The organism is Allobosea eneae, assembly GCF_042657265.1.
Taxonomy (GTDB): Bacteria; Pseudomonadota; Alphaproteobacteria; order Rhizobiales; family Beijerinckiaceae; genus Allobosea; species Allobosea eneae.
In genome coordinates this window covers 1-54,339 of the sequence record NZ_JBHSLW010000006.1, presented here as the reverse complement: position 1 = coordinate 54,339, position 54,339 = coordinate 1, and the positions used below count along the sequence as shown (strand labels likewise).

Genomic DNA, 54,339 nt, shown 5'->3' with positions numbered 1-54,339 from the left:
GTCGTCCTTGCGCAGCACGAGCTCCTCGCCCTGCTCCTGCGCCTCGTCGGCCCATTGCGCGAGCTTGCGCCGCGCCACCGAGAGCAGGCGACTGTCGGCATCGACCAGGGTCCAATGCTGGCGGGCCGGTAGCACACTGTAGCTGCCGCGCAGGTTCGAGCCGGCGCCGCTGCCGAGGTCGATGATCGATAGCGATTGCTTGCCTGAAAAGATCGAACCGACCGCCGCCAACACCTGCGGATTGCGGGCGGCATGGTCGGCAGGTTCGCGCAAGGCGAGCCAATCGGGGGAGAATCCGCTCATGGAATAACCTTCGCACAGACTTCAGCGACGATCGTCGCAGTCCAGCGCCAGCGCGGCAATGTGCCGGCTGCCTGCCAGGCTGCATCGGAGCGCTGCACGCGCTCCTGCTCGTCATCCAACAACCGTACCAGCCCGGCACGCAGTGCCGCGACATCGCCCGGCTGCACCTTCAGCGCAGCCGCGTCCGGCGCCGTCCGGGCCGCCGCGCCGCCGGTCGTGCACAGGATCGGCAGCCCGCGCGCCAATGCCTCGGTCAGCACCATGCCGTAGCCCTCGAACAGCGAGGGCATGACGAAAAGGTCGGCCCTGGCATAAGCCGCGTCGAGTTCGGCCTGTCTTAGAGGCCCCGTAAGCCTGATCCGCTCGAACAAGCCGGCGGCGGCGATCTGCGCCTTCAACGCTTCCGTTGTGGCAGGAGCGCGATCATCGGCTCCGACGATGGTCAGGCGCCACGGCTTGTCGGCCAGCCCTTCAAGCGCCGCGACTAGGACACCGTAGCCCTTGCGCGGCACGAGCGAGCCGACGGCGAGCAATTCGACGGTCTCACCACCGGAACCGGCCGCCCGCTCCGCCGGATCGACGCCCGGCTCGGCCACGGTGATCTTCTCCGCCGGCACGGCGAAATCGGCGACCAGCAGCCGCTTGGTCGTCTCGCTGGTGGCGATGATCGCTGCCGCATGGCGCAAGGCCGCCGTCTCGCGCCGGGCGAACTCAGTGGCCTGTGTCGGAGTCAAGTCCGTCTCCAGCCCGAGCGGATGATGCACCAGCGCGACGACGCGCCCTGCAAGTCCGGCCGCGACGCTTTCCGGGAAGGCGCCATAAGCGAGCCCGTCGATCAGCAGCACACTGTCATAGGGGGTGGACAGGATCGCTCGCCCGGTCTCGTCGAGGTCGGCCTCGCTCGGATTGGGGAAGCTTCCAGGCAAAGGCAGGTGCCGCGCCGCGACGCCCATCTCCCGCCATTCCGCCAGCAGCCGTCGATCATAGCCGTAGCCACCGGTCGGCAGCGAGAGATCGCCGGGAATGGCGAAGGCGATCTCGCTCACGCGAGCGCGCCCTCATAGCTCGCCCTGGCGAGATCGGTCTCATGCAGCGTGACGCGGATCTTCGCGAGATCGGCGGCATCCGCCCCGAGCTTGCCGGTGCGGGCCGCCAATGCCATCGCGTCGAAGATGTATTTGCAGAGGAATTCGGTGGTGGTCAGCACGCCCTCGAATTGCGGCAGCGTGTCGAGGTTCTTGTAGTTCAGCGGCTTCAGCGTCTCGTTCAGCACGGTCAGCGCCGCGCCGATGTCGACGACGACATTCTGGCGGGTCAGGTTCTCGCGGAAGAAGGCGACATCGACGACGAAGGTCGCGCCGTGCATCGCCTGCGCCGGGCCGAAGAACGGATCGGGCAGCGAATGGCCGATCATGATGCGGTCACGAACTTCGACGGAAAACATGGGCAGGCTCCTTCAGCGACCGCAGTCTTGGCGAACGCCGGGGCGCGACGTCAATAGCGCAGGGCGGCGGTCAGCCCTGCGCCGGCGAACAGGACCGGGAGGCGCGCCGGCGCATCCTTGAACGCGATCTCGGCGGTGATCAATCCATCAAGCCGCTCATCCGCCAGCAAGGCGAGCGCGGCCTGCATGCGCCGCGCGTAGCCGAAGCGCGCCCGCCGCGAGGGCGAGACCTGCCCGACCTGCGAAGAGATCAGTTGCAGCCGACGGGCATGAAAGGCGCCCCCGAGCGGCGCGGCGACGCTGCCCTCGCCATACCAGCTGAGTTCGACGATCCGTGCCTCGAACCCTGCTGCGCCGATCGCGGTCGCCAGGCCGCCGGCGCTCGCGCTGGCGTGGAAGACAAGATCGGCATCCTGCGGACAGTCCGCCGGCAGCGCGAAGCGGCAGCCGAGCGCCCGCGCGAGCCCGGCACGGCCCTCGTCGAGATCGACCAAAGTCACCTCCGCGCCCGGCAGCCTGGTCGCGATATACGCGGTGAGCAGGCCGAGCACGCCGCCGCCAACCACGACGATGCGGTCGGCCGGGCCAGAGCCGGCATCCCAATGCGCATTGAGCGCAGTTTCCATATTGGCAGCGAGCACGGCGCGCCTCGCCGAAAGCCCCTCAGGCAGCAGGGTCACGCGATCCGCCGACACCACGAAGCGATCCTGATGCGGATGCAGGCAGAACACCGTACGGCCAAGCAGTTCGTCCGGCCCCGCATCCACCGTCCCGACGGCGCAGTAGCCGTATTTCACCGGAAACGGAAAAGCGCCCTGCTGGAGAGGCGCGCGCATGCGCTCATATTCGCTCTCGGGCACGCGCCCCTCGAAGACCAGCCTCTCGGTGCCGCGGCTGATGCCGCTCCAGAGCGTGCGGACCAGGCATTCGCCCGGTGCCGGCGCCGGCAATTCTTCGGTGTTCAGGACACATTCACCCGCGGCGGCATACCAGAGCGCCGTCGCCTGTGCGCTTGCTTCGTTCGCAATTGCCGGCTTTACCACGCATCGCCCTCCGCGCCGTTCCCCGCCAGCCTGATGAGCCCATGACGGAAACCGCCATGAACCAGCGCCCCGCTCCGACCACGTTCCAGGCGGCGGCGCAAGAGGACTTGCGGCTGACGCCGGCAGGACTGCAGTCGGTTTCGACCTTGCGGGCGCGGCGCTGGCTCGTCGCCGCCCTGAACCTGGTTACACTGGCGGCCCTGCTCTGGGGCCTCGCCCACGTGCTCTCCGCCGGTGGCTGGAGCCTCGCGGATAGCGCGATCTTCATCGCCTTCCTGTTCGGCGCGCCCTGGACCGTGCTCGGCTTCTGGAACGCTGCGATCGGGCTCTGGCTGCTGCATGGCGCCAAGGACGGGATCGATCAGGTCGCGCCCTTCGCCGCCGCCGGCGAGGCCGATACACCGCTCGCGATCCGCACCGCCGTGCTGATGACCCTGCGCAATGAGGACCCCGCACGCGCCTTCCGCCGGCTCGAGATCGTCAAGCAGAGCCTCGACGCCACCGGCCAGGGCGCCTGGTTCGACTATTTCGTCCTCTCAGACACCAATGACCCGGGCGTTGCCGCGGCCGAAGCAGAGCTCGCCGCCGCCTTCGCCGTGCGCATCGGCGAACAAGGTCGCCTGACCTATCGCCGCCGCAGCGACAATGCCGGTTACAAGGCCGGCAATGTCCGCGATTTCTGCGAGCGCTGGGGCGATCGCTACGAGCTGATGCTGCCGCTCGACGCCGACTCCGTGATGTCGGGCCAGGCCATCCTCGCCCTCGCCCGGATGATGCAGGCCTATCCCAGGCTCGGCATCCTGCAGAGCCTGGTCGTGGGCATGCCGAGCAAGTCCGCGTTCGCGCGCATCTTTCAGTTCGGCATGCGCCACGGCATGCGGCCCTACACCATGGGCTCGGCCTGGTGGATCGGCGATTGCGGCCCGTTCTGGGGCCACAACGCCATGGTGCGGATCGCGCCCTTCCGCGATCACTGCCATCTGCCGACCGTGCCGGGCGGGCCGCCGCTCGGCGGGCCGATCATGAGCCATGACCAGGTCGAGGCGACCTTGATGCGCCGCGCCGGCTACGAGGTCCGCGTGCTCCCGGTCGAGGCGGGTAGCTGGGAGGAGAACCCGCCGACCATGCTCGAATTCGCCCGGCGCGACCTGCGCTGGTGCCTCGGCAATCTGCAGTATCTCAAGATCATGGACATCGCCGGCCTGAAGGCGATGAGCCGATTCCAGCTCGCCTGGGCGATCCTGATGTTCATCGGCCTGCCGGCCTGGACCCTGATGATCGCGCTCCTGCCGCTGAAGGTGCTGGAGGATCGCGGCATCGCCGACTACCCGGCCGGCTCCGCCGCCTTCCTCTACGTGCTGTTCTTCGCGATGTACCTCTCGCCGAAGCTCGCCGGCTTCGCCGACATCCTGCTGACCAGGGGGGGCACGCAGCGTTATGGCGGCACGGCGCGCTTCATCGCCTCCTCGCTGATCGAGATCGTCTTCGCCTTCCTGCAGGGCGCAGTCTCGACCTTCCGGACGACGCTGTTCATGATCGGCCTCACTTTCGGCAAGGCGAAGATCGGCTGGAACGGCCAGGCCCGCGACGCCCATGCCCTCTCCTTCGCCACCGCCTTCGCCGGCCTCTGGCCGCATCTGCTGTTCGGGCTCTACATCTTCGGCACGCTCGCCGTGCTGTCGCCGACCGTGCTGATCTGGTCGCTGCCGCTGACCGCCGGCTACATCCTCGCCATCCCCTTCGCCATGCTGACCGCGGCGCCGACACTGGGCGCCTTCTTCGTCCGCACCGGCCTCTGCGGCATCCCCGAGGATTTCGACCCGCCGGCCGAGATCGTCGCGATCCAAGGCGGCGCAGCGCGATGAAGCCGGTCGCCTATCCCAAGGGCACGGCGAAAAGCCTGTCGCGCTCGCTGCGCGTCTATCACGGCGACCATGTCCGCAAGGTCGCGATGGATTCGCTCTATGCCCGCTTCCTCAGAGCCGGTGATCTCGCCTTCGACATCGGCGCCCATGTCGGCGACCGCATCTCCTCTTTCCGCAGGTTGGGCGCCCGCGTCGTGGCGCTGGAACCGCAACCCGGCCCGGCCAGGGCCCTGCGCCTGATCCATGGCCGCGATCCCAAGGTGGCGCTGGTCGCGGCAGCCTGCGGCGACAGCGAGGGCACCGCGACGCTCCGGATCAACAGCGCCAACCCCACCGTTTCGACGCTTTCGGGCGAGTTCGTCGATGCCGCCCACAACCAGGACGGCTGGCGCGAGCAGGTCTGGGATCGCGAACTCACCGTGCCCTGCACCACGCTCGATGCGCTGGTGGCCGAGCACGGCCTGCCGGCCTTCATCAAGATCGATGTCGAGGGCTTCGAGGCGCATGTCCTCGCCGGCCTCTCGCAGACGCCGCCGGCGCTCTCCTTCGAGTTCACCACGATCCAGCGCGACGTGGCCGAAGCCTGCCTCGCCCGGCTCGCGGCGCTCGGCCCCTATCGTCTCAACGTCGCGCTGGGCGAGAATCAGCAGCTCGTATTCCCTGACGCAATCGATACGAACGAGATGGCCTGCTATCTCCGCGACCTCCCGCACGAGGCCAACTCCGGCGACGTCTACGCGCTGCTGACGCGCTGACCGCTCCTACGCGCTGCTCTGCCCGAGCCAGGCGAGCACTGCCGCCACGAGCAGCCCGATCCAACCGGGATGCCGGCCTCTGGTCGCATAGAGCACGAGAAGTGAACCGGCGAGGGTCGCGACTGCGATGATCCGCACCTGCAGGGCATACGACGACGGATCGGGCGCCTCTGCGACCAGAATCAGAAGTGCTGCCAACCCCCAGCCGAGCGCCGAAGTCAGGTGCCAGTTCGCCCAGAGAATGCGCAGATGCCGTTCGCGCGGCGGCGGCGGAGCGAGCAGCGGCACGATCGCCCCCGCCCGCAATTGCCGGAAGATCAGGATCTCGCCGATGACGGAATGGGCGATGCCGATCAGGATCATCAGCACGCCGGCGGCGATCAGATAGTTCTGCATCGAAGGCGGTCCGGCTCGTGGGGGTCGCAGGGCGCGCCTCACGCAACAGCAATCTGGCCTTGCCCGCGCCGATTGCGGAAGCTGCCATGGTGTCGCGCTTTCTTCGCAAGCGCATCGGCTTTATCACCCGGCTCAGCCTGCGTTCATCTTGCACTGCCCAGGCTGACCACGAACGCAACCAGCCAAGGATGACCATGCTCGCTCTCGTCCGCCCGCTCGCCATCTCCGTGACGCTCCTGCTGACCGCCTTCGCAGCTCATGCCGCCGGCGATGTCGCCGTGGATGTCAAGAACGAGTCGGAGCCAGTGCTCTGCGCCGAGAAGGACAACGTGACCATCAAGGCGATCTCGCCCGAGGTCAGGCGCTTCCGCATCGAGGCGGCGCATCCGGCCTATATCGCCGGCCTGCTGCGCGACAATTGGGATGCCGACTGGACCGATTGCGACATGAGTGGCGACCCGGTCCACAAGGCGCCGGTGCCGCCGCAACGCATCACCTTCTATGAGAGCATCGAATACTGGCTGGTCGGCTACACGTTCGAGAGCTTCTGGCGCCCGGCCGAGACGACCTTCCGGGTCGGCGACCGCGTCGAGAAGGGCCTGCACCTCGTCCAGCTCTGGAAGCTCGGCAAGACCGGCTCCTACGAGGTCCTCGTCGTCTATCCGCAGGACGGCTACTGGCGCGTGCGGCCGCTGCCGCCGCAGCAGCTCTCGGCCGCGGCCTATGGCTCCTCCTTCCTGTTCGGACCGATCGAGCAGGATGGCGCCCGGCCGGTGGTGAACATCAGGGAGATCGCCTTCGATCCCAAGACGCTGTCCTTCAAGCTCAGTTTCAAGGACGGTTCCTCCGGCACCCTCAAGCTCGACAGCGTCGACGAGAATCGCATGGTGCTCGACGCCGTGCTCGACAGGCCCGTGACCGGCGGCAAGGCCTTCGCCGCGCTGCGTTCGATGTACGTCACCGAGTTCAACAACGACGTCGCCCGCATCGCCATCCGCGAGCCCGGCGCCAAGGGCTGGCGCGAGGAGGCGCTGATGCCCTTCACCGGCGGCAAGGCGACCGATGTCTGGATGGGCCGCACCACCCATTCGCGCCACAACACCTCCTCGCCCGACATGGTCTTCCGCGCCTTCTCGAAGGACCCGAACCCGCCGGCCAAGCCGGAGGCGAAGAAGTAGCCTTCTCTCAAGCTCTCACGAGTCATCCCGGACAAGCCGCGAAGCGGCGCCGACCCGGGATCCATGCCTGAACCGTTCCGGAATGCGTCCCGGGTCTCCCTTCGGTCGCCCGGGACGACCAGTGTCATGATAGCAAGGCGAGCGATCGACTAGGCCGAGCAATGGATATCTCCACCATCCTCAGCCTCGTCCTCGGCGCCGCTCTCGCCGGCTTCGTGCAGGGCCTCTCCGGCTTCGCCTTCAGCCTCGTCGCCATGTCCGTCTGGGCCTGGACGATCGATCCAAGGCTCGCCGCGGTCATGGCCGTGTTCGGCGGGCTGACCGGCCAGACCATTGCGGCCGTGACGGTGCGCCGCGGCTTCGACTTCGCCCGGCTCTGGCCCTTCCTGCTCGGCGGAATCGCCGGCATCCCGGTCGGCGTCCTGCTCCTGCCACTGGTCGAGCCCGATATGTTCAAGGCAGGGCTCGGCATCCTGCTCGCCGTCTGGTGCCCGATCATGCTGTTCGCGCCGCATCTGCCGCCGGTCCGCTTCGGCGGTCGCCTGGCCGACGGCGCGATCGGCCTCGGCGGCGGCATCATGGGCGGTTTCGGCGGCTTCACCGGTGTGCTGCCGACACTGTGGTGCTCGCTGCGGCGCATGGACAAGGACGCGCAGCGCTCCATCGTCCAGAACTTCAACCTCGCCACGCTCGCCGCGACCATGCTCGGTTATGTGCTGGCCGGGAACGTCACGCGCGGGATGTGGCCGGCCTTCGCCATCGTCGCACCGGCGATGCTGATTCCCTCGCTGCTGGGTGCAAAGCTCTATATCGGCATCAGCGAGCAGGCCTTCCGGCGGATCGTGCTCAGCCTGCTGACGCTGTCGGGCATCGCACTGCTGGCCTCGTCCTTGCCCCGTCTGCTCGGCGGCTGAAAGGGCGGAACCCCCACCGGCCGCGCAGGTTAACGATGACGGGCCCGTCCTAACGGGCTAGCCTGCTGCCTCGATCCGACTGACGAGACCGACCAATGCCGCGTTTTGCCGCCAATCTCTCGATGATGTTCAACGAGTGGGAGTTCCTCGACCGCTTCAAGGCGGCATCAGAAGCCGGCTTCGAGGCGGTGGAGTTCCTGTTCCCCTATGAGCATGCTCCGGAGAAGGTCGGTCTCGCGCTCGCCGGCGGAGAGCTCGAGCAGGCTCTGTTCAACCTTCCACCGGGAGACTGGGCCAAGGGCGAGCGCGGCATGGCAGCCCTGCCCGGCCGCGAGGAGGAGTTCCGCAAAGGGATCGAAACGGCACTGGCCTATGTCCACGAGACCGGCGTCAAGCGCCTGCACATGATGGCAGGGCTCACCGACCCGAATGATCCGGCCGCCCAAAAGGCCTATCGCGCCTCGCTCGCCTATGCCGCCGACACGCTCGGCGAGCATGGCATCGACCTGCTGCTCGAGCCGATCAACGGCAAGGACATGCCGGGCTATTTCCTCAACGATTTCGACCAGGCGGCGGCCTATGTCCGCGAAGCCGGCCGGCCCAACGTCAAGCTGCAGTTCGACATGTACCATTGCGAGCTGATCCACGGCGATGTCGGGGCACGCCTGGAGGCGCTTTACCCGCTTGTCGGCCATGTCCAGATTGCCAATGCCGAGGGGCGGCACGAGCCCGACGGCACCCGGCCCGACTATCCCGCGCTCTTCGCCCAGCTCGATTCGCTCGGCTATCCCGGCTTCGTCGGCTGCGAGTATCGTCCGCGCGCCGGCACGCTCGAAGGCCTGGGCTGGTTCTCGCCCTGGAAGAAGCACGCGTGAGCGGCCCCCGCTTTCCCCACCCGGTGCTCGTCGCCGATATCGGCGGCACCAATTGCCGGCTGTCGCTGGTGCCGACTCCCGGCGCGCTGCATGAGCCCCTGGCCCGGATCAGCACCGGCGCGCACCCGACGCCCGAAGCTGCGCTCGGCTCTGTATTGTCGACGCTGACGGTGAAGCCACGCTCGGCCATCCTTGCCGTCGCCGGCCCGCTGGATGGGCGCAAGGCGCAGCTCACCAATGCCAGCTGGCATTTCGACGGCCCGGAGCTCGGCAGGGCGCTCGGCTTCGAGCAGGGGCTACTGGTCAATGATTTCGAGGCGCTCGCCGCCTCTCTGGCCGTGCTACGGGATCGCGACCTCGTCACTCTCGTTCGCGGCAAGCCGGAACCGCAAGGCCCACGCCTCGTGCTCGGCCCCGGCACCGGCTTCGGCGCCGCCGCCCTGCTGCGGCGCGGCGACACCGGCATGCTGGTACCGACCGAATCCGGCCATATCGGCATAGGCCCGGAAGACCCGACCGAGGTGAAGCTCTGGCCGGCTTTGGCCGATGGGCTCCCGCGCGTCACCATCGAGGAACTGCTCAGCGGCAGCGGCCTCGTTCGCTTCCACCGGGCTGTTATGCGCCAGTCCGACGTGGCCGAGCCCGATGTCAGCGCCGCCGACGTCTCCGCGCTGGCGCTCGACGGCAATCCCGGCGCGTTGATGGCGGTGGTCTGCTTCTGGCGGCTCCTGGCGCGCGTCGCCGGCGATCTCGCGCTCGGCTTCAAGGCGACGGGCGGTGTCTATCTCGCCGGCGGAATCGCGCCGCGCATCCTGCCGCTCGCAGACAAGGCGACGATCCATGCCGTCTTCGCCGGCAAGACGCCGGTCGAGGACCTCGCCGCTCGTTTCTCGCTCGACGTGATCACCGCCGACGATCCGGCCGAGCAAGGCCTCGCCGCCATCGCGGCCGCACCGGGCCGGTTCGGTCTCGACGATCCCGCGCGCTTGTGGTTTGCCTGAGCGCAGCCGCGTTTGCTAGGAACCACACCGTCATTCCGGGGCATGGCGCAGCCATGAGCCCGGAAACCATGAACTCATCTTTTCCCAGGCGAGGCGCTGCGGGCGCCGCGTCCTATGGAGAATCGTGGTGTTCATGGGTTCCGGGCTCGACCCTGCGGGTCGCCCCGGAATGACGGCATGGCTCCCCGCCAACCTTCCGTGTTTTCGAGAACGATCCTCAGCCTTGCCCCAGCTCTACGGCATCCAGGTCCTGCGCGCGCTCGCGGCGCTGATGGTCGCGGTCCATCACGTCCAGGCCGATGCCGGCTTCCTCGCGGCGAAGGCTGGCACCGCCTTCACACCCTCGCATGCCCTGCCCTGGAATGCCGGCGTCGACCTGTTCTTCGTCATCTCCGGCTTCATCATGGTGCACTCCTCGGCCGGCCTGTTCGGCCAGCCGGACGGCGCACGCCTGTTCATCGCCCGGCGCATCGCGAGGATCGTACCGCTCTACTGGGCCGCGACGACGCTCTTCCTCCTCGTGCTGCTTGCCTCGCCCGCTATGCTCAATTCCGGTGCGCCGAGCCTCCAGCAAATCGCCGCCTCCTATCTGTTCTGGCCGATGGCAAATGCCGCGGGCGAGCTGCAGCCGGTCTATTCGCTCGGCTGGACGCTGAACTACGAGATGCTGTTCTACGTCCTGTTCGGCGCGGCCTTGCTCGCGCCGGGGCGGCTGGTCGTGCCACTCGTGACAGTGGCGCTCGCCGGGCTGGTCGGAGCACAGGCCCTTGCCGGACCGCTGCCCCTACCCTTCGGTTTCTGGGGCCAGCCGATCGTGCTCGAATTCGCTGCCGGCATGGCGGTCGGGCTGCTCCGCCGCAACGGCCACAGGCTCGACGGCCGCCTGCGCTGGCTGATGGCGGCAGCTGGTGTCGCCCTGTTCGTTGCCGCCTCCGGCGATGGCTGGGCCCAGACCTCATGGGGTGCCGTCGCTCTGCGCGGGCCGGCTGCGCTGCTCCTCGTCACCGCCGCGGCCTGCGGGCGCAACGTCACCGCTCCCTCGGCGCTGGTGCGCTCGCTGGCGATCCTGGGCGACGCCTCCTATGCGCTCTACCTCGTCCACCCCTTCGCCATGCGGGCGCTGCGCGAGGTCTTCGCCCGGATCGCGCCCAGCGAGACCGGCCTCTTCATCGTGCTGGCCTTGACCGCCGCCGTGCTCGCGGCGCTGGCGGTCTACCATTGGTTCGAGCGGCCGATGACGAAGGTTTTGAGGCGGGCGCTGCGGGCTTAGGCTCGTCATGGTCGGGCTTGACCCGACCATCTCGGAAACCAGCCAGCTGGTCCTGAGATCCTCGGATCTGCGCTTCGCCTCGTCCAAGAATGACGCTCACTTTTTCTTCAGCCGCATCCCCTTCAGCGACTGCCCGACCACGCCGCCGTCGCGCCGGCGTTCCGGCCTCTTGGCAACGATCATCTCAACATGGCTTTCCTGCGGGAAATAGCCGCGTTCCAGTACTTCGAGCGTATATTCCTCATAGGTCAGGCCGAGCGCCTCGGCCCGCTCCTGCCGCCTGAGCGCGATCTCGCGCGGCTTCTTCCAGGCCTTGCGATGGGCGAAGCGCCAGTCGAAGGTGCGGCCGATCTCGCCCTTGCCGAGGTCCGATTTGCGCTTCTTCTCTACGAGCGGCGGGCCGCCATTGTCGCCGATACGGGCGGGGCGAGGCATGCGCAGAGCTGGCTGTCTCATGGCGTAATCTCATATGAGATACAAAACGTATCTCATAGTGGATCAAGCTGAGTCACCTCGCAAGCCCTATGCATGGTGACAGGCGCGCCGCCGCAGTCTATCCCGCCCGCCATGGCTCCTTTGCTCCACCTTCGCGACGTCGCGCTCACCTTCGGCGGCCAGCCGCTGCTGGAATCCGCCGAGATCGCCGTCTCCGCCGGCGAGAAGGTCTGCCTCGTCGGCCGCAACGGCTCGGGCAAGTCGACGCTGCTCAAGATCGCCGCCGGCCTGATCGAGCCCGACAGTGCCGAGCGCTTCCTCCAGCCCGGCGTCACCGTCCGCTACCTGCCGCAGGAGCCTGACTTTACGGGGTTTGCGACCTCGCTCGCCTATGTCGAGGCCGGCCTCGGGCCCGGCGACGACCTGTACCGCGCCCGCTATCTCGTCGAGGAGCTCGGCCTCACCGGTGAGGAGGATCCGCGAGCCATGTCGGGTGGCGAATCCCGCCGCGCCGCGCTTGCCCGCGTGCTGGCGCCCGAGCCCGATATCCTCCTGCTCGACGAGCCGACCAACCATCTCGACCTGCCGGTGATCGAATGGCTGGAAGCCGAGCTGAAATCGCTGCGCTCGGCCATGGTGCTGATCAGCCACGACCGCCGCTTCCTCAGCAATCTCTCGCGCGCCACGATCTGGCTCGATCGCGGCCAGACCCGCCGCGTCGAGCGCGGCTTCGGCGAATTCGAGGCCTGGCGCGACGAGGTGCTGGCGCAGGAGGAACTCGACCGCCACAAGCTCGACCGCAAGATCGCCCGCGAGGAGGACTGGCTGCGCTATGGCGTCAGCGCCCGGCGCACCCGCAACCAGCGCCGCCTCGGCGAACTGCATGCGCTGCGCGACCAGCGCCGCACCGCCCGCAAGGCCGTCGGCACCGTCAAGCTCGAAGCCAGCGAGGCGCAGTCCTCCGGCAAGCTGGTGATCGAGGCCCTCGGCATCACGAAGAGCTATGGCGACCGGCCGATCGTCAAGCCGCTCTCGCTGCGCATCGCGCGCGGCGACCGGATCGGCATCGTCGGACCGAATGGGGCCGGCAAGACCACGCTGATCAATCTGCTCACCGGCGCGCTCAAACCCGATGCCGGTACAGTGAAGCTCGGCACAGCGCTGGAGATGGTGACGCTCGACCAGAGTCGCGAGAGCCTCGATCCGGCGACGCCGCTCGGCGACGTCCTGACCGGCGGCGGCAGCGACCAGGTCATGGTCGGCGGCGAGCCGCGCCATGTCGTCAGCTACATGAAGGACTTCCTGTTCCAGCCGCTGCAGCGCGGCACCGCGGTCGGCGCCCTCTCCGGCGGCGAGCGTGGCCGGCTAATGCTGGCCCGCGCCTTGGCCAAGCCGTCGAACCTGCTGGTGCTGGACGAGCCGACCAACGATCTCGACATTGAGACGCTCGACCTCTTGCAGGAGCTTGTCGCTGACTATGCCGGCACCGTCCTGCTCGTCAGCCACGACCGCGACTTCCTCGACCGCACCGTGTCCTCGGTGCTGATCTCGGATGGCGACGGCGTCTGGACCGAGTTCGCCGGCGGCTATTCCGACATGCTGGCCCAGCGCGGCCGCGGCGTCGGTGACAGGAGCAGGGTCGCGCCGGAGAAGCAGGCAGCCGAGGCGGCTCCGAAACCAGCGGCCGCGCCGGCAGCCGCATCGAAGCGCAAGCTCTCCTTCAATGAGAAGCACGCGCTGGAGACGCTGCCGAAGAAGCTGGACGCGCTGCAGGCCGAGGCCGGCAAGCTCAACGCGGCGCTGGCGGGCGATCTCTACACCCGCGATCCCAAGCTCTTCGCCAAGGCGACGGCGAGGCTCGACGAGGTCACGCGTGAGATCGCCGAGGCAGAGGAGCGTTGGCTCGAACTGGAGATGCTGCGCGAGGAGATCGGGGCTTAGCACAACCGTCATGCTCGGGCTTGACCCGAGCATCTCAGGCCGAGAGAGGCTTGGTCAGCGCCTTCTCGTCCGGAGATTCTCGGGTCTGCGCTTCGCTCCGCCCGAGAATGACGCATCCACCCCATACAATTCCGCTATCCGGCCAATCGCGAAAGCGTATTTATCCCGCCCGCCAAATCGTCTCACAGTCGGCGGGCACATCAGGCTTGAGGAAGCACCATGAGATTGAAGGGCAAGACGGCGCTGATCACCGGCGCGGCGCAGGGCTTTGGCCTCGGCATCGCCGAGACCTTCGTGCGCGAGGGCGCGCGGGTCGCGGTGCTCGACATCAACGGCGACAAGGCCCGCGAGGCCGCCAAGGCGATCGGCCGCAAGGCCTTCGCCGTCGCCTGCGATGTCGGCAAGGCGAAGAGTGTCGATGGCGCAGTGGCCAAGGTGATCAAGCGCTTCGAGCGGCTCGACATCGTCGTCAACAATGCCGGGATCAGCCATCGCAATCAGCCGATGCTGGACGTCACCGAGGCCGAGTTCGACCGCGTCTTCGACGTCAACGTCAAGTCGATCTTCCTGATGGCGAAGGCGACCGTGCCGCATTTCCGCGAGCATGGCGGCGGCGTCATCCTCAATATCGGCTCGACCGCCGGCGTCCGCCCGCGCCCCGGCCTGACCTGGTACAATGGCTCGAAGGGCGCCGCGAACCTGCTGTCGAAGTCGATGGCGGTCGAGCTCGCGCCGGACAGGATCCGCGTCAACGCCATCGCGCCCGTCGCCGGCGAGACGCCGCTGCTCGCGACCTTCATGGGCGAGGACACGCCGGAGAAGCGCAAAGCCTTCACCGCGACGATTCCCTGGGGCCGCTTCTCGACACCGCAGGACATCGCCAATGCCGCGCTGTTCCTGTGCTCGGATGAGTCGGAGATGGTGACCGGCTCGGTGCTGGCGGTCGACGGCGGCCGCTGCGTTTAGGGGAACACGTCATGCTCGGGCTTGCCCCGAGCATCTCTTGCCAGAGAAGGCTCCAGCGCCTTCTCGTCATGAGCTTCTGGAGTCTGCGCTCCGCTCCGCCCGAGAATGACAGCTAGACGATGCCCCCACCTGTCAGCGGCACCAGCTGCAATTGCTTGACCGTGCCGTCGAGATCGAAGGCACGGCGCTCCAGGCTGATATGGGGGGCAGTCGGTGGCCCCTCGATCCGCAGCAGGTGCCAGCAGGCGAGCTCGCCATGGCCGCCGCGCGGGCCGATCGAGGCCGAGGGCACGCCAACGATCGGCACATCGTAGTCAAGGCCCGGCCGCCAGGCCAGCGAGAAGCGGTGGTTGTGCCCGTGCAGGACGAGTTCGGCCCCGGTCCGGCGCAGCATCGCCTCGAAGGCGTCGGCATCGACCAGCTCGCGCGTGCGCCGCGCACCGCCGACATAGGGCGGGTGGTGGATCAGGACGACGCGGATCAGTCCATCGGCCTTGGCTTGTGCCAGCAACTGCTCGGTGATGGCGATCTGGGCCGAGCCGACACGCCCGGTCGCCATCAGCGGCATGGTCGGGATGCCGGTGTTCATTCCGATCAGCGCGACCGGCCCCCGCCGGCGATACCAGGGATAACCGGCCTCGCCGTCATCGCTGGCGCACCAGGGCGCGAGCTCGCGCGCCAGCGCCGACAGCGAAGATCGCGCATAGCAATCATGATTGCCGGGTACGAAGCTGACGGCGTCGCGTGGGCCGAGCGTGTCGAGGAAGGAGAGCGCCGTCTTGAACTCGGTCGGCAGGCCGATATGCGAGACATCGCCGGTGCAGGCGATGTGATCGGGTTTCTGCGCCAGGATGTCGGCGACGATCAGCCCGAGGATTTCCATGTCATGGGCATGGCGGCGTTTGCGTCGCCAGTTGACATATCCGGTCGCGCGCTTGCCGAGCAGCTCGCGCAGCGAGAACTTGGTCAGCGGCCCGAGATGTGGGTCGGAGAGATGCGCGAGCGTGAACACGCTCAAGCGCTTGCCTTCAACGCCCGCGCGCCGTCAAGCATGACGGTGGCGGCGGGCGAAGATGACGCAGCCTACAGAGCAGCATGCGAAAAAGTGGGAACCGGCTTTTCGCAGGAATCCTGCTCTGAATTCTCGGAATCGATCACGTTTATGATCTTGAATCGGCTCGATCCAAAATCATCGTGATCTAAGGCTCAGTTGGCCGAGCCCATCAGCTCCGAAACGATGCGCGGGTCGGTCAGGGTGACAGCCGGCTTCCAGACGAAACGGGGCTTGGCATTCAGACGGGCGGTGATGAAGGCGAGAAGCATGATAAATTCCCCAGCGGTAACGGCGTGAGCTTGTGACCCCTATTTAAGGCGCGTTTGTGTTATATCGAGAGGGAAAACAGAGTTCTGTTATGCGCATGACGCATAAGCAATTAACCCGGCATCAGGATTTGCCCAAATCGTGAGCAACGAAGACGGATCGGGCTCGCGCATCGGCGCATCGGGGATCGAACGGGTGCCGCCCGGGCTTCGCCGGCTGGCGGGACGCGCCCTGCATCTTTATTTCCGCCTGCGCCGCGGCGCGACGCTCGGCGTGCGCGCCGCCGTGCTGAACGAGGACGGCGAGGTCCTGCTGGTGCGCCACACCTACACGCCCGGCTGGCACCTGCCCGGCGGCGGCGTCGAGCCGAACGAGACACTTCGCGATGCGCTCGGCAAGGAACTGAGCGAGGAGGCCAATATCGCACTGACTGGTCCAGCCGCGCTGCACGGCGTCTTCCTCAACCGCCATGTCTCCGTGCGCGACCATGTCGCGGTCTTCATCGTGCGTGATTTCAGGCAAAGCGCGCCGAAGCAGCCGGATCGCGAGATCGCCGAGGCAGGCTTCTTCCCGCTCGCAGCACTACCGGAGAAGACGACGCCCGGCACGCGGCGCCGACTGGAGGAGATCATCGACGGAACCGCGCCGTCCGCTGAGTGGTGAGCCCTACTTCACGCTCGGCAGCATCCGGCGCAGCACGCCGTCCTTGCGGATGACATGGTGGAAGAGCGCAGCGCCGATATGCGCACAGACCAAGAGCGCCAGCAGGATGGCGAGCCAGCCATGAATGGCGAGCACGCGCTTGGCCGCCACCTCATCGGGTGAGGCCAGCGGCGGCAGGCCGAACAGGTTGAACACCATCAGCGACGGGAACAGCGAGACGCCGATCCAGCCGAGCAGCGGCACGATCAGCAGCAGGCCGTAGAGTGCCCAGTGCAGGAGATGCGAGCCGGCCTTCTGCCACCATTCCAGCGTCGGCTCGTCGGGCGGCGCGCCGTGCACCAGCCGGTAGATCAATCGGCCGGCGGTGAGCCAGAGCAGGAGGAAGCCGATGAGTTTGTGGGAGGAATAGAGCGCGTCGGTCACCCCGTCCCAGATATTCAGCGTGTTGCCGCGGTAGCTCATCGCGAACCCGAGCGGCACCATCACAAACACTGCCGCGACGGTGATCCAGTGAAACCGCCGCGCCATCGGACTGTAGACCGGCGCTTGCCCCGCGCCAGTCGTCACCTCGTCATGTCCCTGCGTCATTTCCGTTCAGGGCTCCTGCTCGCCATATCCGGTCTGGGCACGCTGCCAAGACTATTCATCTGGTGTTCAATCTCGCGCTCTTATAGGCCAGTCTGCAATCGGCTGCCGATCAGCCCGATCGCAAGCACTTTCTTGGGAACTACGCAGGAACGGACACGTTGTAGGAAGGCCGCGTCGCATCGAATGATCCACCCTGGTGAGACGCGCGTATTAACCTCGAATTCCTCCGCGCCCTCGGGCGCAATCTGACGGACCCTCCGATGCCTCAGTCGCGTACGCTTTTCGGCCGGCCGGGCGAGACCGATTTGGTCGCTGTCGACCGCGCTCTCGCCGAGTTCCGCGCCGCCCGCCCGGTGCTGCTGCGCCACGGCTCGGAGCTGGCTCTGGCTCTGTCGGCCGAGCTTGCGGAAGCCGATCTTGCCGTCCGCCTCGAGTCCCTATCCGCCGGCAATACTCGTCTCGTGCTGAGTTCGGCGCGCTTGCGCCGTCTCGGCGCCAAGGGGCGCGCGGAGACCGGCATCCTCGCCATGCCGACGATCGATCTCGCCCGCGTCGAGACTCTGGCCCTGAAGCTCGACGCCCGTGTCGATGCCCCTGTCGGCCCGGCTGGCGCGCTCGACAACGCCGCGCTCGAACTGGCGCGCCTGTCGCTGGTGCTGCCGGCCGTGATCCTCGTCCCGGTCCAGGCCGCGCAGGTCGCCGGCGAGCCGCTGATCGAGGTCTCGATCGACGCCGTCAACGGCTATCGCGCCGCGCAGGTCGCGCGCTTGGCGATCGTCGGGCGGGCGCCGGTGCCGCTGGAAGGCGCGCCCGACACCGAATTCGTCGTCTTCCGCGGCGGCGAGGGCCTGCGCGACCAGGTCGCGATCATCGTCGGCAAGCCGGATCTCTCGACTGCCGTGCCGGTGCGTCTGCATTCGGCATGCCTGACCGGCGACCTCTTCGGCTCGCTGAAATGCGATTGCGGCGACCAGCTGCGCGAGACCGTGCAGTGGATGGCCGAGAACGAGGGCGGCATCCTGCTCTATCTCGACCAGGAAGGCCGCGGCAACGGCATCTCCAACAAGATGCGCGCCTACAAGCTGCAGAGCCAGGGCTGGGACACCTACGACGCCGACGAGGTGCTCGGCTTCGATCTCGACCAGCGCCATTTCGACTTCGCAGCCGCGATGCTGAAGCAGCTCGGCGTCTCCAGCGTCACGGCGCTGACCAACAACCCGCTCAAGGTCGGGGCGATCAAGGCCGCCGGCCTGGAGGTCGCCGCGACCCAGCGTGTGCTCGGCCGCCCGAACGTCCACAATGTCCGCTATCTCGCCTCCAAGCGTGATCGCGCCGGCCATTTCATCGATATGGACGCGCTGATGGCGCGCGCCGCGCCGAAGGATTGATCCCGCGCCGGGCATGGGGCAGGAAGCCGCCATGCCCGACCGGGACCATCAAAACATCGACCCGCCATCCGCACCCTGGCCGACCGCAAGGGTGATGCTGCTCGTCAGCGCCGGCTGGCTCGCCCTCTCCTGGCCTTGGCTCTCCGGCGCCGTCACCGTTCCCTGGGACGCCAAGGCGCATTTCCACCCGCAGCTGCAGTTTCTCGCCAGCGCCCCGCACAAGGGGCTCTCGCCGTTCTGGACGCCCTTCGTCTTCGCGGGGTCGCCGCAGGTCGCAGATCCGCAATCGCTGATCTTCTCGCCGCCGTTCTTCCTGATCGCCCTGCTCAACCCGACCCCGGATTTCCGCTGGAGCGACGGCGCCCTGCTCGGTTCGCTGCTCGTTGGCGCGCTCTGCCTCGTCCTGCTCTTCCGCGATCGCGGCTGGCACCCGGCCGGAGCGGTGGTCTGCGCCCTCTCATTCGCCTTCGGCGCAGCCGCCGCCTGGCGTATCCAGCATGTCGGACAGGTGTTGAGCCTGGCCTATTTCGCGGTCACGCTGCTGCTGCTCTCGCGCGCACTCGAACGCAGCTCCTGGCGCTATGGCTTCGCCGCCGGCCTGGTCGCCGGCTTCATGGTGCTGGGGCGCGACCAGGTCGCGCTGCTCGGCGTCTATGTCCTCGCCGGGCTGGTGCTCGCCGCCATCGCCATGGTCGACCGGCCGCTGGCCGCGCTGCGCGCCAGCCTGATGCCGCTGCTGCTCGGCGTCGTCGGCGCCACGCTGGTCGCGACAGTACCGATCCTGCTCACCGCTGCCCTCGCGGAGGAATCGAACCGGCCCATCATCGATCTCGCTGGCGCCGGCAAGGGCTCGTTGCACCCGGGCTCGCTGCTGACCGGGCTGATCGCCAATCTCTATGGCGCATCGGGACCGCTGGAGAATTTCTGGGGCCCGCCCAGCCCGGCCTGGGAGCAGCGCTTCGGCCCGCTCGATCTCTATCTCGCCCGCAATATGGGCGAGCTCTATCTCGGCCTGCTGCCGCTACTGCTCGTCGTCGGCGTCGGCATCGTCCGCGGCGCCCTGCTGCGGCGCGAGATCGTGGCCCTCAGCGCCGCCGCGCTGCTCGTGCTGGTCTATGCGCTCGGGCGCTATACGCCCGGCTTTGCCCTGCTGTTTCATTTGCCCGGCATCGACTTCTATCGCCGCCCGGCCGATGCGCTCTTCATTCTGGGCGCACTGCTCTCGATCCTCGGCGGCTACCTCGTCCATCTCGTCCTGACCGATACCGCGCCGCGTCCGCGTCGCTGGCAGATCGGGCTCGAAATCCTCTTGCTGCTGGCGGCTTTTGGCACAGCGATCTGGCTGGCCTGGACAGTCGGGCGGCTGCATGTCGCCTTCGTGCCGCTGGTCACCGCCTTGCTCTGCCTGATGCTGGTCGCGGGCGCGCTGGTCGCAGCGCGTGGGCTCGCTCTGCAGGGCGCCGGCATGGCCGCCACGATCGTCCTCGCCAGCGCCATGGTGGTCGATCTCGGCGTCAACAACGGCCCGAGCGAGTCGACCGCCCTGCCGGCAGAGATGTACGAGGTGCTGCGCGCCGACAGCGGCAACGAGACCATCGCGCTGTTGAAGCGCGAGACCGCCCGCACCGCCGGCCCCGATCGGCGCGACCGCATCGAGCTCGCCGGCATCGACTTCCACTGGCCCAATGCCAGCATCGTCCACGGGCTCGACAACACGCTAGGCTACAACCCGCTCCGGCTCGGCCTCTACAGCCAGGCGACCGGCGCCGGCGACCATGTCGCCTTGCCCGACCAGCGGACGTTCTCGCCGCTGATGCCGTCCTATCGCTCCCTGCTCGCCGACATGCTCGGCTTGCGCTTCATCGCGACCGGCGTCCCGGTCGAGCAGATCGACAAGCGGCTGAAGCCGGGTGATCTCGTCCAGATCGCCCGGACCAAGGACGCCTATGTCTACGAGAACCCTCGCGCCCTGCCACGCGTATTGCTCGTCACCGAAGCACAGCAGGCTGATTTCGCCGCCATCCTGAAGAGCGGGCAATGGCCTGTCGGCTTCGACCCGCGCCGCACCGTCCTCCTGGACAAGGCGCCGCCTCCCCTGCCGACCGGCCCGGCGCAGGCCGGCAGCGTGCGCATCCGCAATTACGGCACGACTGAGGTGCTGCTCGATGTCGAGGCGCCGCGCGGCGGCTTCGTCGTGCTGAACGATGTCTGGCAGCCCTGGTGGCAGGTCGAGATCGACGGCAAGCCGGCGCAGCTGCTCCGTGCCAACGCGATCTTCCGGGCGGTGCAGGTGCCGCCCGGCCGCTCGACGGTGCGCTTCGTCTTCCGCCCACTCGACGGCCTCTATCACGCGATCGGCGAGCGGATCAGGAAGCGCAACCCGCCGCCGGTGTGATCAGCAGAGCGCGGCCATCGCTGCGACCGGCAAAGGCCGGTGGGCCGCCAGCACCCGCGCCAGCCCGTCGGGAACCACGGCCCCGTCGCGGATCGTCTCGTCGCGGTGGATGCCGCCGGCGATGAACAAGCTGTCGAAGCCCATCATCTTCGCGCCGGCGAGATCGGTGCGCACGGCATCGCCGATGACCAGTACGCGGGCCGGATCGACCTCGCGCCCTGCCCGCGCCTCGCGCGCTGCAGCGAGCGCGAGATCATAGGCCGGGCGGTGCGGCTTGCCGGCCCAGGCGACCTGCCCGCCGAGCTCCTCATAGATCGTCGCCAGCGCCCCTGCGCAAGGCAGAAGGTCATGGCCGACATGAACGACGAGATCGGGATTGCCGCAGATGAACGGCAGACCGCGCGCCGCAAAGCGCGACAAGAGCGGCCGGTACTGCTCCGGCTGCTCGCGGCGATAATCGTTGAGCTCGGTCGCAACGACGAACTGCGCCTCGTCCTCGCCGACGAGCTCGATGTCGAAGCCTGTGAAGACCGCCCGGTCCTCATGCCAGCCGATATGATAGGCCTTGCGCAGATGCGTCTCGGCGATCAGCGCGCGCGTGACGTCGCCCGAGGTCACCAACCGGTCCCAGGCGGCGCGCGGCACGCGCTTTTCGTCGAGCACGCCAGCGATCTGCTCGGAAGGACCCGGCGCGTTCGAGAGTAGCACCACCGTGCCGCCGCCCTCGCGATAGCGCATCAGCGCCGCGCAGGCCGGACCCAGCGCCAGCATGCCGTCATGGACGACCCCCCAGACATCGCTGATCAGCACGTCATAGCGGGCGAGCAGCGCACCCGCTTCCGTCAGAACAGGAACGCTCATGCCCGCCCGGCCGCCTCTTGTGCGATCCGCGCCTCGACATCGACCCGGCGCGGCAACGGCGCCACCGCGCCATAGCCCTGCGTCGACAAGGCCGCCGCGACATTGGCATAGGCGCCGGCAGCGAAGGCGTCACCGGTGCGGATATACTCGGCCAGGAACGCGCCGTCATAGCAGTCGCCCGCTCCGGTCGCGTCGATCGCATCGACCTTGATCGGCACGAAGCGTTGGCGCTTCGAAGGCGTCGCCACCAGTGAGCCCTCATGGCCGAGCGTCAGCGCCACGACCTTGGCGCCGAGCTTCAGGTAGAAGTCGACGATGGCGTCGGGCTGCTCCAGCCCAGTCAGCAGCTTGGCATCGCCATCGCCCGGCAGGACGATGTCGGCCATTTCGCAGGCGGCATGGACGATCGCCCGCGCCCGCGTCAACGGCCAGAGCTTGAGCCGAAGATTGGTGTCGTAAGCGGTGAGCACGCCGTTCGCGCGCGCCGTCGCGAAGGCCTCGAACACCGCATCGCAAGCGCTCGCCGAGATCGCCTGGCTGATGCCGGAGGCCTGGATCACCTTGGCCGAGGCGATCAGGTCCTTCGGTAATTGCGCGGGGCCGTAGAGGCTCGCGGCCGAGCCGGCGCGCAGATAGGAGAAGACATGGCCTTGCGGACCGTGGGAGACGAAATAAAGCCCGGTCGGCGCCGATGGATGGGTGGAGACATGGCTGTCGTCGACGCCCTCTTGCGCCCACACCGTCCGGAAGGTGCGGCCGGGCTCGTCATCGCCGAGCGCGCCGACATAGGCGACCTTGGCACCCTGCCGCGCTGCCGCGACCGCGCAATTGGAGGTGTCCCCGCCGAGGCCGAAGCGATAGGCGCCGGCCTCGCCCCGCGTCGCGTTGAACTCCCCGAGAGGTTCGCCGATACAAACGATATCCGTCATCATCCCAACCGAAGCGCCGGCCGCTGCCGCGACCGCTTCTTCCCTAGAGCATGTTCGGCAGAGGTGGAAAGCCTTTGGCTGGCAGACGCCTATTCCGCCGCCTCGCGACTGTCCGATGCGACGAGCAGCGCGTCGGCCAGCCGGACGATTTCCTGCCGCAAGGCCGCCTCGCCGGCCGCCTTGCCGCCGTTCTGCTTGCGCAGCGCTGCAAGCTCGCGTTTGAAGTCAGCCCGGTCGGCCCGTGCCTGGTCGCGAGCGCCCTGGAGGGTGCCGATCTCCGCATGCAGCGCCTCGACCATCTCGTCTCGCTCGCGCAAGGCCGCGCGGTGAGCCTCCGCCTCGCTCGCCAGTTGCTGCTTTAGGCGGGCCTCGGTCGCAGCGGCGCTCGCGATCTTGTCTTCCAGCGCCTTGATCCTGGCCAGCGTCTGCGCATGCTCGGCGGATGCCTGGGTCATGACCGCCTCCTGCCTTGCGATCTCCGCTCCGAGCTTGATCGCGTTCGCGTCGGCCGCGCGCAGCGCGGCTTCGGTTTCGTTCGCTCGGCTTGTGAGCGCATCCGCCCGCAAGCGCTCGCTGTCGCGGTCCAGCTTCATGGCGGCAAGGCTCGTGCGTGCCTCGACCAGCGCCGTCTCCGCCGTGCTGAGCCGGGCCGAGAAATCGTCGCGCTCGCCGGCCAGCGTGAGCCTGAGCGTGCCGGCCTCGACCAGGGCGAGGCGCAGGCGGTCGTGCTCGTTGTTCAGCGCAGACAGAGCCTGCTCACGCTCGGCGAGCGTCGCCGCTGTCTTGTCGTGCAAAGCCCTGAGTTCCGCGAGCTCGTGGCTGCGGGCGGCGAGATCGGCCGAGGTGCCACTGAGCGCCTGGCGGATCTCGGCGAGTTGCGCCTCCACGGCCGCGAGGTCGCTCACACGGCTCGACAAGGTTGCCTGCGTCGTCTGATGCCCGGCGCTTTCCTTGGCCAGGGACTCGCGCGTCTGCGCCAGTTCCTGGGTCCTCTCCGCCAGCTCCGTCTCGAGCGCCCCGATCCGCTGTTTGCGCTCCATCAAATCGGTTTCCAGCCGGCCGATCGTCATGTCGCGCCGGCCGATCTCGCTCATCGCACCGGCCTTGGCGGCAAAGCCGCTCTCGGCCTTCTGCTCCAGGCTCCGTTCGCGGATCGCGAGTTCCGCGCGCAGATGATCGCGATCCGCGGCGATCTCGGCGAGCGACAATGGGAATGCGGCCTCGGCCCGCCGCCGCGCCAACCGATCGGCTCTGCGGCTCAGCGCCGGCAATGCCGCAAGGGCGAGCAGGCTGGCGCACAGGAAGCCGAGCGCAATGAGCATGACGGCTTCGATCAAGGCAGGGCGGCTCCGGTTTCTGCGATCAGCCTGGGCCTCAGGCTGCCATGCCTCGTTAAATAAGACCAGCAGCCGACGATTGTCAGGTCAGAACGGGTTCCAGGTCGCCTCCGGCGTGAACTTAAGGTAGCCGAGGTTGACGCCGAGCCGCCAGCCGACGCCGGTGCGGATCGGCACCACCATGACGCCTTCTGCCGTCAGCGCAGTGAAACCGAAGCCGCCGACGAAATAGACCGAGCCATCGACGCCGGCGAAGCGCTGGTAGAGCGCGCGAACGCTCGGCAGATTGTAGACCAGCATCATCGTGCGAGCCCCGTCGCCGCCGAAATCGAAGCCGACCGACGGGCCCTGCCAGAACACCTTTCGGTCGCCGGCATTGCGGGTGAACAACGTGCCCTCGCCATAGCGCAGGCCGCCGACAAAGGCGCCGGAAGCCTCCTGGCCGAGCACATAGCCGTTGGGCTCGCCCCAGCGGCGCACGGCCTCCTCGACCGTCAGCGCGAAGCCGCGCGAGACATTGCCGAAGAACTGGTGGCCGGAGGTGACCAGCTCGTTCTGGGAGAAGGACCGATCGTTCTGGGCGGCGGCGGAGCCGGTCGCAAGCGCGGCGCCGAGCAGCAAGGCGCCGGTGAAAAAGGTGCGGCGGGTCTGGTTCATGACATCGTCTCCAGGCAAAGGCCGGGCATTGGGCATTCGGCCTCCTGCCAGGGCTGTGTCGACGGCATACCGCATCAATTCATGCGGCCGCGGTAACCTCCTGGATACGCTGCATGTGTATCCAAGCGGTGAACTGCGGCGCAGAACGTGCCGTGACACGACTGAAATCAAGGATTGGTCGGCGATGAAGGCCGCAGCAAGGCATGCTGGAACCGTTCTCGCCGGCATCGTAACGGCTTGCGCGCTGTGCCTCGCCGCCGGGCCGGGCCGGGCATCCACCCTCCCTCCCGGCCTGCCGGAGCTGCCCAATCTCGGCGAGGCCATGCAACGGGACAACCGCACCGGTTTGGCGCTCTCCGGTTTCGATCCCGTCGCGTATTTCCTGAACGACGCCGCGGTGCCGGGGCTGCCCGAATACGAGCTGATTCATGCGGGCGCGGTCTGGCGCTTCGCTAGCGCTGCCAACCGTGACGCCTTCCGCGAGGCACCACAGGTCTACACCCCGCGCTTCGGCGGCTTCGACGCCAGCGGCGTGGCGGACGGGCGCGCCATCGACGCCGATCCGCATCGCTTCGCCGTCATCGGCGCGCAGCTCTATTTCTTTCGCAGCGACGAGAACCGCCGGCGCTTCCTCTCCGAGGCAGCCCTGCGCGCAAAGGCCCAGGAACGCTGGCCGGCCGTCGCGACCTTGATCGCGCGCTGACGCCGCTCAGGCCCGGCAGGTTTCGGCTTGGCAAGCCTTAGCCTTCTCGATCGCGAGCCTGGCCAGGCGCTCGCAGCTCGCCGCCACGAAAGGCGGATTGCAGAAATCGCGCTCGGCCTTGCCGTAGGTCGGCTTTTCGCCGTCGAGGGTCAGCACCACGCCTCCGGCAGCGGCGAGGATCACATCGCCCGCTGCGATGTCCCATTCCATGGTCGGGCCGCCGCGCACATGCAGATCGGCCTCGCCCGATGCGATCAGCCCGAACTTCACCGCCGACGACACTGGCGCGCCATCGCCCTTCGCGATTGCGGCCGCGACGCCGGCGCTGACCGTGTCGCCGTGGAAGCGGCTCACCAACATCAGCGGGCCGTCCTCCGGCTCGCACCGGACATGGACCTGCCGCGGCGCGCCGAGCGGCTTCGCTTCATCGTCCAGCGTCTGGGCAAAGCAGCGCGCCCCGCCGAACCAGAGCCGCCCGAGAGCGGGCGCGGCGATCGCGCCTGCGAGCGGGCGCCCGTTCCAGATCACGGCGATGGCGACGCAGTAGCTGTCGCCGGAGGCGAGAAACTCGCGCGTGCCGTCGAGCGGGTCGAGCAGGATGAAGACCTCGGCCGGTGCGATCTCGCCGACACTCTCCTCGCTGATCACCGGGAAGCCCGGAAGCAGCTCGGCCAGTGCCTGTTTGGCGGCGAAATCCGCGGCAAGATCGGCGGAGCAGACCGGCGACCCGTCCGCCTTGAGCTTGACGTCCCGCGCCGCCCGCTTCGCCAGCAGGACCGCAGCTGTGCGCCGTGCCGCCTCGCCGAGCGCGCGCGCAAGCCCGTCCCGGTCGGTCAGGCGTGAATCATCGTGAGCGATGGCCATCCTTCAAACCAATCTCGCCGGCGCCGTGTGCCGTTCCATCGTCCTAATCCGGGCGGCGCCTGCGCCGATGTCATACCGTTAGCTAGTGCATGCAATGCCAAAGGAAAAGCGAGCTCGCCTTCTGGCAGCCATCTTGCCAAGGCATGCCGGCAGGGCACGCGCACCGAAACAGTGCCGGGGCTATGGTTAACCAGCTGCAAACCAGCCTCGCGCATTCTGCGCTTCGACATGGGGTGCAACATCGCCCTGATTCTCTTGACCGCAGGACCGGATCATGACCGCCATCTCACTCGAGCCGCTCGATCTGGCCGCGCTTCTCTGCAGCCGCGTCTGCCATGACGTGATCAGCCCGGTCGGCGCCATCGTCAACGCGCTCGAAGTGCTCGAGGAAGACGATCCCTCGATGAAGGACTTCGCGCTCGACCTGATCAAGAAGAGCGCCCGCAACGCCTCGGCCCGGCTGCAATTCGCGCGGCTCGCCTTCGGCGCGGCCGGTTCGGCCGGCGCGATGATCGATCTTGGCGACGCCGGCTCCGTCGCCAACGGCTTCCTCAACGACGAGAAGCTCTCGCTCGATTGGGAGGCGCCGCGCGCCCTCTTGCCCAAGAACCAGGTCAAGCTGGTGCTCAACCTGCTCGTGCTGGCGACGCAGGCGATCCCGCGTGGCGGCAAGATCACCTGCCGCTGCACCGTCACCGGCGAGCAGGGCAACTTCGCCATCACCGCCACCGGCTCGCATGCGCGCATTCCCGCCCATGTCGAGGACCTGATCGCCGGCCGCTCCGAGACCGGCGCCATCGACGCCCATGCGGTCCAGCCGCTCTATACCGGAATGGTCGCGCGCGCCGCCGGGATGAAGATCGCCTTCGCGATCGAGGGCGACACGGTCAGCATCGGCGCCGAGCCGGCCTGAGACTTCGGCGGGCTGTGCTCACGCCTCGTGATTCCTTGCGCTTTCCGCTCCCTCTCAACCGATCATAAACCCTTCCACCGCAATATCCGCAGCAGTATCGGTGGCGTGAGTGAGCGGTCCTTGCATGGACGAGTTGCTGCAAGAGTTTCTGGGAGAGACCGGCGAGCATCTCGACATGGTCGATCGCGAGCTCGTCCGTTTCGAGCAGGAGCCGAACAACGGCGACATCCTGCGCAATATCTTCAGGCTCGTCCACACGGTCAAAGGCACCTGCGGCTTCATCGGCCTGCCGCGGCTGGAGGCCCTGACCCATGCGGCGGAATCCGTTATCGGCCAGTTCCGCGACGGCGCCAGCGTCTCGTCGAGCGCCGTCACCGCGATCCTCGAGACGATCGACCGGATCAAGGAGATCATGGCCGAGCTCGCGGAAAAGGGGCAGGAGCCGCCGGGTCATGACGGCCAGCTCATCGACGAATTGCGTGGCCTGGCAGAACGGGCGAAGCGGGAGCTGGCTGTCCGGCAGCCGCAATCCCTGCTCGATCCGGTTGCCGCCTATCTCGCCCGCTCGGCCGAGAGCCGGTCGGCCGAGGGCGGCGGAGCACCACGGACAGGCTCTGTCCCGGACGAGATGGACCCGGTCTTCCGCGCCGCGCCGAGCCCGCTCGACCAGCCCGGCATGGCCCATGGCGAGGCCGGCCGGGATGCGAAGGCGGCCGGCCCGGCAACCTTGCGGGTCAATGTCGACACGCTCGAGCATCTGATGACCATGGTCTCGGAGCTGGTTTTGACCCGCAACCAGCTGCTGGAGATCGCGCGCCGGCAGGAAGACGCCGGGCTGAAGGCGCCGCTGCAGCGGCTCTCGCTCATCACCGCCGAGCTGCAGGACGGCGTGATGAAGACGCGCATGCAGCCGATCGGCAACGCCTGGTCGAAGCTGCCGCGCATCGTCCGCGACCTCTCCACCGATCTCGGCAAGAAGATCGAGCTTGTGATGGAAGGCGCCGACACAGAGCTCGACCGCCAGCTGCTCGACCTGGTCAAGGACCCGCTCATCCACATGGTGCGCAATTGCGCCGACCATGCCATCGAGGAGCCGCAGGAGCGCGTCGCGCTCGGCAAGCCGGAAACCGGCACGATCCGCGTCTCTGCCTATCACGAAGGCGGCTCGGTCACGATCGCGATTTCCGATGACGGCCGGGGCATGGACGTCGCCCGCATTCGCCGCAAGGCGATCCAGCAGGGATTGGCGACGGAGGCCGAAGCCGACCGGATGAGCGAGACGCAGCTGCTGCGCTTCATCTTCCATCCGGGCTTCTCGACATCCGACACCGTGACCTCGATTTCCGGGCGCGGCGTCGGCATGGATGTGGTCAAGGTCAATGTCGATGCCATCGGCGGCATGATCGACATCGCCAGCATCGCCGGCACGGGCACCACGATCACGATCAAGATCCCGCTGACGCTGGCGATCGTCTCCGCCCTGATCGTCGCGACGGACGGCCAGCGCTTCGCCATTCCGCAGGTGGTCGTGCGCGAGCTCGTGCGCGTCAAGGCCGGCGGCGAACACCGTATCGAGCGGATCAACAACACGCCGGTGCTGCGCCTGCGCGAGCGGCTCTTGCCGATCATCGCCCTCGCCGGCGTGATCGGCAAGGCGGATGCGGCGATCACCGATGACGGCTTCATCGTGGTGACGCAGGTCGGCGAGCGCCAGTTCGGCATCCTCGTCGAGGCGGTGTTCCACACCGAGGAGATCGTGGCCAAACCGATGTCGACGCGGCTGCGCCACATTCCGCTCTTCTCGGGCAACACGATCCTCGGCGACGGCGCCGTAGTGCTGATCCTCGACCCCAACGGCGTGGCGCGCCTGGTCGGCGTGACGGCGCAGGACGACATCGCGTCAGACGTCTCCGTCGATGCGGCGCTTCCGGCCGAGCGCACCACGATGCTGGTTTTCCGCGCCGGCAAGGACGGAGTGAAAGCGGTCCCCCTCGCTTTAGTCACGCGGCTGGAGGAGATCGAGGCCGGCCTGTTCGAGCACGGCGGCGGCCGCTCGCTACTCAACTATCGCGGGCGGCTGATGCCGGTGCTCCCGGTCGAAGGCACGCAGCTCCGCCAAGCTGGCCTGCAACCTCTGGTGATCTTCTCGGAAGGTGATTTCAGCATGGCGCTGGCAGTCGACACAATCGTCGACATCGTCGACGAGGTGCTCGACATCGAGATGCTCGCCATGCCCGAGCAGGGGGTGCTGGGTTCGGCGATCATCCGAGGCCGAGCGACGGAGATTCTCGATCTCGCCTATTATCTGCCGCGGGCCAATCCGAACTGGCTGCACCTTCGCCAGAATGAGAGCGGCGGCCCGCGTGTCCTCTTGGTCGAGCCGTCGGAGTTCCTGCGCGAGATGCTCGCGCCCGTTCTCAAGGCCGCGGGCTTGCGGGTCACGCACGCAGCAGACCCAGCGATGGCGGCGGGGCTCGCCTCGGGAAATGACCAGCTGAACGCCGTCGTCGTCGACATCGACCACAATACCGACGCGGCTTTCGCCCTCGCCGCGCGGCTGCGCAGCGAAGACCGCCATGCGGATCTGCGTATCATCGGCCTCGCCAGCCTGCCGACGCCCGAGCTGCACATCGCCGCGAGCCAGGCGCAGTTCGACGAAGTCGTCGCCAAGTTCGACCGGCGCACCCTGATCGCCGAACTGGCGGACACCCGTTCCAGAGTGAGGCGAGCCGCATGACCGCCCCGAACGATCAGAACGGCGCAGGCCTGACCTTCGAGGACTCGCTCGACTACGTCACCGTCACGGTCGGCGGGCAATTGCTCGGCCTGCCGATCGCGCGCGTGCAGGACGTCTTCATCGCCACCCGCATCACGCCGGTGCCGCTGGCGCCACGCGAGGTCGTCGGCCTGATCAATCTGCGCGGCCGCGTTGTCACCGCGATCTGCATGCATCGCCGCATGCACCATGCCGACGCGCCCGCGATACCGCCCGCAGGCGAAGAACGCGAACTCACCGCGGTCGGGCTGGAGCAGGCCGACGAGGCCTTCGCCCTGATCGTCGACACGGTCGGCGAGGTGATGCGCCTCAGCCGCACGACCTTCGAGCCGGTGCCGATCCATCTCGATCGCGCCTGGGCTGCCATCGCCAAGGGTGTCCACCGCCTCGACGACCGCCTCCTGGTCGTGATCGACGTCGACGCCGTCCTCAACATCGAACTGCCGATCGCCGCCTGACGATCCGCGCCCTGGAGCCTGCCATGAAATACTGTCTCGTCGTCGACGACTCCGCGGTCATCCGCAAGGTCGCCCGCCGCATCCTGGAAGGGCTGCAATTCCGTATCGCCGAGGCCGAGGATGGCGCACGCGCCATCGACGCCTGCAAGGGCGAGATGCCGGATGCGATCCTGCTCGACTGGAACATGCCGATCATGGATGGCTACGACTTCCTGCGGAACCTCAGGCAGATGCCGGGCGGCAAGCGCCCCAAGGTCGTGTTCTGCACCACCGAGAACGACATCGCGCACATCGCCCGCGCCATGCACGCCGGCGCCGACGAGTACATCATGAAGCCGTTCGACAAGGAAATCGTCGCGTCGAAGTTCCACCAGGTCGGGCTGCTCTGACGCAGCCTTGCATGTCGCACCCCCGTCCCCCGACCGCGCAATCGCCATGATCCCCGCGCCGCCCTCCGCAAACCGGCAAGACGCGCGCCTGAGCACGGTGGTGATCGCCGACGACTCCATGGTGGTGCGCGGACTGTTCGCGCGCTGGCTGGGCGAGAGCGGCCGCTTCCATGTCGTCGGCGTCGCCGGCGATGGCGAATCCGCGATCGAGCATGCCGGGCGGCATCATCCCGACATTATGGTGCTCGATCTCGACATGCCTATCCTCGACGGCGTCGAGGCGCTCCCGCGGATCATCAAGCAAAGTCCCCGGACAGCCGTGCTGCTCACCACCACGCTGACCGAACGCAACGCCCAGCTGGCTCTGCAATGCATCAGCAAGGGGGCGGTCGACGTCCTGCCGAAGCCCGACAATCGCAGCGGGCTGACCTTGTCGCTCGACTTCCGCAGCGAACTGCTCGGCAAGCTCAGCAGCATTACGCAATCCCGTTTCCGCGAGGGTGACCTCGCCGCGGACGGCGCTCAGAGCGCCCCGCTGCCCAGCGGCGTCGCCGACCTGCGGCCGCTGGTCTCCGTGATGCCGCGCTATCTCGTGATCGGAGCCTCGACCGGCGGTCCGCGCGCCGTCGCCCGCGTCCTCGGCGATCTCGGCGAAGCCCTCGCCAACCTGACCACGCTGATCGTCCAGCATATGCCGCCGCTGTTCACCGCCTCCTTCGCCGATCAGATCGCTACCCAGCTCGGCGTGCCGGCACGCGAGCCTCATGACGGGGAGCGGCTCGCTCGTGGCATGATCTATGTCGCGCCTGGCGGTCGCCATCTCGGCATCGAGCGCAAGCTCGGCCATATCGCGGCCAGCATCAGCGACGAGCCTCCTGTGCATTTCTGCCGGCCCGCGGTCGATATCCTCTTCGCGGATGCCGCGCGCCATCTCGGCCCTGCCGCCCTCGGGCTGATCATGACCGGCATGGGTTCCGACGGCACCGACGGCGCCACCACGCTGCGTCGCGCCGGCGCAGCGGTCATCGCCCAGGACGAGCAGTCGAGCACGATCTGGGGCATGCCGGGCTCGGTCGTGCGCGCCGGTCAGGCCAGTGCGGTGCTGCCGCTTGCCGGCATCGGCCCGGCCATCCGCACGCTCGTCGGCGGGAGCCGCCCCGCATGACTGAGCTCGATTTCGATTTCCTGCGGATCCTTCTGCAGCGGCGCTCGGGTCTCTTCCTCAGCACGGAGAAGCGCTATCTGGTCGAGAGCCGGCTCGGCATGCTCTGCCGTCGGCGCGGCATCGCGGGGATACCGGCTCTGGTCAGCCAGTTGCGCCTCGGCCCGGCTTCCGAGCTCGAAGCGGCCGTCATCGAGGCGATGACGACCAACGAAACCCTGTTCTTCCGTGACCGCACGCCGTTCGACCTGTTCCGCGACATCCTCCTGCCCGAGAAGCTCGCGGCCAACGCGCAAAGCCGGACGCTGCGGATCTGGTGCGCCGCTGTCTCGACCGGCCAGGAAGCCTATTCGATCGCCATGCTCCTCGACGAGGCCGCCGATCGGCTCGCCGGCTGGAGCATCGAAATTCTCGGTACCGATATATCGATCGAGGTTCTCGACCGGGCGCGCCAGGGCCTCTACAGTCAGTTCGAGGTGCAGCGCGGCCTGCCGATCCAGCTCCTGCTCAAGCATTTCCGGCAGGAAGGTGACAAATGGCGCCTGTCCGAGCGCATTCGCGGCATGGTCACGCTCAAGCCGCACAATCTACTCGAGCCGAGCCAGCAGCTCGGCCAATTCGATATCATCTTCTGCCGAAACGTCCTGATCTATTTCGACGTCCCCACCAAGGCACGGGTCATGGCGGCCCTCGCCGAACGGCTCGCGCGGAACGGCGCCTTCATCCTCGGCGCGGCCGAGACGGTCATCGGCATTACCACGACATTGGTGCCGGACCCGCAGCACCGCGGCATCTATCGCGACGCCTCGTCGAACGCACAGGCGCGGCGCGCGCCCTTCCCAGCAAGCTCGGAACCCGGCGGCAGCCCCTCCGCGTTCAAGACCGCGCGGACCTGATCGTTTCGACTTTCGAGTCTTGTATGCTCAGAACCACCCCGTCATTCCGGGGCTTCTCGTGTTGCGAAGCCCCGGAATGACGAGCTTGGTCGCCACAAACAAAAACCCCGCCTCTCGGCGGGGTCCCCGTTCGCCTGTCGTGTACATCCGACGATCAAGCGATCTAACCGATAGGCGTCGATGATGACGCCGTGATGACGCGGATCAGGCCGGGATGCGTTCCTCGGCCTCGCTGGGCTCGCGCAGCACATAGCCGCGGCCCCAGACCGTCTCGATGTAGTTCTTGCCGTCGGAAGCGTTGGCGAGCTTCTTGCGCAGCTTGCAGATGAAGACGTCGATGATCTTCAGCTCGGGCTCGTCCATGCCGCCATAGAGGTGGTTCAGGAACATTTCCTTGGTCAGCGTCGTACCCTTGCGCAGCGAGAGCAGCTCCAGCATCTGATATTCCTTGCCGGTCAGATGCACGCGCTGGGCATCGACCTCGACGGTCTTGGTGTCGAGGTTGACGACGAGGTCGCCGGTCGTGATCACCGACTGGGCATGGCCCTTCGAGCGGCGCACGATGGCGTGGATGCGGGCGACGAGCTCGTCCTTGTGGAACGGCTTGGTCAGGTAGTCGTCGGCGCCGAAGCCGAGGCCTTTCACCTTGTCCTCGATGCCGGCGAGGCCGGAGAGGATCAGGATCGGCGTCTTGACCTTGGCGACGCGCAGGGAGCGCAGCACCTCGTAGCCCGACATGTCCGGCAGGTTCAGGTCGAGCAGGATGATGTCGTAGTCGTAGAGCTTGCCGAGATCGACGCCCTCTTCGCCCAGATCGGTCGTGTAGACGTTGAAGCTCTCGGACTTCAGCATCAGCTCGATGCTTTGAGCGGTCGCGCTATCGTCCTCGATCAGCAGAACCCGCATGTCACGTCCCCAATTTCGCCCCGAGGCAGCGATCCCGTTCAACCGCCCACAACCCTCGTGGCTGTGGGGGGACGAACGCTTGCCTGATGAAACGCTACGCGACACGCTACGGGGAAATGGTTAACAAACCCTGATTCCCGCACGCAAGCGCTTCTTGGCAAAAGGTTGACGATCCTTGTCGAGGTGAGTCGAATTTGACACGGATCGTTCGAGCTTCAGCCGCGAAAGCGCCTTTCGCGGAAGCCCGCATCGACGAAACAGACGAAAATCGCCCGGCTCTCCGACGCAGCTTCGAAACGCAGTGTTAATCACTCAGCTTAATGGAAGGTAAACGGCAGGGACCATGAGCGGCGAACGGCTCGGCCAGGACCGGTTATCCACACTCGCCACCATGATCGGTGAGCTCGAGGCGACGTCCGTCTATGGCCGGGTCACCGCTGTGCGCGGCCTGCTGGTCGAGGTCTCGGGCCCGATCGCCGCGATGAGCCTCGGCGGGCGGGTCGGCATCGAGATCGCACCCGGCGTCCGCGTCCCCTGCGAGGTCATCGGCTTCTCCGGCGAAAAGGCGCTGGTCATGCCGTTCGGCGGCCTCGACGGCGTCCGCCGCGGTTGCCCCGCCTATGTCGACCGCACCGTCGCCGGCCTGCGCCCGACCATGGCCTGGCTCGGTCGCGTCGTCGATGCGCTCGGCCGGCCGGTCGATGGCGGCCCGCCTTTGCCGCAGGGCGAGCGCACCATTCCCTTCCGCAACGATCCGCCGCCAGCCCATGCCCGCCGGCGCGTCGGTCCGCCGCTCGATCTCGGCGTGCGAGCCCTCAACACCTTCCTGACCTGCTGCCTCGGCCAGCGGATGGGCATTTTTGCCGGCTCCGGCGTCGGAAAATCGGTGCTATTGTCGATGCTGGCCCGCTATGCGCGTGCCGACGTCAACATTATCGGCCTGGTCGGCGAGCGCGGCCGCGAGGTCCAGGAATTCCTGCAGGACGATCTCGGGCCGGACGGCCTTGCCCGCTCGATCGTCGTGGTCGCGACCTCCGACGAGCCGGCGCTGATGCGCAAGCAGGCGGCGCTGACCACGCTGACCCTCGCCGAATTCTTCCGCGACCAGGGCCTCCAGGTCATGTGCCTGATGGATTCGGTCACCCGCTTCGCCATGGCGATGCGCGAGATCGGCCTCGCCGCCGGCGAGCCGCCTACGACCAAAGGATACACCCCCACCGTCTTCGCCGAACTGCCGCGCCTGCTCGAACGCGCCGGCCCCGGCACCGGCGACGGCGCGATCACCGGGCTCTTCACCGTTCTGGTCGATGGGGGCGATCACGACGAGCCGGTCGCCGATGCGGTGCGCGGCATCCTCGACGGCCATATCGTGATGGAGCGCTCGATTGCCGAGCGTGGCCGCTATCCCGCGGTCAACATCCTGAAATCGGTGTCGCGTACCATGCCGCGCTCCTGCGACCCTCTTTACTATCCCGTCGTGCAGAAGGCCCGCGCCTCGCTCGCGACCTATGCCGACATGGAGGAACTGATTCGCCTCGGCGCCTATCGCCAGGGCGCTTCCCCGGAGATCGATGAGGCGATCCGGCTCAACCCCGAGCTCGAAGCCTTCCTGAAACAGGCCAAGGACGAAGCCACGGCTCTTGGCGACGGTTATGCCCGGCTCGCGCGAATCATGGGGATGTGAGCGGCTTCACAGCCGCGCGACATGATCGAGCAGCGCCATGGCTTGCGGCGAAGCCCAGTCCGCTTCGCCGAGCATGTAGCCGCGCACCCCGCCACGCCGGTCGGTGACATAGATCGCCGGCAGCCCTTCCGCCGTCGAGAGCGGTTGCCCCGCTCCGGCGGCTGCAAGGGCTTTTCCTGCACGATCGTAGAGGACCGGCAGTCGCTTGACGCCGAGGCGCTTGAGATAGTCCCGGACATGCGCAAGCTCGCGCTCGTCGGTGCTGATCGAGACGATCTCGACGTCACGAGCCCGGAAATCCCCGAGCTGCCGCTCGAAGCGCGGCAGGGTGATTCGGCAGACCGGGCACCAGGTCGCCCAGAGGTAGACGAGGTTGACCTTGCCCGGCACCGGCCGGGCGATGGCCGGCTTGCCGTCGAGGCCCTGCAGGGAAAGCGGCATCATCGGCTCGACCGGATCGAGCTCGATGAACTGGTAGCGCGCCGTCCGGAACTGCGGCAGCCCCGCCTCTGCCGCTGCCGATCCCGCGAGCAATCCGAGCGCAGCCTGCAAGGCGAGACGGCGGGTCATTGGATCGGTTGGCATCAGGTCTTCCGCTCGCTTTCGTCGGGACGGCGGCGTGATAGGTCGGCCCGATCCGTATCCCTACGCACGATCGCGTCAGTGAGCTGCCGACCTTGGCGTTTCCGAGACGAGATCAGCAGCGCAATCGCCGCACCAGCATGATCATCGCGAGCAAAGCGAAGCTCTGGATCGCCGCCGACACCATCAGCGTCCCGGATGCGCCCAGCCGCTCGACCAGAAAGGCGAAGAGCAGCGGCGCCGCGGCGAAGGTGAGGTTCTGCGGCACGGTCAGGCGGCCGAGCATCGCGCCGAAACCGTTGCGGCCGAACAGCGCCAGCGGCAGGGTCGCCCGCGCGACCGCGATCACGCCCATCGCGGCGCTGAACAGTATGACGAAGCTGATCGCGAAAGCGCTGGAACCCGGCGCCAGGGCCATCAGCAGGCAGGAGATCGGCCCGAGCGCAAGCCCCGCCAGCGCCACGCGCTCGACCGGCAGGCGCTCGCCCGCCACGGTGTCGACCGCCCGCGCCACCAGGGTCGCCGGACCGCTCAGTGACGCGATGGCGACCGCGCTTGCCCCGGCGATGCCCGCACCCTGCATCAGGCCGATGATGTGCAGCGGCAGTCCCCAGGAGACGAGCCCACTCGCCGAGAAGCTCAACGCCAGCAGCCAGAAGACCGCCCGGCGCTCGCCCGGGGGCACCCTGCCCTGCTCCTCGGTAGGCCCAGCAGACGGCTCGGGATCAGCCAACGGCTTGGCGCGATAGGCGGGGATCGCCAGATGGATCGGCAGCACGATCACAAGCTGGATCGCCGCGAAGACGAAGAGACAGGCGCGCCAGCCATAATCGGCGCTGAGCCAGGCGGTCAGCGGCCAGAACACGCTGGAGGCGAGCCCGGTTACCAGCATCATCAAGCCGATCACCCGGCGGGTGCGCTCGCCCATCAATTGCGCCACCGTGACATTGCCGGTGTTGGCGAGCTGCATCGCGTGGCCGATGCCGATGATGAACCAAGTGGCGAGATAGCTGATGGGACCCTGGGCCAGCGCCAGCAAGGCGAGGCCGAGTCCTGAGATCACCGCGCCCAGCGCCATCGCATGCCGTGTGCCGCGGCGGTCGAGATGGCGCCCGAGCATCGGTGAGATCAGCGCCCCGATCGCCAGGAGGATGGTGATGCCGCCAAAGGCCACCGTCGGGGTGAGGCCGATCTCGCGTTCGAGATGGCCGGCCAGAACCGAGGGCGAATAATAGATCGAGCCCCAGCCGATGATCCGCGTCAGGGCGAGTCCGGCGAGCAGCAGACCATATTCGGGAAGACGGCGCGAGGCGGGCAAGGACGTGTCCGGCGCACCGATCCGTGCGCCCCTTGTTCTGATTCGCCTGAGAATAACGGGTGCTGCGCCCAGCCGGCAGAGCCTGCGACGCACCCTGCGCATGCATCGAAAGCGAGCGATCCTGGTAAGGAACGATCAACCTCCTTGCGCCATTGTGCTTTTCGTCTCGCGAAGTGTTGCGGCGGCGGGCCGAGGGGTCGGCTCATCGCCAGAGACGGGTCCGATCGGGTTGGTCCAACCTGATCGGTGAATCCGTCTCTGAGTGGATATTGGAGACCGTTTCTACCGGTCGGCTTGCAACGCAAGCAGACCGGAACGGGCTCCGTGCGTAATCAGGAGTTCGGCACGAGATGAAGTCGCGAGAGACCCTTTTGCGTCTCAAACGCTTCCAGGTGGACGAAAAGCGCCGCCGGGTAAGCCAGATTGAGATGATGATCGCGGAATTCAACCGGATGGCTGGAGATCTCGATCGCGAGATCCAGAACGAAGAGACGCGCGCCGGCATTTCCGACCCGGCCCATTTCGCCTATCCGACCTATGCCAAGGCGGCGCTCGGTCGTCGTGACAATCTGCGGCAGTCCGCCGACAACCTGCAGGGCCAGCTCGACGAGGCCAAGGCCGAGCTGCAGGAAGCCTTCGAGGACATGAAGAAGGTCGAGATCCTCGACGACCGCGAGCGCGCCACCGAACGCGCCGCCGAAGCCGCCCGCGACCTGGCGATGATGGACTCGATCGGCCTGCGCTCGCGCGCCTGAGCTATTCGATCACCGGACAATGCGGGACGGCGCTGCGCGGCATCGCCCCGCGCAGGCGCGGGTCGTCGACCACTTCCACCCCGCGCTTGAACGCCGTGAATCCCGAACGCTGGTAGAACTCGACCGCAGCCTGATGGTCGAGCGTGCAGGTGTGCACCCAGAAGCGGCCGATCGGACGCGACCAAACACGCTCCAGCGCCCGGTTCATCAGCCAGCGCCCGGCGCCCTTGCCGACGACGCTCTCGTCGAGGCCGAAGAAGGCGAGCTCACCCTCGCCTTCCACCCGGAAATCGAGTTCGAGCAGGCCGACATCGCGCCCGCCGAAGCGAACCGCGAAGAACTCGACCAGCGGATCTGCGAGGATCGCCTGCAGCTCCTCCACCGGCTTCACCAGCCGGCTGAACCACATCCAGCGCTCGCCGAGCAGGCGATAGACGGTGAGATAGCGCTGGACGTCCTCACGCCCGATCGCCTCCAGCGAGAAGCCCTCGACGCCAGGCGGGTCGGCCCGCCGCGCCGGCGCCTTGAACATTTCGAGCGAGGTCACGATCGCGGCGATCTTGCCGGCGGGCAGGTCGGTGGTGCCGTTCAGGCTGATGGGAAAAGTCTCGGACATGGCTTTCAGGGTCGGCAGATGGCATCAGCGGCCCCATAGCACGGCCGTGTCGCCTACCTGCTACTGCCTGGCGCCGATTCCGTCGAGAAGGGTTGCGACGGCAAGCGCGGCGATCTGCTCGCTGCTGGCGCCGCTGGCACGGCTCCACTCGGGCACGCGGTTCAGCCCGCCGAGGAAATACGGCACCAGCAGGCTCAGATCGTGCCCATCGGCCGTCTCCCCGCTGGCGACCCCATCGGCGAACAGGCCATGCCAGAGCTGGGCGTATTTCTCGCGCATCTTGCGGCTGCGCCGCTTGATGGTCGGCGGCAGGTGCTCGTAGACGTGCATGTACTTCTGGTCCTTGCCGACCAGGCTCGAAATATGCACCTGCACCGCCGCCAACAGGCGTTCCGCGAAAGGCGCTTCCTGCGGCAGGCTGCGGATCGTCTCCGCCACCCGGGTGTAGAGCGTCTCGATACCCTGGTTCAGGATCTCCTCGACGATCTCGTCCTTCGATTTGAAATGATAGTAGAGGCTACCCGCCTTCATATCGACCAGGGCCGCCACGGCTCGCATCGTGCAGGCATCGTAGCCCTGGCGTACGATGATCTCGGCCGCAGCATCGAGAATCGCGGCCCGCATCGTCTTCGGCTTTACTGTCTCGACCGCATCGGCCCCGCGCGGCCGTTTTCCGTTACGCGCTCTCATCCTGGATCCGCCCGTCCCCGGCATCCGCGACGACCCGCCCCTTCGAATCGATCATGCACCCATCCGGAAGCGCATGATCGCCGTCACTACTTTCCCTTGCGGGGAGGATCAAGGCGACAACCCTGCCGTTCAACCTGAAAAGCCATAGTCATCGGACAATTTTTAAACCAAACGATAGTTCGGCATGACTTGAAACGGCATGCCAATTAAGTCTTGGGACAGTTGAAATCGCCCAAAAGCTGCTCGCCAGGCAAGATGTCGATACGCAGATCAGACTTCTTGCGCAGGCGGCGCTGTGCTGATCGAACAACCGCCGGCGCCGAATTCTCAGCGCTCGCCGGGCGTCTCTTTCCGCTGATGCTTGCTGGCGGCGAGCCCTTCGGGATCAGCAGGCTCGTAAGGAGCATGCGGCCCCGTCGGATGAGCCGAGCGCGGATTCGGCCCCGCCCGTCGCTGTTCATGCGCGCCGGACTGCCCCGGCCGTCGTGCGGTCACGAAGGTGGCGGGCGTATCGGTCAGGCGGTCGCTGCGCTTGTTCGGCATGGGACGATCCTCTCGTTCAAGGAGAACGGCCCCATGCCATATGAGTTCCAGTGCAGGTGGCTAGAGCGCCGTCGCTGTGTCGACATGCAGCGCAAAGCCGCGGGCCTCGCCTTCGCCCAGCTCGGGCCGCAGCGTCATCGCCGGGATCAGGTAGTCACCGAAATTCTGGCGGCGGTAGCGGATCGGCGCCGTCGTCTCGAGGGTCCGCATGCGCTCGCGGACATTCTCTGCCGCCCGCTCGAAGTCCGCCTCCTTGAAACGGTCGACCTGGTAGACGACGTGCGGAGGCAGCACCTCGTAGCCGGGGTAATAGAGGATGCCGTGATTGATCGGGAACAGCAGGTCGTCGATCGGCCCGTTGATGCCGCGCGGCGAGTAATGTTCTTCCCAGCCGCCGACGGTGACGAGCAGCATCGCCCGCCTGCCAGCGAGCGTGCCCTCGCCGAAGCGATCGCCCCAGCGCTTGTCGCTGTGCTCGCCGACGCCATAGGCGAAACCATAGGCGAAGACCCGGTCGACCCAGCCCTTCAGGATCGCCGGCATCGCGTACCACCACAGCGGGAACTGCAGGATCAGCGCATCGGCCCAGAGCAACTTCTCGATCTCGGCCTTGACGTCGCCAGTAAGCGTGTCTGTCTCGAAGCTTTTCTTCGACGCCGCCCCGACACGCAGCTCCGCCCCTTCCGGCCAATGCGGAAAATCGGCGCGATCGACTGCCGATTTCCAGCCCTCGGCATAGAGATCGCTGACCTGGACCTCGTGGCCCTGGGCTTCCAGTTCGGCGATCGCGACATCGCGCAGCGCGCCGTTGAGCGAGCGGCGTTCGGGATGGGCGAAAACAAGCAGGACCTTCATGGCAGTAGCCTCCGATGGGATGAGGCTTTCCAGCTAGATGCCGCGCTGGCTCTGCACTATACTGGCGCAATGAATATGATTATGCCGTTTCGTGGATAAATCGGATATCACGCTCGAGCGGATGCGCAGCTTCGTGCGCGTCGCCGAGCGCGGTAGCCTGTCGGCGGTGGCGCGCGAGCTCGGCCTCGGCCAATCCACGGTGACGCGGCATCTCAGCGAGCTGGAGCAGGCGCTCGGCATCGCCCTGCTCAGCCGCACTACCCGCCGCGTGGCACTGACCGAGGAAGGCGCCAGCTACTATCGGAACTGCCTCGCCATCCTGCGGCAGGTCGAACAGGCGAGCGACGAGGCCCGTAGCAGCCGCGATGCCCCAGCCGGCACCGTCCGCATCTCCTGCACCGCCTCGTTCGGCGTCCTGCACGTCACGCGGCTGATCTTCGCCTTCCAGGACCGCCACCCGCAGATCGAAGTCGATCTCAGTCTCAGCGACGAGCGCATCGATCTCGTTCGCGAGGGCGTCGACATCGCCATTCGCCTCGCCCCGCTCGCCGACAGCAACATGAAGCTGAGGTCGCTCGGGCGATCGCACCGGTTGTTCGTCGCTGCACCGCATTATCTGGCCCGCCACGGCACTCCGACCTCGCCGGACGACCTTGCCGGGCATCAGGGCATCCGCATGACGAATGTCGCCGGCAGCGCCATGCTCGCCTTCACGGGCAAGGCCGGCGAGAGCTACACCGTCCCCTTCGACGGGCGATTGCGGGTCGATCATGGCCTGGCCGTGCGCGAAGCGCTCCTTGCCGGCCGTGGCATCGCCCCCACCCACCGCTGGCTGGTCGACGACCTGCTCGCCTCCGGCCAGCTGGAGCCGATCATGACCGGCTACGCGCTGCCGAGCGTGCCGCTCAGCATGCTGATCGTGCCGGAGCGGGCGACTGTCGCCCGTGTCCGCCTGCTGATCGACTTCCTGGCGGCCAAGATCGCCACGCTCCCCGGCATGGCGGCGAACTGAAGTTTCGGTTCAGCGCAGCAGCGACTGGCCGGTCATCTCAGCCGGCTGCGCCAGCCCGAGCAGCGCGAGCAAGGTCGGCGCGACATCGGCGAGGCGCCCCTCGGCCAATCCCTTCGCCTTGCTCCCGATCACCATGATTGGCACCGGGAAGGTCGTGTGTGCGGTGTGTGGATTGCCGGTGACCGGATCGACCATCAATTCGGCATTGCCGTGATCGGCGGTGACCAGGAGCGCCCCGCCCTTGGCGAGGATCGCGTCGGCGATCTGGCCGAGGCTCGCATCAATCGTCTCGACCGCCTTGATCGCCGCCGAGAGCACGCCGGTATGGCCCACCATGTCGGGATTGGCGAAGTTGAGCACGAACAGGTCGTACTGCTCGCTCTCGATCGCAGCGACGACCTTCCCGGTCAGCTCCGGCGCCGACATCTCCGGCTGCAGATCATAGGTCGCGACCTTCGGCGAGGGCGTCATGCTGCGCTCCTCGCCCTCGAACGGTTCCTCGCGCCCGCCATTGAAGAAATAGGTGACGTGCGGGTACTTCTCGGTCTCGGCGAAACGGATCTGCTTGAGGCCCGCCTTCGACACCGTCTCGCCGAGGCCATTGGCGAGGCTTTGCGGCGCGAACAGCGCCGGCATGATCGGATCGAGCTCGGAGCTGTAGGAGGTCATTCCGACCGCGCCGACGAGCTTGGGCATGCGCGGGCGCGGGAAGCCGCTGAATTCGGCGAAGAGCAGCGGCGCCAGGATCTCGCGGATGCGGTCGGCCCGGAAATTGAAGCTGAGCAGACCGTCGCCATCAGCCATGCCGCTATAGCCGCCGATCACCGCCGGCTTGATGAACTCGTCGCTGATAGTGGCGGCGTAGGCGGCCTCGATCGCAGAGGCCGCGGTCGGCATGCGCTCGCCCTCGCCGAGCGCCAGCGCCTTCCAGGCGAGCTCGACGCGCTCCCAGCGATTGTCGCGATCCATCGCGTAATAGCGGCCGGACAACGTCGCGACCTTGACCTCAGGCGGCAGCGCAGCTTCCAGCGCCGCGACATAGTCGGCAGCCGAGCGCGGCGGCGTATCGCGCCCGTCGGTGAAGACATGGATGACGGCCGGTACGCCGGCCGCGACGACGAGCTTCGCCAGCGCCACGGCATGGTCCTGATGGGCATGGACGCCGCCCGGCGAGACCAGGCCGAGGATGTGGCAGGTGCCGCCGCTGGCCTTCAGCCGCCCGATCAGCCCGCTCTCGTCGAGCGCCTGTTTCAGCGTGCCGTCCGCGGCCGCCTGGTTGATCCGCGGCAGGTCCTGCATCACGACGCGGCCGGCGCCTAAGTTCAGGTGGCCGACCTCGGAATTGCCCATCTGGCCCTCGGGCAGGCCGACATCGAGCCCCGAGGTGCGCAGGAATGAGTGCGGCGAGGAGGCCCAGAACCGGTCGAAATTCGGTGTCTTCGCCAGCAGGACAGCGTTGTTGTCCTTGTCGTTCCGCCAGCCCCAGCCATCGAGGATCATCAGCATGACGGGGCGGCTGGACATGCGCGTGTATCCTGTGCGTCTGCGAACAAGTGCTTGTGCGGATATCACGCTCCGCGCGGCCAAGGCGAGCGCTAAGAATAGCGCAGCGGTTCCTCAGAGCCCTCATCCTGAGGAGCCGCAAAGCGGCGTCTCGAAGGATGTTTCAGCAGGCTCATGAGGCAACTGGAACATCCTTCGAGACGTGCCTTCGGCACTCCTCAGGATGAGGGCTGAGTTTGAGAAGGGAAGATTGCCATGCTGATCAAGGCCGTCGTCTTCGATGCCTATGGAACCCTGTTCGACGTACAGTCGGTCGCCGGTGTCACCGAGGACGCCTTCCCCGGCCATGGCGAGACGATCACCCAGATCTGGCGCCTGAAGCAGCTCGAATACACCTGGCTGCGCGCTCTGATGGGGCGCTACGAGGACTTCTGGAGCGTGACACAGGCCTCGCTCGACTTCACGCTGAAGACGCTCGGCCTCGTAGCGACGCCCGACCTCCTCGCCCGCATCGCCGCGGCCTATGACGCGCTCGCGCTCTATCCCGAAGCGCTGGCGGCGCTGCAGGGGCTCGCCCCGGCGCGCCTCGCCATCTTCTCGAATGGCAGTCCGGCCATGCTGACCAACCTCACCCGCCAGGCCGGCATCGACACGTTGCTGGAGACCGTGATCAGCGTCGACGAGATCAGGACCTACAAGCCCGATCCGCGCAGCTATCGCCTGGTCGAGGACCGGCTCGGACTGAGCCGCGACGAGATCCTGTTCGTCTCCTCCAACGGCTTCGACATCGCCGGTGCCAAGGCCTACGGCATGACGGTGGCGCGCATCGAGCGTGTAACCTTGCAGGCCCTGCGCGACGAACTCTCAGGCGCAGCGGTGATCGGGCCGAAGAGCCTGTTCAAGGCGCTGCGCATGCAGGAGGAGCAGCTCGGCGCCGGCGCCGATCTCACCATCTCGGCCCTAACCGAGCTTGTCCCTTACGTCGCCACACGCCGCTGAGCCTTCCACCCAGGAGACCCATGATGATCCGCTTCTACTACCATCCCTCGCCCAATCCGGCGAAGATCGCGCTCTTCCTGGAAGAGGCCGGCCTGCCCTATGAGATGGTGCCGGTCGACACCCGCAAGGGCGACCAGTTCAAGCCCGACTTCCTCGCGATCAACCCGAACGGCAAGACCCCGGCCCTGACCGACGGCGACGTCAAAATCTTCGACAGCAACGCCATCCTGCTCTACCTGGCCGAAAAGACCGGCCAGTTCCTGCCGCCGGACACAGCAGAAATGCGCGGCCAGATGCTGTCCTGGCTGATGTTCGTCGCCACCGGCATCGGCCCCTATACCGGCCAGTCCGTGCACTTCTCGCGCTTTGCGCCGGAGAAGGTGCCCTATGCGATCAACCGCTATGCCCGCGAGGCCGAACGGCACTGGGGTATCCTAGACGACCAGCTCGGCAAGCACCGCTACATGCTCGGCGACGACTATACCCTGATCGACATGGCGGTCTGGGGCTGGGCGACACGGGCGCAATTCGCCCTCGGCGACGAGGCTTTCGCCAAGCTTGCGAACGTCCGCCGTCATCTCGACGAAATCTCGGCCCGGCCAGCGGCGCAGCGGGCCGTCGCGCTCAAGGACAAGTTCGCCTGGAAGACCGAGGTGGACGACGAGGCGCGGAAGATCCTGTTCCCGCAGAATGCGTTTCTGAAGAGCTAGAAAGCGCTGGCGTCATTCTCGGGCGAAGCGAAGCGCAGACCCGAGAATCTCCTGACGAGAAGGCGCGATTTTGGTGCCTCCTCCGGCCTGAGATGCTCGGGTCAAGCCCGAGCATGACGCTGCGTGCTCACACCACCGCGGTGAGCCCGCCATCGACCATCAGCAGATGGCCGCTGACATAGTCGGAGGCTTCCGAGGACAGGAAGATCGCCGCCCCCGCCAGCTCCTTGGTCTCGCCCCAGCGGCCGACCGGGGCGCGGCTCTTGACCCAGTTCGAGAAAGTCTCGTCGGCGAGCAGGGCCTGGTTCAGCTCGGTGACGAAATAGCCGGGGCCGATCGCATTGACCTGGATGTTGTGCTTGCCGAGCTCGGCGGCGAGCCCCTGCGTCATCAGGGCGACCGCGCCCTTCGAGGCCGTGTAGGGCACGATGCTCGGCCGGCCGAGCTTGCTCATCACCGAGCCGATATTGACGATCTTGCCGCGGTTGCGCGGCGCCATGCGCTTGGCCACCGCCTGGGTGACGTAGAACACCGAATGCAGGTTCGTCGCCATCAGGAAATGCCAGTCCTCGGCCGGGAACTCGACGAAGGCACCGCGCCGCTGTGTGCCGGCATTGTTGACCAGGATGTCGATCGGCCCGACCTCGCCCTCGATCTTCGCCACACCCGCCTCGACCGCCTTCTGGTCGGTGACGTCGAACGCCGCGACGGAGGCCTTGTGGCCGGCGGCGGCGATGGCGCTGCGGGCCTTCTCGAGTTTCCCGGCATCGCGCCCGTTCAGCACGACATGGGCGCCGGCAGCGGCGAGGCCCTCGGCGATGGCGAGGCCGATGCCCTGGCCGGAGCCGGTAACCAGCGCGATGCGCCCGTCGAGCTTGAACAGATTGAGCGACATCCTATCCTCCCGGCCTCGGCCTGACTTGTTGCTTGTGAGTGCTTCAACGGTTGGGTAAGCGCTTTAAAACGATTAGACAATGCCGCAGCCGCATGGCTGCCGCCTTATCAGGAGTTCTGCCATGCGCGCCGTCGTGATCCATGCCGAGAAGGATTTGCGGGTCGAGGATGCGGTCGTGCCGGAGCTCGGCCCGCTCGGCGTCAAGGTGGCGATCAAGGCTGGCGGCATCTGCGGTTCCGACCTGCACTATTACCTCCATGGCGGCTTCGGCACGATCCGGGTGCGCGAGCCGCTGATCCTCGGTCACGAGATTGCCGGCATCGTCGAAGCGGTCGGCAGCGAGGTCAGCCGGGTCAAGCCGGGCGACCTCGTCGCGGTCAATCCGAGCCGGGCCTGCGGCCGCTGCCGCTATTGCCAGACCGGCCAGCAGCAGCACTGCCTCGACATGCTGTTCTACGGCAGCGCCATGCGCTTCCCCCATGTCCAGGGCGGCTTCCGCGAGATCCTGGTGATCGAGGAACGCCAGGCGGTGAAGCTGCCGGCCCATGTCGGTGCAGCGCAGGCGGCCTTCGCCGAGCCGCTGGCTGTCTGCCTGCATGCGGTCAAGCGCGCCGGCGCGCTGCTCGGCAAGCGTGTCCTCGTCACCGGCTCCGGGCCGATCGGTGTGCTGACCATCGTCGCGGCCCGCGCTGCCGGCGCGTCCGAAATCGTCGTCACCGACGTGGTCGACGGCCCGCTCCCGACTGCCCTCAAGATGGGCGCGACGACCGCGATCAATGTCATGGCGGAGCCGGAGCGGCTGAAGTCCGATTACGGCGCGGAAAAGGGCGCTTTCGACGTGATGTTCGAATGCTCGGGCAACCAGCACGCGCTCACCGGCGCCTTCGACGCGCTGCGGCCCGGCGCGGTCATCGTCCAGATCGGCGTCGGCGGCAGTTTTACCATTCCGATGAACGTCGTCGTCGCCAAGGAGTTCGACCTGCGCGGCTCCTTCCGCTTCCATGAGGAGTTCGACTGGGCGGTCGAGCTGATCGCGTCCGGCCGGATCGACCTCTCGCCACTGCTCACCGCCTCGATCCCGATCGAGCGTGCGGTCGAAGCCTTCGACCTCGCCGCCGATAAGTCGAAGGCGATGAAGGTGCAGCTGGCCTTCTGAGGAACCGCGTCATGCTCGGGCTTGACCCGAGCATCGCAGGCCGGAGGAGGCTCCGGTCAGAACCTTCTCGTCATGAGATTCTCGGGTCTGCGCTTCGCTCCGCCCGAGAATGACGCCTACCCAACCTGCCGCAACATCGTGCCCGGCTCGTCGATCGCGACGCCGTCGCGGCCACTGTGCTTGACCCGGTACAGCCCCGCATCGGCACGAGCCGCGGCGTCGGTCAGATTGTCATCCGGCAACGCCATGGCCGCGCCGAGGCTCGCCGTCATCGGCACGGCCCGGCCATCGCTGAGCACGACCGGCGCCTCGCGCAGCAGCGCCGCGATCTTGTTCGCGACCGTCGCCAGCGATTGCGCCGAGCAATCGCTGATCAGCAGGATGAACTCGTCGCCGCCCCAGCGCGCGCAGGCATCGTAGCTGCGCAGGGCCGGGAGCATCCGGCGCACGCAGGCGACCAGCACCTCGTCGCCGGCCCGGTGGCCGTAATCGTCGTTGACAAGCTTGAAGCGGTCGAGATCGACGATGATCAAGCCACAGGCCGTGTCGTTGCGCCGCGCCCGGTTCTGCTCGCGCGCAAAGGCCTCCTCGAAGCCGCGACGGTTCAGGACCGACGTCAGCGGGTCGTGCTGCGCCAGCTCTTCGAGCTTCTGCGTACGCTCGCGCACCATTGCCTCGAGCCGCCCCGTATTGTCGCCGACGGCCTGGGCCATCTCGTTGAAGGCGCGCGACAGCCGGGCGATCTCGTCATTGCCGTCCTCTTTCGCCACGGCCGTGAAATCGCCGGAGCGGACCCTGGTGACGCCCTGCTCGACCCATGCCAGCCGGTCGAGGACCTTGCGCTTGAACAGGAAGGTCATCAGCCCGGCCACGGCGATGAGGATCGCCACCATCAACCCGGCGATCGGCGCGAACAGCTTGCGGTCGATGATGGCGTCGACATCCATCACCGTGACGTTGAACCAGCCGAGCCGGTCGAGGAAGCCGACGCCGACCAGCACCTCATGCCCGTCCATCTGCATGAAGCGCGAGAGCACCAGCGCCTCGCCCCTGGCGACGCGCTGCATCATCCCGGCGAGCGCCTTGCGGTCGCCCTCCTGGTCGAGCAGGCGGAAGATCGTCTTCTTCGCCGCGGCGTCCTTGGTCAGGCTGTGGAAATCGACGACGCGCGGGTCGCGATGCGCCTGCACCGCGCCCTGCAGGTCGACGAACATGCTCTGCACGCCGGTCTGCGGGAACTCGACGACCTCCTTGATGAACTGGGTGAGGTCGACGCCGGTGCCGATCAGCCCGAGCACCTTGCCGTCCTTCTGGATGATGCAGTTGATCCAGACCTTGGTGACGGAGAGCACCTCGTCGCGATTGACGTTGAGATGGCAGCCTTTGCCGAGCGCCCGCGTCTTGAAATACCAGGCATCCTGCGGAGCACTCGGCGAGACGGTATAGCGCAGCCGGTTGTGCTCGTAGGTGTTGTCCTTGTCGTTGAAATAGTAGTGGCCGCTCTTGTCGACGACCGCGAAATAGCTGCGGTCGGTGAAGGAGAGCCGGTAGTGCTCGAGCTCGGCAAGGCCGCGCTTGGCCTTCTCCGGATCGGTCTCGTCCTGCGCCCAGTCGACGATGACAGGCGCGCGCGCCACCGTCTCGGCCAGCGAGACCTCGCGCATCAGCGCTTCCAGCCCGCGATAGCGATCGAACAGGATCTGCTTCTCGGCGAAGAGCGTGCCGAGCTTCACCACCGTGCCGTTGACCATCCAGAGGAAGATGCCGGACGCAGGCACGGCGATCGCGACGAGTGTCGCCAGGACGAGCACGAGCACACGCGCCTTCAGGCCCGAATTGGTCCAGGCTTTCAGCAAACCCATCTCGTCGGCATCTCCCGCGCCTTCCGACATCTTCGGAATCGCTCGGGAGGCATGGTGGCCGCGATATGGTTTACGTTTCGTTGACGAATACGGCGGGTGGATTGAGCGTCATTCCGGGGCAGGCCGATAGGCCTGAGCCCGGAACCCATGGACACCGCCCTTTCCGTCATGGTCGGGCTTGTCCCGACCATCCACGTATTCATCCGTCGAGTTGGTGTTCAAGACGTGGATGCTCGCCACAAGGGCGAGCATGACGAACTGGATTAGCGTCGTGTTCATGGGTTCCGGGCTCGCCGCTTCGCGGCGCCCCGGAATGACGACAAAACGCTAGAACAGCCCCTCGATCTGGCCGTGCGCGTCGATATAGATGCGCTCCGCCGCCGGCTGGCGCGGCAGGCCGGGCATGGTCATGATGTCCCCGCAGATCGCGACGACGAAGCCCGCGCCGGCCGAGAGCCTGAGCTCGCGCACTGGGACGGTGTGGCCGGAGGGCGCGCCGCGCAAGGTCGGATCGGCCGAGAAGGAATATTGCGTCTTCGCCACGCAGACCGGCAGGTTGCCGTAGCCGGCCGCCTCCAGCTCGGCGAAGCGGGCGGTCACCTTGGCGTCGGCCGAGATGCCGGCCGCGCCATAGACCTCGCGCGCGATCGTCTCGAGTTTCTGGCGCAGCGGCATCGCATCGGGATAGAGCGGCGCGAAATCGGCTTCCCCGCTCTGCGTCAGCGCCGCGACCTTGGTCGCGAGCTCCTCGGTGCCCGCCCCGCCCTCGGCCCAATGCCGGCAGATCACCGCCTCGACGCCGAGATGGTTGCGGCAGAAGTTCTGGATCAGCGCATGCTCTGCGGCTGTATCGCTGGTGAAGTTGTTGATCGCGACGATCGCCGGCACGCCGAACTTCCTGACGTTCTCGACATGACGGGCGAGGTTGGAGAGCCCCGCCTCCAGCGCCTTGAGGTTCTCCGTGCCGAGCATGTCGCGGGCGACGCCGCCATGCATCTTCAGCGCCCGCACCGTCGCGACCACCACCGCGACATCCGGCTTCAGCCCGGCCTTGCGGCACTTGATGTCGAAGAACTTCTCGGCCCCGAGATCGGCGCCGAAGCCGGCCTCGGTTACGACATAGTCGGCGAGCTTCAGGGCGGCGCGCGTCGCGATCACCGAATTGCAGCCATGCGCGATGTTGGCGAAGGGCCCGCCATGGACGAAGGCGGGCGTGCCCTCCAGCGTCTGCACTAGGTTCGGCATCAGCGCATCGCGCAGCAGCACCGTCATCGCGCCCTGGGCGTTGAGCTCGGCCGCCGTGACCGGGCGCTTGCTGCGGGTGCGGCCGATGACGATGCGGCCGAGCCGCTCCTCCAGATCGGCAAGGTCCCTGGCGAGGCAGAAGATCGCCATCACCTCGGAGGCGACGGTGATGTCGAAGCCGTCCTCGCGCGGGAAGCCGTTGGTCGCGCCGCCGAGCGAGGAGACGATCGATCGCAGCGCCCGGTCGTTCATGTCGACCACGCGCCGCCAGGCGATGTGGCGTTCGTCGAGATCGAGCCCGTTGCCCCAGTAGACATGGTTGTCGAGCATCGCCGCCAGCAGGTTGTGGGCGCTGGTGATGGCGTGGAAATCGCCGGTGAAGTGCAGGTTGATCTGCTCCATCGGCACCACCTGGGCATAGCCGCCGCCAGCGGCCCCGCCCTTCTGGCCGAAGCAGGGGCCGAGCGAGGGCTCGCGCAGCGCGATCATGGTGCGTTTGCCGAGGCGCTTCAGCCCGTCGCCGAGCCCGACCGTCGTTGTGGTCTTGCCCTCGCCGGCCGGCGTCGGGCTGATCGCGGTGACCAGGATGAGCTTGCCGTCCGGCCTTCCGGCGAAATCGGGAATCGCCCCGGTATCAACCTTGGCGATGTACTTGCCATAAGGGTGAAGCGCCGCATCGGGGATGCCGGCCGCCTCAGCGATCGTGCCGATGGGCTGAAGCGTCGCCGCGCGGGCGATCTCGATATCGGTCGACATGCCGTCCCCTTAGAACTGTCTAGCGGGACGCCTTCGCCGGTCGATTCCCCTGGGCGCGACTATTGCAGAAGAATCGGAGACTGCGCCAGACGGCGGTGGCCGGCGACAATGAGAAACGGGCTCTCGCAAGAAGCAAGAGCCCGTCCCGGGACTAGCTCGGCATCAGAACGTGCTGAAGCGGTAGTTCAGGCCGGCACGCACGATATGGCCGGTATTCTCGAAGTGCGAAACATAGGAACCGCCGGCCGGCCCGACCGGCTGCAGGTTGACCGGAACCTTGCGCTTGCCGAGATCGTAGTAAAGGTATTCGGCCTTGACCGAGAGATTGTTGGTGAAGGCGTATTCGAGGCCGCCGCCGACCGTCCAGCCGATCTCCACATCGTCGCGGCTGCCGACATAATCGACCTGGCCGGGGACCGCGGCACTGAAGAAGGTCGCGCTGTTCTTGACGTCGCCATAGGCGAGACCGCCGGTGGCGAAGACGAGCAGGCGATCGAAGGCATAGCCGGCGCGCAGGCGCACCGTGCCGAAATACTCCATCTCCTGCCGGAAGCTGGAGAGGGCATTTGTCGTGCCCACGAAGGACTCGCGCTTCTTCAGGTCGGTGTAGGAGAGATCGGCTTCGGCACCAAGGACGATCTGCCCGATCTGGTAATTGTAGCCGATCTGCGCGCCGCCGATGAAGCCGGTATCGCTCACCGAGAGGCTCGGCGGGCGACGCGAGAAGGTTACGTTGGCGATGGTGTTGGCCGCCGTGCCTTCGGTCCGGATGTTGTTGTCGGTGAAGACCGCGCCGGCGTGGATACCGGCATAGAAGCCAGTCCAAGTGAAGACGGGAGCAATCGGAGCCAGCACCGGCCCCTTGCGCGCGGGTAGATCGGCGGCAAGCGCCGCTCCGGACAATCCGGCAAAGGCAAGTGCTGTAAGAAGTCCAGTCCTGATCATCGACACCCTCCGGTCATCGCTGCGTGGCAAATCGCCTTACTCTGCGCGCAACCCCCCGGATGCAGTTGCGCATGAATTCATCTCGCAAATCTTCGCCGCTCATCACGAAACCGAGACAATCTGAAATTTGACGGAGTGCTGTCACCGCAAAGATACATCATGACCGGGACCGTCATGGCCTGGAGAGGATTATGGGCATCGCCGGATCTGATCGCCGCAGCGTTGTCATCAAGGCGCTGTCCGCCGCCGGATTTGCAGCACTCGGCCTGCCGGATCGGAGTCTGGCGCAACCGGCCGAGCTGCCGGCGACGCCGGCCTGCGAGGGCCATGCTGCCGCGACCCCGCGCCAGACCGAAGGCCCGTTCTTCACACCCTCCTCGCCGCAGCGCGCCGATCTGCGCAGCGATGGTAGCGGCACATTGCTGGTGCTGAGCGGCTTTGTGCTGACCCGGCAATGCCGGCCGATCCCCGGCGCCCTGCTCGACTTCTGGCATGCCGATACCGCCGGGCAATACGACAATCGCGGTTTCCGCTTCCGCGGCCATCTCTTCGCCGACCAGCTGGGGCGCTATCAGTTCATCACCCGTGCGCCGGGACTCTATACCGGCCGCACCCGCCATCTCCATGTGAAGGTCCGAGCGGCCACGCAGAGCCCGGTGCTCACCACCCAGCTCTATTTCCCGGACGAGCCCGGCAACCGCCGCGACAGCCTGTTCGATGCCAAGCTCCTGATGAGCCTCCGCCGGGCCGAAGGCGGCCAGCTCGGGCGCTTCGACTTCGTGCTGGCTGGGTGATCTATCAGCGAGTGCTGCCAGAGGCCGCATCGCGCGCGCTGCTGAGAGAAGCGCGCACCGCCGGGTCCTCGCTCAGGCCGATCGCTTGCGTATAGGCTTCGTTGGCCGCGCCAGCCTCTCCGCCCCGGGCCAGGAGATGTGCCTTGAGCGCCCAATAAGGCTGGTAGCCGGCGATCTGCGCCTCCGGCAGCTCGGCCAGAAGAGCCAGGCCAAGCTCCGGACCGAAGGCTTCGGCGCAGGCGGCCGCTCTCCCCGTCAACGCGCCGATGCTCGGCGCGAGCCGCACCAGCCCTTCATAGAGTTGCGCCAGAGCCTGCCAGTCGGTCCTGCCACTGCGGGCTCGCCCGGCATGGACCGATTGGATCGCCGCCTCGAGCTGGAACGGGCCGAGCCGTTTCAGTGCCGCCGCTTTCGCGAGGACCTGCTCGGCTTCACCGATCAGAGCGTCCGACCAGAGATGCGTCGCCTGGTCGGCCAGAGCGACGAAAGCGCCAGCCGGGTCGCGCCTAGCCGCGCGCCGGGCCTCGCAATGCAGCATAAGCGCGAGCAGACCGTGCGCCTCGGGCTCATGCGGCAGTAGGCCAGCGAGCAGCCGCGCCAGGAAGATCGCCTCCTCGGCGAGGCCGTGCCGCTTGGGATCGGTGCCGACGACATCCTCCCAGCCGCTGCCATAGGCGGCATAGATCGCCTGCAGGACGCAATGCAGGCGCTCGGTCAGTTCCGCCTCCCCCGGAATGACGAAGGTGAGACCGGCATCGCGGATTTTCGCCTTCGCCCGCACGAGCCGCTGCCCAAGCGCCTCCGGCGACGTCAGGAAGGCGGCGGCGATGCGGCTCGCATTGAAGCCGAGCACGGTCTGAAGCATCAAGGCCGGCCGCACCGATGCGTCGATCGCCGGATGAGCGCAGACGAAGAGCAGCTTCAGCCGCTCATCCGGGAAAAGGTCGGCAGGATTAGCTTCCGCATCCTCGGCCAACAGCGCCAAAGTCGGCGCCGCCTCCGCGCGCACCCGGCCCCTGCGCGCGCCGTCGATCAAGCTGTTGCGGGCGCTGGTCAGGAGCCAGGCGTCGGGACGCGCCGGCACGCCGGTCTGCGGCCAGCGCTCCAAGGCCGCACGGAACGCATCGGCCAACGCGTCCTCGGCGGCCGCGATGTCGCGCCATTGCCGGGCGAGCGTCGCCAGGAGCCGGCCATAGCTGCTGCGGGCGGCGAATTCGGCCGCCGCCCGCGCCGCACAAGCCTGCACTTCGCCCGTCATCGCCGCTGCGTCACGGCGCGGATGGCGGCGGCAGCACCGGCCGGACCTCGACCGAGCCATAGGCCGCAGCCGGGCTGCGGGCGGCCCAGCTTAGCGCGGCGTCGAGATCGGCCACCTCGACGATGAAATAGCCCCCGAGCTGTTCCTTGGTGTCCGGATAGGGCCCATCCTGGATTTGGCGCTGGCCGTCGCGGACCTTGACGATGGTCGTCGTCCGCGGCGGCTGCAGGCCGGCGCCATTGACGACCACACCGGCCTGATTGAGCGCGCCGATATAGGCCATCCAGGCCCCCCAATACGCCGGTGCCTCGGCGGGATCGTCTCGCAGATCGAATTCTCGCGCCCCTTCGCGGAAGATTAGCATGTACTGCATAGCGCACTCCTTACGGCTTCCTGGCCGCTGCGGATGAGGGATCTATTCCCCCTCCGCCGCATCGACGGGCGAGGATGGGCGATTTCGACAACATCCTCAAAAAACGTATGGCTCGCCCCGCCTGCAAGGGATTTCTTTCCGGCTCTTCAGTCTGCGCCAACGTATCCGGTCTCGAGGTCGTGCCTCGGCCAAGATG

Annotated in this window: 55 protein-coding genes (1 of these 55 only partly in view); 27 read left to right on the top strand and 28 right to left on the bottom strand. The window is 67.2% G+C overall.

The features are described from left to right. The 4 genes in view from ACFPOB_RS04225 to ACFPOB_RS04210 are tightly spaced (at most 50 nt apart) and all read right to left on the bottom strand, a layout consistent with a single transcriptional unit that may run on beyond the window. Nucleotides 1–303 carry the 5' portion of an SAM-dependent methyltransferase gene (locus ACFPOB_RS04225; RefSeq protein WP_377796152.1) on the bottom strand. The gene continues 534 nt to the left of window position 1, outside the view, so 303 of the gene's 837 nt are visible here — the first part of the coding sequence; its start codon is at nt 301–303; its stop codon lies beyond the left edge, outside the window. Continuing rightward, the gene (locus ACFPOB_RS04220; protein ID WP_377796150.1) at nt 300–1,349 is read right to left on the bottom strand and encodes a glycosyltransferase family 4 protein; all 1,050 of its coding nucleotides are present in this window, start codon (nt 1,347–1,349) and stop codon (nt 300–302) included. The genes ACFPOB_RS04225 and ACFPOB_RS04220 overlap by 4 nt, the downstream gene beginning before the upstream one ends. Next, nucleotides 1,346–1,747, bottom strand: coding sequence for a 6-pyruvoyl trahydropterin synthase family protein (locus ACFPOB_RS04215; protein ID WP_152012290.1), 402 nt, complete (start codon nt 1,745–1,747; stop codon nt 1,346–1,348). Before ACFPOB_RS04215 ends, ACFPOB_RS04220 begins: the two co-directional genes overlap by 4 nt. Before the next feature lie 50 nt (nt 1,748–1,797). Further along, a complete protein-coding gene (locus ACFPOB_RS04210) occupies nt 1,798–2,790 on the bottom strand; it encodes a zinc-dependent alcohol dehydrogenase (RefSeq protein WP_377796149.1) in 993 nt (330 codons plus the stop codon). Between the two features lie 56 nt (nt 2,791–2,846). On the opposite strand from ACFPOB_RS04210, the gene mdoH reads away from it, so the two are divergent. Together mdoH and ACFPOB_RS04200 are read left to right on the top strand one after the other, a co-directional pair. Then, nucleotides 2,847–4,655 (top strand): glucans biosynthesis glucosyltransferase MdoH, encoded by a 1,809-nt coding sequence (gene mdoH, locus ACFPOB_RS04205; protein ID WP_377796147.1) that lies wholly within the window; start codon nt 2,847–2,849, stop codon nt 4,653–4,655. Then, the gene (locus ACFPOB_RS04200; protein ID WP_377796145.1) at nt 4,652–5,410 is read left to right on the top strand and encodes an FkbM family methyltransferase; all 759 of its coding nucleotides are present in this window, start codon (nt 4,652–4,654) and stop codon (nt 5,408–5,410) included. Before mdoH ends, ACFPOB_RS04200 begins: the two co-directional genes overlap by 4 nt. 6 nt (nt 5,411–5,416) lie before the next feature. Here the strand turns inward: ACFPOB_RS04200 and ACFPOB_RS04195 are convergent, their stop codons facing one another. Then, nucleotides 5,417–5,806, bottom strand: coding sequence for a hypothetical protein (locus tag ACFPOB_RS04195; RefSeq protein WP_377796143.1), 390 nt, complete (start codon nt 5,804–5,806; stop codon nt 5,417–5,419). Between the two features lie 194 nt (nt 5,807–6,000). On the opposite strand from ACFPOB_RS04195, the gene ACFPOB_RS04190 reads away from it, so the two are divergent. From ACFPOB_RS04190 to ACFPOB_RS04170, 5 genes are all read left to right on the top strand, one after another. Beyond that, nucleotides 6,001–6,984: a hypothetical protein gene (locus tag ACFPOB_RS04190; RefSeq protein WP_377796142.1), complete on the top strand. Its 984-nt coding sequence runs from the start codon at nt 6,001–6,003 to the stop codon at nt 6,982–6,984. A 161-nt stretch (nt 6,985–7,145) separates the two neighbouring features. Then, nucleotides 7,146–7,898: a sulfite exporter TauE/SafE family protein gene (locus ACFPOB_RS04185; RefSeq protein WP_377796141.1), complete on the top strand. Its 753-nt coding sequence runs from the start codon at nt 7,146–7,148 to the stop codon at nt 7,896–7,898. Nucleotides 7,899–7,993: 95 nt separating this feature from the next. Then, nucleotides 7,994–8,773 carry a 2-oxo-tetronate isomerase gene (gene otnI, locus ACFPOB_RS04180; RefSeq protein WP_377796140.1) on the top strand — a complete coding sequence of 260 codons (780 nt, stop codon included), beginning with the start codon at nt 7,994–7,996 and terminating at the stop codon, nt 8,771–8,773. After that, on the top strand, nt 8,770–9,774 hold the full coding sequence (locus ACFPOB_RS04175; RefSeq protein WP_377796139.1) for a glucokinase: 1,005 nt from the start codon (nt 8,770–8,772) through the stop codon (nt 9,772–9,774). The genes otnI and ACFPOB_RS04175 overlap by 4 nt, the downstream gene beginning before the upstream one ends. Before the next feature lie 223 nt (nt 9,775–9,997). Continuing rightward, nucleotides 9,998–11,044, top strand: a complete 1,047-nt coding sequence (locus tag ACFPOB_RS04170) for an acyltransferase family protein (protein ID WP_377796138.1) — start codon at nt 9,998–10,000, stop codon at nt 11,042–11,044. A gap of 96 nt (nt 11,045–11,140) precedes the next feature. Here ACFPOB_RS04170 and ACFPOB_RS04165 read toward each other — a convergent pair whose 3' ends face one another. Beyond that, nucleotides 11,141–11,500 carry a hypothetical protein gene (locus tag ACFPOB_RS04165; RefSeq protein WP_377796136.1) on the bottom strand — a complete coding sequence of 120 codons (360 nt, stop codon included), beginning with the start codon at nt 11,498–11,500 and terminating at the stop codon, nt 11,141–11,143. A gap of 111 nt (nt 11,501–11,611) precedes the next feature. Here ACFPOB_RS04165 and ACFPOB_RS04160 point away from each other — a divergent pair, with 111 nt between their 5' ends. Together ACFPOB_RS04160 and ACFPOB_RS04155 are read left to right on the top strand one after the other, a co-directional pair. Then, nucleotides 11,612–13,420: an ABC-F family ATP-binding cassette domain-containing protein gene (locus tag ACFPOB_RS04160; protein WP_377796134.1), complete on the top strand. Its 1,809-nt coding sequence runs from the start codon at nt 11,612–11,614 to the stop codon at nt 13,418–13,420. A gap of 219 nt (nt 13,421–13,639) precedes the next feature. Beyond that, nucleotides 13,640–14,386, top strand: coding sequence for a glucose 1-dehydrogenase (locus ACFPOB_RS04155; RefSeq protein WP_377796132.1), 747 nt, complete (start codon nt 13,640–13,642; stop codon nt 14,384–14,386). A 112-nt stretch (nt 14,387–14,498) separates the two neighbouring features. Here ACFPOB_RS04155 and ACFPOB_RS04150 read toward each other — a convergent pair whose 3' ends face one another. Then, nucleotides 14,499–15,398, bottom strand: coding sequence for a metallophosphoesterase family protein (locus ACFPOB_RS04150; protein ID WP_377796130.1), 900 nt, complete (start codon nt 15,396–15,398; stop codon nt 14,499–14,501). Between ACFPOB_RS04150 and ACFPOB_RS04145 the strand changes: the two genes are divergently transcribed. Together ACFPOB_RS04145 and ACFPOB_RS04140 are read left to right on the top strand one after the other, a co-directional pair. Then, nucleotides 15,381–15,584, top strand: coding sequence for a hypothetical protein (locus tag ACFPOB_RS04145; protein WP_377796128.1), 204 nt, complete (start codon nt 15,381–15,383; stop codon nt 15,582–15,584). The genes ACFPOB_RS04150 and ACFPOB_RS04145 overlap by 18 nt on opposite strands. A 264-nt stretch (nt 15,585–15,848) precedes the next feature. Further along, a complete protein-coding gene (locus ACFPOB_RS04140) occupies nt 15,849–16,370 on the top strand; it encodes an NUDIX domain-containing protein (RefSeq protein WP_377796126.1) in 522 nt (173 codons plus the stop codon). Nucleotides 16,371–16,373: 3 nt separating this feature from the next. Here ACFPOB_RS04140 and ACFPOB_RS04135 read toward each other — a convergent pair whose 3' ends face one another. Beyond that, nucleotides 16,374–16,958, bottom strand: coding sequence for a cytochrome b (locus ACFPOB_RS04135; protein ID WP_377796124.1), 585 nt, complete (start codon nt 16,956–16,958; stop codon nt 16,374–16,376). 260 nt (nt 16,959–17,218) lie between these two features. Here ACFPOB_RS04135 and ribA point away from each other — a divergent pair, with 260 nt between their 5' ends. After that, nucleotides 17,219–18,346 (top strand): GTP cyclohydrolase II RibA, encoded by a 1,128-nt coding sequence (gene ribA / locus ACFPOB_RS04130; RefSeq protein WP_377796122.1) that lies wholly within the window; start codon nt 17,219–17,221, stop codon nt 18,344–18,346. 31 nt (nt 18,347–18,377) lie between these two features. After that, nucleotides 18,378–20,741 (top strand): glycosyltransferase family protein, encoded by a 2,364-nt coding sequence (locus tag ACFPOB_RS04125; protein ID WP_377796121.1) that lies wholly within the window; start codon nt 18,378–18,380, stop codon nt 20,739–20,741. Here the strand turns inward: ACFPOB_RS04125 and ACFPOB_RS04120 are convergent, their stop codons facing one another. The 4 genes from ACFPOB_RS04120 to ACFPOB_RS04105 all read right to left on the bottom strand — a co-directional run bounded on the left by ACFPOB_RS04120 (nt 20,742) and on the right by ACFPOB_RS04105 (nt 24,525). Further along, nucleotides 20,742–21,602 (bottom strand): TIGR01459 family HAD-type hydrolase, encoded by an 861-nt coding sequence (locus tag ACFPOB_RS04120; RefSeq protein ID WP_377796119.1) that lies wholly within the window; start codon nt 21,600–21,602, stop codon nt 20,742–20,744. It abuts the gene before it with no gap. Next, the gene (locus ACFPOB_RS04115; RefSeq protein ID WP_377796118.1) at nt 21,599–22,531 is read right to left on the bottom strand and encodes a sugar kinase; all 933 of its coding nucleotides are present in this window, start codon (nt 22,529–22,531) and stop codon (nt 21,599–21,601) included. The genes ACFPOB_RS04120 and ACFPOB_RS04115 overlap by 4 nt, the downstream gene beginning before the upstream one ends. Before the next feature lie 89 nt (nt 22,532–22,620). Further along, nucleotides 22,621–23,601, bottom strand: a complete 981-nt coding sequence (locus ACFPOB_RS04110) for a coiled-coil domain-containing protein (RefSeq protein WP_377796116.1) — start codon at nt 23,599–23,601, stop codon at nt 22,621–22,623. Between the two features lie 354 nt (nt 23,602–23,955). Beyond that, the gene (locus tag ACFPOB_RS04105) at nt 23,956–24,525 is read right to left on the bottom strand and encodes a DUF1134 domain-containing protein (protein ID WP_377796114.1); all 570 of its coding nucleotides are present in this window, start codon (nt 24,523–24,525) and stop codon (nt 23,956–23,958) included. Between the two features lie 55 nt (nt 24,526–24,580). On the opposite strand from ACFPOB_RS04105, the gene ACFPOB_RS04100 reads away from it, so the two are divergent. After that, nucleotides 24,581–25,228: a YHS domain-containing (seleno)protein gene (locus ACFPOB_RS04100; protein ID WP_377796113.1), complete on the top strand. Its 648-nt coding sequence runs from the start codon at nt 24,581–24,583 to the stop codon at nt 25,226–25,228. Between the two features lie 6 nt (nt 25,229–25,234). Here the strand turns inward: ACFPOB_RS04100 and ACFPOB_RS04095 are convergent, their stop codons facing one another. After that, nucleotides 25,235–26,092 (bottom strand): 3'(2'),5'-bisphosphate nucleotidase CysQ family protein, encoded by an 858-nt coding sequence (locus ACFPOB_RS04095; protein WP_377796111.1) that lies wholly within the window; start codon nt 26,090–26,092, stop codon nt 25,235–25,237. 274 nt (nt 26,093–26,366) lie between these two features. Here ACFPOB_RS04095 and chpT point away from each other — a divergent pair, with 274 nt between their 5' ends. The 6 genes from chpT (at nt 26,367) to ACFPOB_RS04065 (ending at nt 32,686) form a co-directional block, all read left to right on the top strand. After that, nucleotides 26,367–27,005, top strand: a complete 639-nt coding sequence (gene chpT / locus ACFPOB_RS04090; RefSeq protein WP_377796109.1) for a histidine phosphotransferase ChpT — start codon at nt 26,367–26,369, stop codon at nt 27,003–27,005. 124 nt (nt 27,006–27,129) lie between these two features. Then, nucleotides 27,130–29,742, top strand: a complete 2,613-nt coding sequence (locus ACFPOB_RS04085; protein WP_377796108.1) for a hybrid sensor histidine kinase/response regulator — start codon at nt 27,130–27,132, stop codon at nt 29,740–29,742. Beyond that, nucleotides 29,739–30,239, top strand: a complete 501-nt coding sequence (locus ACFPOB_RS04080) for a chemotaxis protein CheW (RefSeq protein WP_092156078.1) — start codon at nt 29,739–29,741, stop codon at nt 30,237–30,239. Before ACFPOB_RS04085 ends, ACFPOB_RS04080 begins: the two co-directional genes overlap by 4 nt. A gap of 23 nt (nt 30,240–30,262) precedes the next feature. Then, nucleotides 30,263–30,628 (top strand): response regulator, encoded by a 366-nt coding sequence (locus ACFPOB_RS04075; RefSeq protein ID WP_057190702.1) that lies wholly within the window; start codon nt 30,263–30,265, stop codon nt 30,626–30,628. 100 nt (nt 30,629–30,728) lie between these two features. Next, nucleotides 30,729–31,793, top strand: a complete 1,065-nt coding sequence (gene cheB / locus ACFPOB_RS04070; RefSeq protein ID WP_377796106.1) for a chemotaxis-specific protein-glutamate methyltransferase CheB — start codon at nt 30,729–30,731, stop codon at nt 31,791–31,793. After that, nucleotides 31,790–32,686 carry a CheR family methyltransferase gene (locus ACFPOB_RS04065; RefSeq protein WP_377796105.1) on the top strand — a complete coding sequence of 299 codons (897 nt, stop codon included), beginning with the start codon at nt 31,790–31,792 and terminating at the stop codon, nt 32,684–32,686. Before cheB ends, ACFPOB_RS04065 begins: the two co-directional genes overlap by 4 nt. A 204-nt stretch (nt 32,687–32,890) precedes the next feature. On the opposite strand, the gene ctrA is transcribed toward ACFPOB_RS04065, so the two are convergent. Further along, nucleotides 32,891–33,592, bottom strand: a complete 702-nt coding sequence (gene ctrA / locus ACFPOB_RS04060; RefSeq protein ID WP_066470963.1) for a response regulator transcription factor CtrA — start codon at nt 33,590–33,592, stop codon at nt 32,891–32,893. A 343-nt stretch (nt 33,593–33,935) separates the two neighbouring features. On the opposite strand from ctrA, the gene fliI reads away from it, so the two are divergent. Further along, nucleotides 33,936–35,276: a flagellar protein export ATPase FliI gene (fliI, locus tag ACFPOB_RS04055; protein WP_377796102.1), complete on the top strand. Its 1,341-nt coding sequence runs from the start codon at nt 33,936–33,938 to the stop codon at nt 35,274–35,276. A gap of 6 nt (nt 35,277–35,282) precedes the next feature. On the opposite strand, the gene ACFPOB_RS04050 is transcribed toward fliI, so the two are convergent. After that, complete coding sequence (locus tag ACFPOB_RS04050) at nt 35,283–35,861, bottom strand: TlpA disulfide reductase family protein (protein WP_377796100.1); 579 nt, start codon at nt 35,859–35,861, stop codon at nt 35,283–35,285. A gap of 112 nt (nt 35,862–35,973) precedes the next feature. Continuing rightward, a complete protein-coding gene (locus ACFPOB_RS04045; protein WP_377796098.1) occupies nt 35,974–37,176 on the bottom strand; it encodes an MFS transporter in 1,203 nt (400 codons plus the stop codon). 350 nt (nt 37,177–37,526) lie between these two features. Between ACFPOB_RS04045 and fliJ the strand changes: the two genes are divergently transcribed. Beyond that, the gene (gene fliJ / locus ACFPOB_RS04040) at nt 37,527–37,931 is read left to right on the top strand and encodes a flagellar export protein FliJ (protein ID WP_377796097.1); all 405 of its coding nucleotides are present in this window, start codon (nt 37,527–37,529) and stop codon (nt 37,929–37,931) included. 1 nt (nt 37,932) lies between these two features. On the opposite strand, the gene ACFPOB_RS04035 is transcribed toward fliJ, so the two are convergent. The 4 genes from ACFPOB_RS04035 to ACFPOB_RS04020 all read right to left on the bottom strand — a co-directional run bounded on the left by ACFPOB_RS04035 (nt 37,933) and on the right by ACFPOB_RS04020 (nt 40,635). Then, the gene (locus ACFPOB_RS04035) at nt 37,933–38,547 is read right to left on the bottom strand and encodes a GNAT family N-acetyltransferase (protein WP_377796096.1); all 615 of its coding nucleotides are present in this window, start codon (nt 38,545–38,547) and stop codon (nt 37,933–37,935) included. A 60-nt stretch (nt 38,548–38,607) separates the two neighbouring features. Next, on the bottom strand, nt 38,608–39,237 hold the full coding sequence (locus ACFPOB_RS04030) for a TetR/AcrR family transcriptional regulator (protein ID WP_377796094.1): 630 nt from the start codon (nt 39,235–39,237) through the stop codon (nt 38,608–38,610). 327 nt (nt 39,238–39,564) lie between these two features. Then, nucleotides 39,565–39,780, bottom strand: coding sequence for a hypothetical protein (locus ACFPOB_RS04025; RefSeq protein WP_377796093.1), 216 nt, complete (start codon nt 39,778–39,780; stop codon nt 39,565–39,567). A gap of 60 nt (nt 39,781–39,840) precedes the next feature. Next, on the bottom strand, nt 39,841–40,635 hold the full coding sequence (locus tag ACFPOB_RS04020; protein ID WP_377796091.1) for an NAD(P)H-dependent oxidoreductase: 795 nt from the start codon (nt 40,633–40,635) through the stop codon (nt 39,841–39,843). A 91-nt stretch (nt 40,636–40,726) separates the two neighbouring features. Here ACFPOB_RS04020 and ACFPOB_RS04015 point away from each other — a divergent pair, with 91 nt between their 5' ends. Next, nucleotides 40,727–41,647 (top strand): LysR family transcriptional regulator, encoded by a 921-nt coding sequence (locus ACFPOB_RS04015; RefSeq protein WP_377796089.1) that lies wholly within the window; start codon nt 40,727–40,729, stop codon nt 41,645–41,647. A 9-nt stretch (nt 41,648–41,656) separates the two neighbouring features. Here the strand turns inward: ACFPOB_RS04015 and gpmI are convergent, their stop codons facing one another. Beyond that, entirely contained in the window at nt 41,657–43,171 is a 1,515-nt protein-coding gene (gene gpmI / locus ACFPOB_RS04010) for a 2,3-bisphosphoglycerate-independent phosphoglycerate mutase (RefSeq protein ID WP_377796088.1), read from the bottom strand. 234 nt (nt 43,172–43,405) lie between these two features. On the opposite strand from gpmI, the gene ACFPOB_RS04005 reads away from it, so the two are divergent. After that, complete coding sequence (locus ACFPOB_RS04005; RefSeq protein WP_377796086.1) at nt 43,406–44,149, top strand: haloacid dehalogenase type II; 744 nt, start codon at nt 43,406–43,408, stop codon at nt 44,147–44,149. A gap of 23 nt (nt 44,150–44,172) precedes the next feature. Then, the gene (locus tag ACFPOB_RS04000; protein ID WP_377796084.1) at nt 44,173–44,859 is read left to right on the top strand and encodes a glutathione S-transferase family protein; all 687 of its coding nucleotides are present in this window, start codon (nt 44,173–44,175) and stop codon (nt 44,857–44,859) included. Between the two features lie 127 nt (nt 44,860–44,986). Here the strand turns inward: ACFPOB_RS04000 and ACFPOB_RS03995 are convergent, their stop codons facing one another. Beyond that, nucleotides 44,987–45,754, bottom strand: a complete 768-nt coding sequence (locus ACFPOB_RS03995; RefSeq protein WP_377796083.1) for a glucose 1-dehydrogenase — start codon at nt 45,752–45,754, stop codon at nt 44,987–44,989. A 121-nt stretch (nt 45,755–45,875) separates the two neighbouring features. Here ACFPOB_RS03995 and ACFPOB_RS03990 point away from each other — a divergent pair, with 121 nt between their 5' ends. Next, complete coding sequence (locus tag ACFPOB_RS03990; RefSeq protein ID WP_377796081.1) at nt 45,876–46,910, top strand: L-idonate 5-dehydrogenase; 1,035 nt, start codon at nt 45,876–45,878, stop codon at nt 46,908–46,910. Between the two features lie 116 nt (nt 46,911–47,026). Here the strand turns inward: ACFPOB_RS03990 and ACFPOB_RS03985 are convergent, their stop codons facing one another. The 4 genes from ACFPOB_RS03985 to ACFPOB_RS03970 all read right to left on the bottom strand — a co-directional run bounded on the left by ACFPOB_RS03985 (nt 47,027) and on the right by ACFPOB_RS03970 (nt 51,718). After that, a complete protein-coding gene (locus ACFPOB_RS03985; RefSeq protein ID WP_377796079.1) occupies nt 47,027–48,802 on the bottom strand; it encodes a sensor domain-containing diguanylate cyclase in 1,776 nt (591 codons plus the stop codon). Between the two features lie 78 nt (nt 48,803–48,880). After that, nucleotides 48,881–49,051: a hypothetical protein gene (locus ACFPOB_RS03980; RefSeq protein ID WP_175506720.1), complete on the bottom strand. Its 171-nt coding sequence runs from the start codon at nt 49,049–49,051 to the stop codon at nt 48,881–48,883. Nucleotides 49,052–49,099: 48 nt separating this feature from the next. Then, nucleotides 49,100–50,773 (bottom strand): formate--tetrahydrofolate ligase, encoded by a 1,674-nt coding sequence (locus ACFPOB_RS03975; RefSeq protein ID WP_377796078.1) that lies wholly within the window; start codon nt 50,771–50,773, stop codon nt 49,100–49,102. A 162-nt stretch (nt 50,774–50,935) separates the two neighbouring features. Then, the gene (locus ACFPOB_RS03970; RefSeq protein WP_377796076.1) at nt 50,936–51,718 is read right to left on the bottom strand and encodes an outer membrane protein; all 783 of its coding nucleotides are present in this window, start codon (nt 51,716–51,718) and stop codon (nt 50,936–50,938) included. Between the two features lie 191 nt (nt 51,719–51,909). On the opposite strand from ACFPOB_RS03970, the gene ACFPOB_RS03965 reads away from it, so the two are divergent. Further along, nucleotides 51,910–52,512 (top strand): dioxygenase family protein, encoded by a 603-nt coding sequence (locus tag ACFPOB_RS03965; protein ID WP_377796074.1) that lies wholly within the window; start codon nt 51,910–51,912, stop codon nt 52,510–52,512. Between the two features lie 4 nt (nt 52,513–52,516). Here ACFPOB_RS03965 and ACFPOB_RS03960 read toward each other — a convergent pair whose 3' ends face one another. Both ACFPOB_RS03960 and ACFPOB_RS03955 read right to left on the bottom strand, forming a co-directional pair. Then, nucleotides 52,517–53,770 (bottom strand): RNA polymerase sigma factor, encoded by a 1,254-nt coding sequence (locus ACFPOB_RS03960; protein ID WP_377796073.1) that lies wholly within the window; start codon nt 53,768–53,770, stop codon nt 52,517–52,519. Between the two features lie 10 nt (nt 53,771–53,780). Continuing rightward, nucleotides 53,781–54,143 carry a YciI family protein gene (locus ACFPOB_RS03955; RefSeq protein WP_377796071.1) on the bottom strand — a complete coding sequence of 121 codons (363 nt, stop codon included), beginning with the start codon at nt 54,141–54,143 and terminating at the stop codon, nt 53,781–53,783. Nucleotides 54,144–54,339 lie beyond the last annotated feature (196 nt).

What these genes read in the sequence shown, in the direction of transcription:
- gpmI (WP_377796088.1), bottom strand. Translation starts at nt 43,171, where the DNA reads ATGTCCAGCCGCCCCGTCATGCTGATGATCCTCGATGGCTGGGGCTGG.
- ACFPOB_RS03980 (WP_175506720.1), bottom strand. Translation starts at nt 49,051, where the DNA reads ATGAACACGACGCTAATCCAGTTCGTCATGCTCGCCCTTGTGGCGAGC.
- ACFPOB_RS04145 (WP_377796128.1), top strand. Translation starts at nt 15,381, where the DNA reads ATGCGCGAGCGTGAACACGCTCAAGCGCTTGCCTTCAACGCCCGCGCG.
- ACFPOB_RS03960 (WP_377796073.1), bottom strand. Translation starts at nt 53,770, where the DNA reads ATGACGGGCGAAGTGCAGGCTTGTGCGGCGCGGGCGGCGGCCGAATTC.
- ACFPOB_RS04085 (WP_377796108.1), top strand. Translation starts at nt 27,130, where the DNA reads ATGGACGAGTTGCTGCAAGAGTTTCTGGGAGAGACCGGCGAGCATCTC.
- ACFPOB_RS03970 (WP_377796076.1), bottom strand. Translation starts at nt 51,718, where the DNA reads ATGATCAGGACTGGACTTCTTACAGCACTTGCCTTTGCCGGATTGTCC.
- ACFPOB_RS04155 (WP_377796132.1), top strand. Translation starts at nt 13,640, where the DNA reads ATGAGATTGAAGGGCAAGACGGCGCTGATCACCGGCGCGGCGCAGGGC.
- ACFPOB_RS03995 (WP_377796083.1), bottom strand. Translation starts at nt 45,754, where the DNA reads ATGTCGCTCAATCTGTTCAAGCTCGACGGGCGCATCGCGCTGGTTACC.
- ACFPOB_RS04195 (WP_377796143.1), bottom strand. Translation starts at nt 5,806, where the DNA reads ATGCAGAACTATCTGATCGCCGCCGGCGTGCTGATGATCCTGATCGGC.
- ACFPOB_RS04215 (WP_152012290.1), bottom strand. Translation starts at nt 1,747, where the DNA reads ATGTTTTCCGTCGAAGTTCGTGACCGCATCATGATCGGCCATTCGCTG.
- fliJ (WP_377796097.1), top strand. Translation starts at nt 37,527, where the DNA reads ATGAAGTCGCGAGAGACCCTTTTGCGTCTCAAACGCTTCCAGGTGGAC.
- ACFPOB_RS04135 (WP_377796124.1), bottom strand. Translation starts at nt 16,958, where the DNA reads ATGACGCAGGGACATGACGAGGTGACGACTGGCGCGGGGCAAGCGCCG.
- ACFPOB_RS04065 (WP_377796105.1), top strand. Translation starts at nt 31,790, where the DNA reads ATGACTGAGCTCGATTTCGATTTCCTGCGGATCCTTCTGCAGCGGCGC.
- ACFPOB_RS04190 (WP_377796142.1), top strand. Translation starts at nt 6,001, where the DNA reads ATGCTCGCTCTCGTCCGCCCGCTCGCCATCTCCGTGACGCTCCTGCTG.
- ACFPOB_RS03990 (WP_377796081.1), top strand. Translation starts at nt 45,876, where the DNA reads ATGCGCGCCGTCGTGATCCATGCCGAGAAGGATTTGCGGGTCGAGGAT.
- ACFPOB_RS04115 (WP_377796118.1), bottom strand. Translation starts at nt 22,531, where the DNA reads ATGACGGATATCGTTTGTATCGGCGAACCTCTCGGGGAGTTCAACGCG.
- ACFPOB_RS04020 (WP_377796091.1), bottom strand. Translation starts at nt 40,635, where the DNA reads ATGAAGGTCCTGCTTGTTTTCGCCCATCCCGAACGCCGCTCGCTCAAC.
- chpT (WP_377796109.1), top strand. Translation starts at nt 26,367, where the DNA reads ATGACCGCCATCTCACTCGAGCCGCTCGATCTGGCCGCGCTTCTCTGC.
- ACFPOB_RS04105 (WP_377796114.1), bottom strand. Translation starts at nt 24,525, where the DNA reads ATGAACCAGACCCGCCGCACCTTTTTCACCGGCGCCTTGCTGCTCGGC.
- ACFPOB_RS03975 (WP_377796078.1), bottom strand. Translation starts at nt 50,773, where the DNA reads ATGTCGACCGATATCGAGATCGCCCGCGCGGCGACGCTTCAGCCCATC.
- ACFPOB_RS04110 (WP_377796116.1), bottom strand. Translation starts at nt 23,601, where the DNA reads ATGACGATCGGCCGGCTGGAAACCGATTTGATGGAGCGCAAACAGCGG.
- ACFPOB_RS04185 (WP_377796141.1), top strand. Translation starts at nt 7,146, where the DNA reads ATGGATATCTCCACCATCCTCAGCCTCGTCCTCGGCGCCGCTCTCGCC.
- ACFPOB_RS04080 (WP_092156078.1), top strand. Translation starts at nt 29,739, where the DNA reads ATGACCGCCCCGAACGATCAGAACGGCGCAGGCCTGACCTTCGAGGAC.
- ACFPOB_RS04125 (WP_377796121.1), top strand. Translation starts at nt 18,378, where the DNA reads ATGCCCGACCGGGACCATCAAAACATCGACCCGCCATCCGCACCCTGG.
- ACFPOB_RS04025 (WP_377796093.1), bottom strand. Translation starts at nt 39,780, where the DNA reads ATGCCGAACAAGCGCAGCGACCGCCTGACCGATACGCCCGCCACCTTC.
- ACFPOB_RS04050 (WP_377796100.1), bottom strand. Translation starts at nt 35,861, where the DNA reads ATGCCAACCGATCCAATGACCCGCCGTCTCGCCTTGCAGGCTGCGCTC.
- ACFPOB_RS03955 (WP_377796071.1), bottom strand. Translation starts at nt 54,143, where the DNA reads ATGCAGTACATGCTAATCTTCCGCGAAGGGGCGCGAGAATTCGATCTG.
- ACFPOB_RS04160 (WP_377796134.1), top strand. Translation starts at nt 11,612, where the DNA reads ATGGCTCCTTTGCTCCACCTTCGCGACGTCGCGCTCACCTTCGGCGGC.
- ACFPOB_RS04005 (WP_377796086.1), top strand. Translation starts at nt 43,406, where the DNA reads ATGCTGATCAAGGCCGTCGTCTTCGATGCCTATGGAACCCTGTTCGAC.
- ACFPOB_RS04120 (WP_377796119.1), bottom strand. Translation starts at nt 21,602, where the DNA reads ATGAGCGTTCCTGTTCTGACGGAAGCGGGTGCGCTGCTCGCCCGCTAT.
- ACFPOB_RS04030 (WP_377796094.1), bottom strand. Translation starts at nt 39,237, where the DNA reads ATGAGAGCGCGTAACGGAAAACGGCCGCGCGGGGCCGATGCGGTCGAG.
- ctrA (WP_066470963.1), bottom strand. Translation starts at nt 33,592, where the DNA reads ATGCGGGTTCTGCTGATCGAGGACGATAGCGCGACCGCTCAAAGCATC.
- fliI (WP_377796102.1), top strand. Translation starts at nt 33,936, where the DNA reads ATGAGCGGCGAACGGCTCGGCCAGGACCGGTTATCCACACTCGCCACC.
- ACFPOB_RS04075 (WP_057190702.1), top strand. Translation starts at nt 30,263, where the DNA reads ATGAAATACTGTCTCGTCGTCGACGACTCCGCGGTCATCCGCAAGGTC.
- ACFPOB_RS04000 (WP_377796084.1), top strand. Translation starts at nt 44,173, where the DNA reads ATGATCCGCTTCTACTACCATCCCTCGCCCAATCCGGCGAAGATCGCG.
- otnI (WP_377796140.1), top strand. Translation starts at nt 7,994, where the DNA reads ATGCCGCGTTTTGCCGCCAATCTCTCGATGATGTTCAACGAGTGGGAG.
- ribA (WP_377796122.1), top strand. Translation starts at nt 17,219, where the DNA reads ATGCCTCAGTCGCGTACGCTTTTCGGCCGGCCGGGCGAGACCGATTTG.
- ACFPOB_RS04035 (WP_377796096.1), bottom strand. Translation starts at nt 38,547, where the DNA reads ATGTCCGAGACTTTTCCCATCAGCCTGAACGGCACCACCGACCTGCCC.
- ACFPOB_RS03965 (WP_377796074.1), top strand. Translation starts at nt 51,910, where the DNA reads ATGGGCATCGCCGGATCTGATCGCCGCAGCGTTGTCATCAAGGCGCTG.
- ACFPOB_RS04165 (WP_377796136.1), bottom strand. Translation starts at nt 11,500, where the DNA reads ATGAGACAGCCAGCTCTGCGCATGCCTCGCCCCGCCCGTATCGGCGAC.
- ACFPOB_RS04200 (WP_377796145.1), top strand. Translation starts at nt 4,652, where the DNA reads ATGAAGCCGGTCGCCTATCCCAAGGGCACGGCGAAAAGCCTGTCGCGC.
- mdoH (WP_377796147.1), top strand. Translation starts at nt 2,847, where the DNA reads ATGAACCAGCGCCCCGCTCCGACCACGTTCCAGGCGGCGGCGCAAGAG.
- ACFPOB_RS03985 (WP_377796079.1), bottom strand. Translation starts at nt 48,802, where the DNA reads ATGTCGGAAGGCGCGGGAGATGCCGACGAGATGGGTTTGCTGAAAGCC.
- ACFPOB_RS04095 (WP_377796111.1), bottom strand. Translation starts at nt 26,092, where the DNA reads ATGGCCATCGCTCACGATGATTCACGCCTGACCGACCGGGACGGGCTT.